The sequence below is a fragment of the Daejeonella sp. genome, assembly GCF_046590655.1.
In the GTDB taxonomy this organism is placed as follows: Bacteria; Bacteroidota; Bacteroidia; order Sphingobacteriales; family Sphingobacteriaceae; genus Daejeonella.
On the sequence record NZ_JBKJUM010000006.1, the window covers coordinates 1 to 44,186 of the forward strand.

39 protein-coding genes are annotated in these 44,186 nt (G+C 40.5%); 21 read left to right on the plus strand and 18 right to left on the minus strand.

Going from position 1 to position 44,186, the window contains the following annotated elements; all coding sequences use genetic code 11:
* Nucleotides 1–1,332: aldehyde dehydrogenase family protein (locus ACLL8Z_RS00295; RefSeq protein ID WP_411272741.1), on the plus strand; the 1,332-nt coding region annotated here is incomplete at its 5' end.
* 204 nt (nt 1,333–1,536) lie between these two features.
* Here the strand turns inward: ACLL8Z_RS00295 and ACLL8Z_RS00300 are convergent.
* Both ACLL8Z_RS00300 and ACLL8Z_RS00305 read right to left on the minus strand, forming a co-directional pair.
* Entirely contained in the window at nt 1,537–2,232 is a 696-nt protein-coding gene (locus ACLL8Z_RS00300) for a response regulator transcription factor (protein WP_411272742.1), read from the minus strand.
* A gap of 117 nt (nt 2,233–2,349) precedes the next feature.
* Complete coding sequence (locus ACLL8Z_RS00305) at nt 2,350–4,197, minus strand: sensor histidine kinase (protein WP_411272743.1); 1,848 nt, start codon at nt 4,195–4,197, stop codon at nt 2,350–2,352.
* A 129-nt stretch (nt 4,198–4,326) separates the two neighbouring features.
* Here ACLL8Z_RS00305 and ACLL8Z_RS00310 point away from each other — a divergent pair, with 129 nt between their 5' ends.
* Nucleotides 4,327–5,376, plus strand: coding sequence for a T9SS type A sorting domain-containing protein (locus ACLL8Z_RS00310; RefSeq protein ID WP_411272744.1), 1,050 nt, complete (start codon nt 4,327–4,329; stop codon nt 5,374–5,376).
* A gap of 213 nt (nt 5,377–5,589) precedes the next feature.
* On the opposite strand, the gene ACLL8Z_RS00315 is transcribed toward ACLL8Z_RS00310, so the two are convergent.
* Nucleotides 5,590–5,955, minus strand: a complete 366-nt coding sequence (locus ACLL8Z_RS00315; RefSeq protein ID WP_411272745.1) for a DUF3127 domain-containing protein — start codon at nt 5,953–5,955, stop codon at nt 5,590–5,592.
* Nucleotides 5,956–6,098: 143 nt separating this feature from the next.
* On the opposite strand from ACLL8Z_RS00315, the gene ACLL8Z_RS00320 reads away from it, so the two are divergent.
* Both ACLL8Z_RS00320 and ACLL8Z_RS00325 read left to right on the plus strand, forming a co-directional pair.
* On the plus strand, nt 6,099–7,274 hold the full coding sequence (locus ACLL8Z_RS00320; protein ID WP_411272746.1) for a class I SAM-dependent RNA methyltransferase: 1,176 nt from the start codon (nt 6,099–6,101) through the stop codon (nt 7,272–7,274).
* Nucleotides 7,237–7,917, plus strand: coding sequence for an HD domain-containing protein (locus ACLL8Z_RS00325; RefSeq protein ID WP_411272747.1), 681 nt, complete (start codon nt 7,237–7,239; stop codon nt 7,915–7,917). The genes ACLL8Z_RS00320 and ACLL8Z_RS00325 overlap by 38 nt, the downstream gene beginning before the upstream one ends.
* Here ACLL8Z_RS00325 and ACLL8Z_RS00330 read toward each other — a convergent pair.
* On the minus strand, nt 7,914–8,798 hold the full coding sequence (locus ACLL8Z_RS00330) for a UbiA family prenyltransferase (RefSeq protein ID WP_411272748.1): 885 nt from the start codon (nt 8,796–8,798) through the stop codon (nt 7,914–7,916). The genes ACLL8Z_RS00325 and ACLL8Z_RS00330 overlap by 4 nt on opposite strands.
* 115 nt (nt 8,799–8,913) lie before the next feature.
* Here ACLL8Z_RS00330 and ACLL8Z_RS00335 point away from each other — a divergent pair, with 115 nt between their 5' ends.
* From ACLL8Z_RS00335 to ACLL8Z_RS00360, 6 genes are all read left to right on the plus strand, one after another.
* A complete protein-coding gene (locus ACLL8Z_RS00335; protein WP_411272749.1) occupies nt 8,914–10,035 on the plus strand; it encodes a type III polyketide synthase in 1,122 nt (373 codons plus the stop codon).
* Nucleotides 10,028–10,735, plus strand: coding sequence for a methyltransferase domain-containing protein (locus tag ACLL8Z_RS00340; RefSeq protein WP_411272750.1), 708 nt, complete (start codon nt 10,028–10,030; stop codon nt 10,733–10,735). The genes ACLL8Z_RS00335 and ACLL8Z_RS00340 overlap by 8 nt, the downstream gene beginning before the upstream one ends.
* 1 nt (nt 10,736) lies before the next feature.
* Nucleotides 10,737–11,855 carry an NAD(P)/FAD-dependent oxidoreductase gene (locus tag ACLL8Z_RS00345; protein WP_411272751.1) on the plus strand — a complete coding sequence of 373 codons (1,119 nt, stop codon included), beginning with the start codon at nt 10,737–10,739 and terminating at the stop codon, nt 11,853–11,855.
* Between the two features lie 16 nt (nt 11,856–11,871).
* On the plus strand, nt 11,872–12,897 hold the full coding sequence (locus ACLL8Z_RS00350) for a sensor histidine kinase (protein WP_411272752.1): 1,026 nt from the start codon (nt 11,872–11,874) through the stop codon (nt 12,895–12,897).
* A gap of 74 nt (nt 12,898–12,971) precedes the next feature.
* Entirely contained in the window at nt 12,972–13,619 is a 648-nt protein-coding gene (locus ACLL8Z_RS00355) for a DUF47 domain-containing protein (protein WP_411272753.1), read from the plus strand.
* Nucleotides 13,620–13,645: 26 nt separating this feature from the next.
* Nucleotides 13,646–14,701, plus strand: a complete 1,056-nt coding sequence (locus ACLL8Z_RS00360) for an anion permease (protein WP_411272754.1) — start codon at nt 13,646–13,648, stop codon at nt 14,699–14,701.
* 65 nt (nt 14,702–14,766) lie between these two features.
* Here ACLL8Z_RS00360 and ACLL8Z_RS00365 read toward each other — a convergent pair whose 3' ends face one another.
* From ACLL8Z_RS00365 to ACLL8Z_RS00375, 3 genes are read right to left on the minus strand one after another with little or no spacing between them, the layout of a single operon-like run.
* Entirely contained in the window at nt 14,767–16,623 is a 1,857-nt protein-coding gene (locus tag ACLL8Z_RS00365) for a M1 family metallopeptidase (protein WP_411272755.1), read from the minus strand.
* 59 nt (nt 16,624–16,682) lie between these two features.
* Entirely contained in the window at nt 16,683–17,441 is a 759-nt protein-coding gene (locus ACLL8Z_RS00370) for an energy transducer TonB (protein ID WP_411272756.1), read from the minus strand.
* The gene (locus ACLL8Z_RS00375; protein ID WP_411272757.1) at nt 17,431–18,009 is read right to left on the minus strand and encodes an RNA polymerase sigma factor; all 579 of its coding nucleotides are present in this window, start codon (nt 18,007–18,009) and stop codon (nt 17,431–17,433) included. Before ACLL8Z_RS00375 ends, ACLL8Z_RS00370 begins: the two co-directional genes overlap by 11 nt.
* A 207-nt stretch (nt 18,010–18,216) precedes the next feature.
* On the opposite strand from ACLL8Z_RS00375, the gene ACLL8Z_RS00380 reads away from it, so the two are divergent.
* A complete protein-coding gene (locus tag ACLL8Z_RS00380) occupies nt 18,217–18,948 on the plus strand; it encodes a DUF4197 domain-containing protein (RefSeq protein WP_411272758.1) in 732 nt (243 codons plus the stop codon).
* 80 nt (nt 18,949–19,028) lie between these two features.
* Nucleotides 19,029–19,772 carry a DUF4197 domain-containing protein gene (locus ACLL8Z_RS00385; protein ID WP_411272759.1) on the plus strand — a complete coding sequence of 248 codons (744 nt, stop codon included), beginning with the start codon at nt 19,029–19,031 and terminating at the stop codon, nt 19,770–19,772.
* A gap of 33 nt (nt 19,773–19,805) precedes the next feature.
* Here ACLL8Z_RS00385 and ACLL8Z_RS00390 read toward each other — a convergent pair whose 3' ends face one another.
* Both ACLL8Z_RS00390 and pdhA read right to left on the minus strand, forming a co-directional pair.
* Nucleotides 19,806–21,548, minus strand: coding sequence for a pyruvate dehydrogenase complex dihydrolipoamide acetyltransferase (locus ACLL8Z_RS00390; protein ID WP_411272760.1), 1,743 nt, complete (start codon nt 21,546–21,548; stop codon nt 19,806–19,808).
* A gap of 34 nt (nt 21,549–21,582) precedes the next feature.
* Nucleotides 21,583–22,578 (minus strand): pyruvate dehydrogenase (acetyl-transferring) E1 component subunit alpha, encoded by a 996-nt coding sequence (gene pdhA, locus ACLL8Z_RS00395; RefSeq protein WP_411272761.1) that lies wholly within the window; start codon nt 22,576–22,578, stop codon nt 21,583–21,585.
* 250 nt (nt 22,579–22,828) lie between these two features.
* Between pdhA and ACLL8Z_RS00400 the strand changes: the two genes are divergently transcribed.
* On the plus strand, nt 22,829–23,368 hold the full coding sequence (locus tag ACLL8Z_RS00400; RefSeq protein WP_411272762.1) for a C40 family peptidase: 540 nt from the start codon (nt 22,829–22,831) through the stop codon (nt 23,366–23,368).
* 71 nt (nt 23,369–23,439) lie between these two features.
* Here ACLL8Z_RS00400 and ACLL8Z_RS00405 read toward each other — a convergent pair whose 3' ends face one another.
* Nucleotides 23,440–23,628, minus strand: a complete 189-nt coding sequence (locus ACLL8Z_RS00405; protein ID WP_411272763.1) for a hypothetical protein — start codon at nt 23,626–23,628, stop codon at nt 23,440–23,442.
* Nucleotides 23,629–23,881: 253 nt separating this feature from the next.
* Between ACLL8Z_RS00405 and ACLL8Z_RS00410 the strand changes: the two genes are divergently transcribed.
* Both ACLL8Z_RS00410 and ACLL8Z_RS00415 read left to right on the plus strand, forming a co-directional pair.
* Nucleotides 23,882–24,784, plus strand: a complete 903-nt coding sequence (locus ACLL8Z_RS00410) for an endonuclease/exonuclease/phosphatase family protein (protein WP_411272764.1) — start codon at nt 23,882–23,884, stop codon at nt 24,782–24,784.
* Between the two features lie 432 nt (nt 24,785–25,216).
* The gene (locus ACLL8Z_RS00415; RefSeq protein ID WP_411272765.1) at nt 25,217–26,155 is read left to right on the plus strand and encodes an SPFH domain-containing protein; all 939 of its coding nucleotides are present in this window, start codon (nt 25,217–25,219) and stop codon (nt 26,153–26,155) included.
* On the opposite strand, the gene ACLL8Z_RS00420 is transcribed toward ACLL8Z_RS00415, so the two are convergent.
* From ACLL8Z_RS00420 to ACLL8Z_RS00440, 5 genes are all read right to left on the minus strand, one after another.
* Nucleotides 26,152–28,656 (minus strand): ligase-associated DNA damage response DEXH box helicase, encoded by a 2,505-nt coding sequence (locus tag ACLL8Z_RS00420; RefSeq protein WP_411272766.1) that lies wholly within the window; start codon nt 28,654–28,656, stop codon nt 26,152–26,154. The two genes, ACLL8Z_RS00415 and ACLL8Z_RS00420, sit on opposite strands and share 4 nt — an antisense overlap.
* 65 nt (nt 28,657–28,721) lie before the next feature.
* Nucleotides 28,722–30,914, minus strand: coding sequence for a carboxy terminal-processing peptidase (locus ACLL8Z_RS00425; protein WP_411272767.1), 2,193 nt, complete (start codon nt 30,912–30,914; stop codon nt 28,722–28,724).
* A gap of 151 nt (nt 30,915–31,065) precedes the next feature.
* Nucleotides 31,066–32,154 carry a tetratricopeptide repeat protein gene (locus ACLL8Z_RS00430; RefSeq protein WP_411272768.1) on the minus strand — a complete coding sequence of 363 codons (1,089 nt, stop codon included), beginning with the start codon at nt 32,152–32,154 and terminating at the stop codon, nt 31,066–31,068.
* Nucleotides 32,155–32,261: 107 nt separating this feature from the next.
* Nucleotides 32,262–33,110 (minus strand): isoaspartyl peptidase/L-asparaginase, encoded by an 849-nt coding sequence (locus ACLL8Z_RS00435; RefSeq protein ID WP_411272769.1) that lies wholly within the window; start codon nt 33,108–33,110, stop codon nt 32,262–32,264.
* Complete coding sequence (locus tag ACLL8Z_RS00440) at nt 33,110–34,021, minus strand: cyanophycinase (protein WP_411272770.1); 912 nt, start codon at nt 34,019–34,021, stop codon at nt 33,110–33,112. The genes ACLL8Z_RS00435 and ACLL8Z_RS00440 overlap by 1 nt, the downstream gene beginning before the upstream one ends.
* A gap of 334 nt (nt 34,022–34,355) precedes the next feature.
* Here ACLL8Z_RS00440 and cphA point away from each other — a divergent pair, with 334 nt between their 5' ends.
* The 5 genes from cphA (at nt 34,356) to ACLL8Z_RS00465 (ending at nt 41,576) form a co-directional block, all read left to right on the plus strand.
* On the plus strand, nt 34,356–36,971 hold the full coding sequence (cphA, locus tag ACLL8Z_RS00445; protein ID WP_411272771.1) for a cyanophycin synthetase: 2,616 nt from the start codon (nt 34,356–34,358) through the stop codon (nt 36,969–36,971).
* Between the two features lie 11 nt (nt 36,972–36,982).
* The gene (locus ACLL8Z_RS00450) at nt 36,983–38,263 is read left to right on the plus strand and encodes a replication-associated recombination protein A (protein ID WP_411272772.1); all 1,281 of its coding nucleotides are present in this window, start codon (nt 36,983–36,985) and stop codon (nt 38,261–38,263) included.
* A 78-nt stretch (nt 38,264–38,341) separates the two neighbouring features.
* Entirely contained in the window at nt 38,342–39,817 is a 1,476-nt protein-coding gene (locus ACLL8Z_RS00455) for a DUF5687 family protein (RefSeq protein WP_411272773.1), read from the plus strand.
* A 1-nt stretch (nt 39,818) separates the two neighbouring features.
* Nucleotides 39,819–40,520 carry an ABC transporter ATP-binding protein gene (locus tag ACLL8Z_RS00460; RefSeq protein ID WP_411272774.1) on the plus strand — a complete coding sequence of 234 codons (702 nt, stop codon included), beginning with the start codon at nt 39,819–39,821 and terminating at the stop codon, nt 40,518–40,520.
* 108 nt (nt 40,521–40,628) lie between these two features.
* Nucleotides 40,629–41,576 carry an SMP-30/gluconolactonase/LRE family protein gene (locus tag ACLL8Z_RS00465; protein ID WP_411272775.1) on the plus strand — a complete coding sequence of 316 codons (948 nt, stop codon included), beginning with the start codon at nt 40,629–40,631 and terminating at the stop codon, nt 41,574–41,576.
* Nucleotides 41,577–41,630: 54 nt separating this feature from the next.
* Here ACLL8Z_RS00465 and ACLL8Z_RS00470 read toward each other — a convergent pair whose 3' ends face one another.
* From ACLL8Z_RS00470 to ACLL8Z_RS00480, 3 genes are all read right to left on the minus strand, one after another.
* Nucleotides 41,631–42,023: a DUF1573 domain-containing protein gene (locus ACLL8Z_RS00470; RefSeq protein WP_411272776.1), complete on the minus strand. Its 393-nt coding sequence runs from the start codon at nt 42,021–42,023 to the stop codon at nt 41,631–41,633.
* A 271-nt stretch (nt 42,024–42,294) separates the two neighbouring features.
* Nucleotides 42,295–42,555 carry an RNA recognition motif domain-containing protein gene (locus ACLL8Z_RS00475; protein WP_411272777.1) on the minus strand — a complete coding sequence of 87 codons (261 nt, stop codon included), beginning with the start codon at nt 42,553–42,555 and terminating at the stop codon, nt 42,295–42,297.
* A gap of 157 nt (nt 42,556–42,712) precedes the next feature.
* Nucleotides 42,713–43,555 carry an SDR family oxidoreductase gene (locus ACLL8Z_RS00480; protein ID WP_411272778.1) on the minus strand — a complete coding sequence of 281 codons (843 nt, stop codon included), beginning with the start codon at nt 43,553–43,555 and terminating at the stop codon, nt 42,713–42,715.
* A gap of 125 nt (nt 43,556–43,680) precedes the next feature.
* Between ACLL8Z_RS00480 and ACLL8Z_RS00485 the strand changes: the two genes are divergently transcribed.
* Nucleotides 43,681–44,186 (plus strand): OmpA family protein (locus ACLL8Z_RS00485; RefSeq protein WP_411272779.1); only part of this gene is annotated, 506 nt, incomplete at its 3' end.

Sequence of the window (44,186 nt, forward strand, 5' to 3'; positions counted from 1 at the left end):
ACCTGGCGGATATGGCCATCCCCCAAGCGCGGAGACGTTATTCGTCAATTTGGCGATGCGCTGCGCGAGAAAAAAGAGGATTTGGGGAAACTTGTTAGCTACGAAATGGGGAAAAGCCTACAGGAGGGCTATGGGGAAGTTCAGGAAATGATCGATATCTGTGATTTTGCAGTCGGACTTTCCCGTCAGTTATACGGATTGACCATGCACTCCGAACGACCCGCTCACCGGATGTACGAACAATGGCATCCTCTGGGTGTGGTAGGCATAATTTCCGCATTCAACTTCCCTGTTGCAGTTTGGGCCTGGAATGCCACGCTTGCCATCGTTTGTGGTAACGTTTGTGTGTGGAAGCCATCCGAAAAAACTCCATTGACTGCAGTTGCCTGCCAGCATATTATTCAAAAGGTATTTGAAGCAAATCAGGTTCCGGAAGGAGTCTCCTGCATGGTTATAGGTGACAGGACTATTGGGGAGGCTATGAGCAAAGATAAACGCGTTCCTCTGGTTTCTGCCACGGGCTCAACCCGGATGGGTAAAGCTGTGGGCGCTGCACTTGGTGCCCGTTTGGGACGAAGTTTACTGGAACTTGGGGGGAACAATGCGATCATTATCTCTAAAGATGCTGATCTTGAAATGTCACTTGTCGGAGCGGTATTTGGCGCAGTTGGTACTGCAGGACAACGGTGTACTTCCACCCGAAGACTGATCATCCATGAAAGCGTTTATGATAATTTCAGGGATAAGCTGGTGAAAGCCTACGGACAGTTAAAGATCGGGAATCCATTAGATGAGCATAATCATGTAGGCCCGCTGATTGATCAGGATGCTGTGAAAAGTTATCTTGAGTCTATCGAGAAATGCAGGAAAGAGGGTGGAAAATTCGTGGTTGAGGGCGGTGTGATGGATGGCGAAGGCTTCGAATCTGGCTGTTATGTTAAGCCCTGCATAGCAGAAGCTAAGAATGACTATCAAATAGTCCAGCACGAAACGTTTGCTCCAATTTTATATCTCATGAAATATAAAAACCTGGACGAAGCTATAGCTATGCAGAATGGTGTTCCGCAAGGCCTTTCCTCTGCAATAATGACCTTGAATCTCCGCGAAGCAGAACAATTTTTATCCTTCGCAGGATCTGATTGCGGAATTGCTAATGTGAATATCGGTACGTCCGGCGCCGAGATTGGTGGTGCATTTGGCGGCGAGAAAGAAACTGGAGGAGGACGGGAATCGGGCTCGGATGCGTGGAGAGCCTATATGCGCAGACAAACAAATACGATAAATTACTCTGACAAATTGCCGCTGGCACAGGGGATAAAGTTTGACCTTTAGGAGTTGTACGTTATACGTTTTACGTTTAAAGTGTTCTTGCTAACGCTCAAGTTATAGGTTGTAAGTTATAGGTTTTAAGTTTTTCTTCTAAGCGGTACATTTGTAGGATATGAATGTACATTGTCATTCAGACTTATAACTTACAACCTACAACTTACCACTTCATTTAACCCAGACGTAGAACGTATAACGTACAACGTACAACTAGTTAACCAGCAGCTTGTACCCTTTCCCGTGAACGTTAATAATCTCCACCTTCGGGTCCTCTTTTAAATACTTCCGTAGCTTGCTTAAGAATACATCCATACTTCTGCCATTGAAATAATTATCGTCATGCCAGATACTGATCAATGCTTCTTCCCGTGTTAATACTTCATTCTTTTTAAGGCAAAGCAGACGCAGAAGCTCTGCCTCTTTAGTAGAAACTTTTTGCTGATCAGGCCCTATACTGATCATTTGGGCAGTATAGTCAAACTTATAATTTCCGATATCAAATTTCGTCGGCTGATCGGCGGAGTCACTATTATCCGGTCCGGACACCCGCTTTAACAGCGCATTGATACGAAGCAGTAATTCCTCTATCCTGAATGGTTTAGTTATATAATCATCCCCGCCCAGGTTATAAGCTTCAGACTTATCTTCAATCATAGCTTTTGCCGTGGCGAAAATGATCGGCACCTTCGGGTTGATCTTGCGTATCTCTCTTCCCAGGGTAAACCCATCTTTCTTAGGCATCATTACATCAAAAATACATACATCGAATTGCTCCTTTGTGAAGGCCCGTAATGCCTCTTCCCCATCCTGACAAAGGATAACCTCAAACTTTCCTTTCAATTGCAGGTAATCCTGTAAAAGCATTCCCAGATTGGGATCGTCTTCGGCTAATAATATCTTTTTCATGTGTTTTTTTACCGCAACGCAGAGGAATCAGTCAAATATTTACCCATATGGTCAATTGCACCCTCTGCGCGAACTCTGTGTCCTCTGCGTTTAATTAATCACTCCGGGGACTGATAGTCAAGCAGTTTTCAACGGAAAACTAATTTCGAACTCCGAACCCCTGTCTTTCTCACTCCTCACCTTAATTGTTCCATGTAATTTTTTTACAATATTGTTGACGTAGCTCAAGCCCAGGCCAAATCCCTTAACATCGTGCAGATTACCAGTAGGAATGCGGTAGAACTGATCAAATATTTTACTAAGCTGATCCCGATTCATCCCGATTCCCTTATCAGCCACTTTTATAATCAAGTGCTTACCCGAATTTAATGTGCTTATCTTAATCTGTGGATCCTCAGTGCTGTATTTGTTAGCATTGTCAAGAAGATTGAAAATTATATTTGAGAGATGAAGTTCGTCCCCCATTATCGTAGAATTTCTGGCTTGCAAATCCAGATCAATATGCGCATTCCGTTTTTGAAGCTGTAGCGACATGCTGTCTACAATCGCTGAAAGAAGGTCATTCATTTCAACATCTTTATGTTCAATTGTTAAATCTCCTTTGTCAATTTTTGCAATATTCAATACACGTTCAATATGACTACCCAGACGCACATTTTCATCATAAATAATATTGGCCAACTTGTCTATGCGCTTTTTATCTGTCGTAAGCTCAGGATCCCTAAGAGCCTCGCTTGCGATCATAATTGTTGCAACCGGAGTCTTAAATTCATGGGTCATATTATTGATAAAGTCGGTCTTCATTTCAGACAATTTTTTCTGCATCAGGATAGTATGAATGGTATATCCAAAACAGAAAATAAGTATTAATAGCAAGCCACCGGATAGACTCATCATCGCCGTAAGATTCGCCAGTATGACGCTGTTCTTATCCGGGAATGTTATCGTCAGCATGCCGGAGTCCCTAATGATTTCTTTTGGGAAAAGTGGAATTTCATAACTATTATAAGGCAGGAATTTTGTCTGATTAGATGCGCGTGTGAAAATCAGCGAATCTCTTTTAGCTGAAGTTACCTTATATTCAAACTCACTGTTGATTGAACGATTAATAAGTTCCATCCTAAGCATAGAATCAAGAGTTTGAGGATGGATCCTTTTACTTAAAGGAAGACTTACTTTACCGTATTCCTCAAAGAGATCCTTGAATACATCTCCTTTCTTTGTCTCGGCAGCCAGTAGTTCCTGGACTTTTTCGACCTTGTTCTTCTTTCTGATAATCGGCGTTACATGCGGCATGTTAAAACGCAATTTCGGTTTTGGAATTGTACGAAGCGAAGTACCGTTCACATCATCAAAAATGATATATTGCCTTACCGAGTCACGTACCGGGTCAGAGCCCGGAACACCTACCCCAAAAGCAGTAACGGGTATTCTATTATTTTTTATCCGGGATAAGGTTTGGTGAGTTTTCTCCTGCAATTGGCCAAATGCATCAAAATATTCTGTTACGTCAACCCTCAGATTAAATTGCTGATCTTTTAATTCGTCGGCAGATAAAGCATCATCAATGATCAGGACGTTCGGATTTCGGGCAAGGAAAATGCTATCCCGGATTCTAAAAATACTATCCTCTTTTCTTTTTTCGCGAAGTACATACTTCATATCGTAAAACTTTTCTGCACGCTTATTTAGGAGAACTTGCTCTATCTTAGGGAGTCTTGGATTCTGAATAACCTTTTTCGGTACTGACACTGCAGCTTTCTCTGCCTTTTTTACAAGGAAATCATTCGCATCCCGTTTTTCAATACGCTCTACTACTCTTGTGAGAGCTTCATGAACTGATTGATCAAAGAGTTTTTCCTGTAACTGATAGGATTCTCTGAAAAAATAGAGCTGCATCCCCATTACACCTACAAGCGCAATAGCCATTAAAGCGATGATCAAACTGATGCTCCTTTTCTTCATTCAATCACAAAAATACGTAACTGACTCTAAGACAAGCCAGTTTTAACACTTTTTAACAAAGCATTAACAAAATGGCTCCCTTCGCTGCAATATTTTTGTTAAGCTTAAATATAATCAAACGAAACCATCATGAACAAGAACTTACTCAAAAGCCTTTTATGCCTGTTTGCCATCGCAGCAGTAGCACCCGACTATGCAGCTCATGGCCAGGAGAAAAATGGGCTAACCCGCAGCATTATCATATATAATGGCGATACCGCGGTAAATGGAAAGAAATTTAGTGAGCTTAGCAACGATGAACGCACCAAACTCCGGAGAGAAATTAAGGAGATGGAGAGAAATTTTAAAGGAGGTTCTTCGATACGCACCCGCGGAGATGAAGTGGTGATTAGAAAGGAAGGTGGGGGTAATAAGGACGTTGTGATTACGCGAAAAGTAAAAGAACCAAATGCCCTTGTTTGGAATAATGATATAGGCGCTGAATTGAGAAGCTATAATTTCAAAGGCAACAAACCCGGAGACCTGAGAGTGATAAAACCTAATGGTGATAGGATGCTTCTTGATAAAGAATTTCAGGTGTTTAGCTTCGGAGGAGACAGCAGCATGAATTTTAAATTCAATGCGGACAGTTTGATAAATAGCTTCGAAAACTTCGGACTTGATAGTAATTTAAGAAAACGCGTGATTACGATGAATCGTGAAAGGGCTACAGGAATGCCAGGGGCAATGGTTTTCCGGGGCGATGGACCTGCTATGGGATTTGAAAAAAGGCTATTCCCAAGTGTTATGGAAAGAAATAACTCTTCCTCATTCAATTATAACCATACTGATAAGGACGGCATTTCCAGCCATATGAACATTAGAATCGGCGATGCAAGTAAGGAACAATTAAAGAATATAACCGGCAATGAAACTATTACTAAATCTCTTGATGTTAGCGACCTGACTTTGTTCCCTAATTTTTCAAACGGAAAAATAACTCTTTCCTTTAGTTTAGCAAGTAAAGATTCTGCAAAAATCAAAATTTATGATAGCGACATGAAATCAATCTTTACTGACGAACTTTCAGGATTTAGCGGCAATTATGTTAAACAACTTACCCTTCCGAAAAACGGGGTGTATTACGTTGCGGTAAGCCAGAACGGTAACTGGTATGTGAAGAGGCTGGTTAAAGAATAAGTATGTTTATATGAGAGTAGAAAGCCCCTTACGTGTATACGATTAAGGGGCTTTTGAATTTTAGTTTTTACCACAGAGTACGCAAAGTACACCTGCCTGACGGCAGGCGCTAAGAGCGCAAAGTTTGTATATCGCATAGGTTATCTTGCCAAAGTTCATTGCAACTTTGCGAACTCTGGAAAAAAACTCTGCGTCCTCAGCGGTTAAAGTTCATTAAAACGGCAAATCATCGTCCTCAGGTGCAGAAGTAATATCAACGGGTGCAGCGTATTCTGGCGCAGACGCCGATGAAGTTTCAGCTCCAAGCGGATTTAATCTCCACACAGAAAGTGTATTGAAATAAGATGTCTTGCCGGTTTTATCTGTCCACGGCCGACCGCGTAGATTAAAGAACAACTCTACCTGATCTCCAACTTTAACATTATCAAATAAATTTACTTTATCCTGCACGGCTTCAAACTTCACATACTCCGGGTAAGTTGGATTTTCAGCATATTCTAATATCAGCTCACGTTTTTTGAACTTTTCACTCACTGTAATTACCTGTGAGATTTCATGTACTTTTCCTTTAATGTCCATGGTTAATTGTATTTAATTATATCCTCTAAACTATAATATAATGATGAAAAACCGTCCATTGGGGTGGGACAAAACTGGCTTCGCATACAATTGTAAAAGTATAAAATTAAGGCAGGTTTTAATTGTTAACTTTGCAAATTATTATGCAAGTTTTCCACAATAAGAGTAAAATCATCATCACATGCAATAATCGTTTATCGCCTTATTTGCAACGTGAAGTTGAAGCATTAGGATATAAAATCGTACGTGCTTTTAGTACAGGCGTAGAGCTTGAAGGCTCAATTAACGACTGTATTCCACTAAATCTAAACTTGAGATGCGCAAGCCAGGTTTTGTATTCTATCAAATCTTTCACAGCAGAAAATCCGGCCCGGCTTTATAAGGAATTACTGGAAATCGAGTGGGAAGAACTGATTGATTTTACAGGATATTTTTCCGTTAGCTCAACCGTTGATAACGAAACGATCACAACCCCCTTGTTCGCAAACCTTAAAGTTAAGGATGCGATAGTAGATCGTATTAAGGAAAAGAAGGGGATCCGGCCGAACACGGGGCCCGAGGCTGACAAAGCCGTTATACATTTATATTGGAAAGAAAACGATGCCGAGATATTCATTGATACTTCGGGAGAAACATTAGCGAAACATGGTTACCGCAAAATTCCCGGGAAAGCTCCAATGCTGGAAGCTCTGGCTGCCGGAGTAATTATGGCAACCCTATGGGATAAGAAAACCCCTTTCATTGTCCCAATGTGCGGTTCAGGAACTTTGGCGATCGAGGCGGCACTTCTTGCAACAGATAAAACGCCAGGCTTGTTTCGCATGAATTATAGCTTCATGCACATTATGGGCTACGAAGAAGAAGTGTTTTTTAAGGAAAGACGAAAGCTAAAAGACCAATCTAAGAAGGAAATGCCAGCCCGCATACTTGCAACGGATCTTTCTGCAGATGCTATAGATGTATCCCAGCGAAATGCGAAAACTGCCGGCGTCGACCATCTTATAGATTTCGCAGTTTGCGACTTTGCAGACACTGAGGTTCCGGAAGGTCCGGGAATAGTTGCTTTCAACCCGGAATATGGGGAACGTCTGGGTGTTCACTCAAAGCTTGAAGCAACTTATAAGCGCATAGGGGATTTCATGAAGCAGCACTGCAAAGGCTACAAAGGTTATATCTTTACTGGTAATCCTGACCTGGCGAAAAAGATAGGCCTCCGGGCATCCCGAAGAGTTGAATTCTATAATGGAAAGCTTGACTGCAGGCTCTTGGAATATGAATTATATGAAGGCAGCAAGCGTGAACCAAAGCCCGGAGAATAAAGTGCACATCGCCCAAACAGAGCAATTCGTCAAACAATCCCTGGCTGGTGCCGAAGCTGGACACGACTGGTGGCATATCCATCGTGTATACAATAATGCCAAACTTATTCTGGCAAGTGAGAAAGCCGACCAGCTGGTTGTTGAGCTTGCCGTTCTACTTCATGATATTGATGATAGTAAGTTTAATGGTGGTGATGAAGAAATAGGCCCTCAGAAAGCCGGAGATTTTCTCAGATCAATCCATGTCGAGGAAAAAATCATCAGGCATGTTCAAGAAATAATTCGCAATATGTCGTTCCGATCGGGACTGGGTATTGTTAATTTCCATTCCAGGGAACTTGAGATAGTACAGGACGCCGACAGACTTGATGCAATAGGAGCTATTGGGATAGCAAGAGCTTTTACTTACGGTGGATTCAAAAACCGGGAGATCTACAATCCTGAAATTCCTCCGGCCATGAATATGAGAAAGGAAGAGTATAAAAACTCTTCTTCGCCTTCAATTAATCACTTCTACGAAAAATTGCTCCTTTTAAAGGACCAAATGAATACGGAAACAGGCCGGCAGATTGCTCTGGAGCGCCATAGTTTCATGGAACTTTATTTGGGGCAATTCAAGAGTGAATGGAATGGTGAACGCTAAATAAAGTTTAGCAAACCGAAATAGATCACCATCATTCCGCCGCTTAATAAGGTCATCTTGTTCATATTTCTGAAATTGGCTTCAGCTGGATCTTTATAAACCTTTAGGAACCAGAAACAAAAAAAGATTAATACAGGAATTACCATCACCAAGAAAAGCCAGAAATGAGTTATCAAATCTAACCTATACCAATAAAACCACAATAGAATAGCTGCGATTACAAACATCACAGCAGAAAACCAGAAAGAACCTCTTACTCCCAGGACGAGGCTTAATGTTCTGTCACCCCGCTCCCTATCCTCCGCATGCTGATAAACCTGGGTTAGCGGATATGTTGCACCGATAAGACATGAACATATTAAACCGGCAATAATAAAATTGAGATTCCATCCGGGGACGATATTCAGGCCTGAAATTGCAGCATAACTGCTATAGTAAACACATGCCCCCTGAAATATAAAAACTATCAAAAAACTCACTATCGGGTATTTTTTCAGCCTTACTGAAGGATGGCTATATAACTTTGAAAATAATCCGTAAATAATTACTGCTATGAATAAGCTCAAACTGACTGCTGCTGCTAATAGGATCCCCGCAACATCCAGAAAAATAGAAAAATAATACAGGCTTTTATCAACGATTGGCGGTTTTTCAATAAGAGCGATGCTATTCTCGTCTTTGTCAAAATAGCTGTTATATCCATTACTTGCCGGGTAAACAAGTAGATGCCAGATGACAAAGGTCAGAATCGTATTTATGAGAATTACCTGCGGGGCCTGGCTGCATGCGAAAAGGAATACCGGTAATAGAAAAAACGAAAAGGCGAACCGCAAGTGTAAAATTGCCGATTTACTTGGTAAGAATTTCCAATGAGAATTCATTTTACTAAATTACAATATAAGGTAATTCACTGCGCCTTTAATGAATTTAAAAGAGGTACTGAAAAAACATGTTAGAAAGAAAACCAATAAAGATAATAATTAGTACTTTCCCTTGATGAGCAGTTGTATAACCGCGATTGGTACCGCTAACCCAAAATACCGGACTCCCCAGCATGATATTTACCAATTTATGGCCGAGGCATTCAACCTGGATAAAAATAACGCATCGCGCCTAAAAAATATTTATGATAACTCCGGGATAGACTTCCGATTCTCTGTACTTCCTGATTTCGGTAAGAAAACAAATGAAGGGCGGCTGCTTTTCGAAAATTCTGAGGATGAAAACTCATTCCCTGGAACTGAAAAGCGAATGGCAAAATACCAGCAGGAGGCCGCCGGCTTAGCTTTAGCTGCAGTTAAAAGCTGCTTGAAAAGTTATAGTGAAAATTTTAGCTCAAAAATAACGCATCTGGTAACTGTCAGCTGCACCGGAATGTACGCACCAGGAATCGATATTAATCTTGTGGAGTTACTCGGATTGCACCCCGGTGTTGAGCGTACCTGCATAAACTTCATGGGATGTTACGGGGCCCTAAACGCCCTCAAAACTGCGGATTACATCTGCCGCGCACAAAGCGATGCAAAAGTTTTGGTAGTATGTATTGAATTATGCACCCTTCATTTCCAAAAAGAAAACACCCTGGATAATTGGGTAGCAAACTCGCTTTTCTCAGACGGAGCAGCAGCTGCGATTATTGAAAATTCCAGCCATCGCACACTATCTGGCAGCGTTCTTCAGCTCGACACATTCTATTCAGAATTCATACCTGCGGCAAAAAATGAAATGGGCTGGAATATTGGTGATAAAGGTTTTGAAATGAAGCTGACATCAAAAGTCTCCAAACTAATATTTAAACATATTCCCGCTGTCGCTAAGACGCTACTTGAAAAAGCTGGCCTTAATGCAGATGATATCGAACTCTATGCTATCCATCCGGGCGGAAGGAAAATCCTGGAAGCTGCGGAGACTGCATTAGGATTTTCACACGAAAGGAATAAATTCAGCTATGAAGTTCTAAGAGACTATGGCAATATGTCATCGGCAAGCATTCTTTTCGTTCTTGAAAAAACATTGTCTGAAAAAGGTGCAGGTATTAGCAAAAATATCCTTGGATTTGCATTTGGACCGGGTCTGACTGTGGAATCCATGATTCTAAAAAAAATTATTGATGCCTGATTTTAGTCGCAGGAGTACTGAAGACGAAATGATGGACGACTTTTCGCTAGGCCATGGGGTTATAGATCCGATTATGGACGAGCTGGAAGTTGTTAATGCCATGCTTGGCGGTTATCGGGTATTCTTTAACGCTTTTAAAGATCTAAAACTGAAAGATGGAATGTCTGTCAGCGATTGGGGTTGCGGAGGCGGAGATTCTCTGAGGCGTATTGCCCTATGGGCCCGGAAAAGAAATCTGAAACTCACTTTAATTGGCATTGATGCTACTTCTGCTGCAGTTGAATATGCACGTGCAAAGTCAATTGATTTTCCTGAGATCAGTTACATTCTATCGGATGTTATGAGCGATAACCTGGGTACAAATCAATTTGATATTGTAATATCCAGTCTGTTTACGCACCATTTTCAAGATACTGAATGGATTAAATTGATAGAAAAAATGAAAGATTGTGCCACTACGGCAGTTATTGTAAATGATCTTCACAGACATTGGTTTGCATACCATTCGATTGGCCTGCTAACATCTGTTTTCTCAAAGTCGGAAATGGTTAAGCACGATTCAAAAGTTTCGGTAATGCGAAGTTTCAAAAGTGCGGACATTAAAAACATGCTTCATAAAGCAGAAATCCGCAGCTATACTCTCAGGTGGATGTGGGCATTTAGGTGGCAACTGTGTATCGATTCAACAAAACCTGATTGAAATGGGGGGGCATAAAAAACTCATTGTCATAGGTGGTGGCCTGGCAGGCTTAACTTCGGCCATTTTATTGCAAAAAGGAGGATTCGAAGTTACTGTCTTTGAAAAAAAACGATATCCTTTTCATAGGGTGTGCGGAGAATATATTTCAAACGAAGCATTGCCCTTCTTGCAGTCACTCGGAATTAATTTATCAGTTCTGGGGGCATCTCAGATCAACCGCCTGTCAGTAACCACGGAGAGGGGAAAGGAGCTTGTAGCAGAACTTCCCATGGGGGGCTTTGGACTAAGCCGCTATCGGCTCGATAAGCTGCTTTTTGAACATGCGGAAAAACTGGGAGTGACCTTCCTGTTTGAAAAAGTTATCGATATTCAGTTTAAAGAAGAATTTTTCGAAATAACAGCCGAAAACGGAATACATCACTCCGCTTTAGCCATTGCGGCCCATGGCAAAAGATCAAACCTGGATCAAAAATTAAAGCGCAGATTCTTTTACAATCGTAGCCCTTTTTTAGGAGTAAAGTATCATATAAAAACCGACCTTCCCAATAACCTCATCAGGCTTGATAATTTCAGCGGAGGATATGCGGGAGTCTGCAAAATAGAAGATCACAAATTCAATCTCTGCTACCTTTCCTCCACAGCTAACCTGAAAAACTACCAGGGAATAGTCGAAATGGAAGAAAATGTGCTGCATAAAAATCCTTTTTTAAGGCATCTTTTTAAAAATTCCGAATTCATAACTGAAAAGCCTGAAGTAATTAATGAAATATCCTTTGAACCAAAAACGCTGATAGATAATCATTTGCTTTTTTGCGGAGATTCAGCGGGTATGATAACTCCCTTGTGCGGAAACGGGATGGCGATCGCAATACATTCAGCCAAGATTCTTTCAGAAAGTATCATCCGGCATGGCATTGAACATAATTTCGACAGGCTTGCTTTAGAGCAGGATTATAGCAGAAGATGGAGAAAAGAATTTGTGTGGCGATTGCGATCCGGGAGAATTATTCAGCATTTATTTGGAAAACCCTTTCTCTCGGAAATAGCTGTCGGAGCATTGAGTAATTTACCGGCGATTAACAAAATGATAGTTAAAAAGACTCATGGCCAAGTTTTTTAAATTGTAATTTAGCTCTATGAAACTATGGGTTCTGGTTTTTATTAATGCACTAGCTGTTGCATTGTCTCTATCGATCATCAATTTCTATTTCCAGCAGAAATGGGTCGACGTAATCATAACATTTTCCATTTCACTTATTATTTCATACGCCGTATTTTATTATCTGATAGAACGCTTTGTTTACAGTAAGATCAAGCTTATTTATAAACTTATACATAACCTTAAGCTCGGCCGGGACCTTAAAGACGCATTGGGGGAGTACGTTAGTGCTGATCCTATTAACGACGTTGAGCATGAAGTAAAAGAATGGGCGCGGGATAAAAAGTCTGAAATCGACCAGCTCAAAGAACAGGAAAAATTCAGACGGGAATTTCTCTCTAACATCTCTCATGAACTTAAGACGCCCCTCTTTGCTATACAGGGGTACATAGAGGCATTACAGGAGGACGATATAGATGATCCGGAACTTTCGAAGCAATTTCTGGACAAGGCTGCAAAGAACGTTGATCGGCTGGCTTTTTTCATAAAAGACCTGGACGCGATATCCAAACTGGAAAGCGGCGAGATACCTGTTGATTATGAGAAATTTGATCTTTCGGAACTTATTACTGAAGTTATCGAGTCTTTAGAGCTTAAGGCAAAGAAGTATCACGTCACCATGGAGTTCAAGGAAAAGTACAATTATGTATCATGGGTAAATGCTGACAGGGAAAAGATAAGGCAGGTTTTGGTGAACCTTATAGACAACTCATTTAAATACGGCAAAACTAAAGGAACAACGTCAATAAAAACGTTCGAACTTCATGACCAAATTCTCGTTGAAATAACCGACGATGGTATTGGAATAGAAGAAAAATACCTTCCAAGGGTATTTGAACGATTTTACCGTACCGATAAAAGCCGTTCTCGTCAGATCGGTGGTTCAGGTCTTGGCCTGGCAATTGTAAAACATATTATTGAAGCGCACCAGCAAACAATAACTGTAAGAAGTACAGAGAATATCGGCTCCACTTTTGGTTTTACACTGGAGCATTTAAAGTAACCGCTCCGGCCTAAATGTTAACATTAACTTAACATTGGTATGATATTTTTGCATAATCTTTAAACCCTCATGAGATGTCATTGAACAGTATTTTCCAGTACTTTATTCCAAAAGATAAAAAATTCTTCCCGCTTTTTGAAAAGGATAGCGCTAATCTGATAAGTCTCGGTGAAAAGCTTGTGGAGGCGCTTAATACAGACGACCTTACGCGCAGGAAAGAACTTTTTAAAGATATTGAAGATCTGGAGCATACCGGCGACGAGATCACTCACCAGATCCATCTCGAATTAAGCAAAAATTTCATAACACCATTTGATCGCGAAGATATTCATCGTCTGGCTAGTGCTCTGGATGATATCGCAGATTATATTCATGGCTCTGCAAGCCGGATTGACCTGTATCAGGTCACTGAAATTACTCCTCCGATTAAAGAGTTGGCTAGCCTTATCCTGCAAGCTTGCCAGGATTTAAACAAAGCAATTCACGAGCTTCGGGATCTTAAGAATGTCCGCATTATTGCTGATTCGTGTGTTCGTATCAACAGCATTGAAAATCAGGCTGATTATGTGTTTGACAAGGCAGTAGGCGAACTCTTCATGTATGAAAAAGATGCAGTGAAGTTGATAAAATATAAAGAGATCTTATCTGCTTTGGAAGATGCAACAGATATGTGTGAAGATGCAGCCAACGTGCTGGAATCAATACTTGTGAAAAACGCCTAAAATTTATACGGTACCACTTAAGATCCATGGGTTTTACATTATTAATTGTCGTCATAATTTTAGCGCTGCTGTTTGATTATATCAACGGTTTTCATGACGCTGCAAATTCTATTGCGACAGTAGTTTCAACCAAAGTACTTACTCCATTTCAGGCCGTAGCCTGGGCTGCGTTTTTTAATTTTCTTGCGTATTGGATCTTCAGTTTAAATGTAGCCGATACCGTTGCGAAAACTGCAGACACCATGAATATCAACCTTGTCGTTATTCTGGCGGGTATCATTGCTGCAATCTGTTGGAATCTCTTGACATGGTGGTTTGGTATCCCGTCTAGTTCTTCGCATACATTAATTGGAGGTTTTGCAGGAGCCGCAGTTGCACATGGCGGACTTGATGTAATAAATCTGGGAGTGATTGGAAAAATTGCAGCCTTCATTGTGCTGGCGCCAATAATCGGATTGATCATGGCTTATGTTATTACTGTAATAATTATAAACATTTGCCGATATGCCAACCCATCGAAAGCGGAATGGTGGTTTAAAAAGTTGCAGTTGGTTTCGTCTGCCCTTTTCAGTCTTGGACATGGAGGAAACGATGCCCAAAAGGTTATGGGAATTATTGCTGCAGCAATTATTGTTTACCTTAAAGATGCGAACCTGAGCGTTGATACCATGTCTTCATGGCTTCATGTTGGGTATTCTGTAGTTGATGGAAAAGTAAAAATTAATCACATCCCTGAATGGATACCCATCGCATGTTACACTGCTATTGCTGCAGGAACAATGAGCGGAGGCTGGAAAATTGTTAAGACGATGGGAACCAAGATCACAAAAGTAACTCCTCTTGAAGGTGTAGCTGCAGAAACTGCCGGAGCAATTACACTTTTTATGACTGAGCATTTTAAAATTCCAGTTTCTACAACTCATACCATTACCGGCGCCATTATCGGCGTAGGTCTAAGCAAACGTGTTTCTGCTGTCAGATGGGGCGTTACAATCAGCTTGATGTGGGCATGGATTTTAACCATCCCTGTGTCTGCTGCGCTGGCAGCGTTTCTTTATGTGGTGCTGAGTTTATTTTTGTAAGGAAGTGAGTATCAAGTACCTGAGAACGACTCTGCGCCTTCCATCTTGATACCTGATACCTGATACTATTTCAACACTTCATCAATCGAATTATAAGCCACTGAATGATAATTTGGTCTGGCTCTAGTATAGATTTTTTTAGCCCATTCTTTTCCTTCAGACGTTTTCACCATTTCTTTATAAAGAGGCATTAAGAATTTGCGTCTACCTACTTCCGTTAAAAAAGTTTCGGTATTTGAGTATGCCGGCGTATATTTCATACGAACAGCGAGGGTATACCAGGCTGCCTGAATTTCCGAATTACCTGAGGCTGTAAAGTTAAAAATCCTGTCCAGATCAGCCATCTGCTTTAGCGTTATATTGGCTGGCAAATGGCTAATCAGGTATAATGCTTCATTAGTTGAAAGCTTTGTGTCGAAAACTAAAATATCACCTGTTTTCTGCCACTGACTGATCAGACTATCCAAACTTGTGAATTTCGCAGAACTAACAGGCGGGCTATTTGTTGGTAGCCCGGGCTGGTAAACCCAGGAATCGACATTAATCACAGACTGCAGGGCCTTATCACCTTTAATTAGATTTGCCTCTAAATATGCAAGAAACACCTCTGTCGTTACTGATTTAAAAGCATAAGAATCAAAATATCCTCGGAGAAAGATGTCAAACTTTTCGCGTCCGACAGCCTCTTCGATGGTTCTTAATAGAGCATACCCTTTTTCATATGCAATATCGCTGACGCCCTCGTCAGGATCCCGACCCTCAAAATTTGCTTTAAGTTTTGTATCGGCATTAGTAGCCCCCATTTCAGTTATCAGATTTTGTAATCCCTGATACCCGAGTAACTCCTGCATTTTAGCTTCGTCTTTGCCATAAACATCCTCAACAATCCGTCGTTCAAAATAAGTGGTAAATCCTTCATTAAGCCAGAAATCGTTCCAGTTGGCATTCGTAACCAAATTTCCGCTCCAGCTATGTGCTAGCTCGTGAGCTATAAGGCTCACCAGCGAACGGTCACCTGCAATAATAGTAGGTGTTGCAAATGTGAGCATTGGGTTTTCCATACCGCCAAAAGGAAAACTTGGCGGAAGAACTAACACGTCATATCGCCCCCACTTATAGGGTCCGTATATCTTTTCTGCCGCAGTAGTCATTTTGCCCATATCTGCAAGCTCGTAAGCTGCTTTTTTAAGTGTAACAGGCTCAGCATAAACTCCGGTTCGCTCATCCACAGCTTTAAACTCAATATCGCCCACTGCCAGCGCCATTAAATAAGAGGGAATCGCATTTGGCTGTTTAAAGGTATAAATGCCCTCAGAACTTTTCTGCTGAGGATTTTCAGCGCTCATCAGAGCCAGCAAGTCTTTAGGAACTGCAACTGTTGCATTGTATGTAAACCTGATGCCTGGGCTATCCTGACAAGGAATCCATGTGCGTGCAAGGATCGCTTGTGATTGGGTAAACATGAAAGGATATTTTTTACCTGCCGTTTGCTGAGGGTTCAGCCATTGCACCGCAGCTGCATCAACCGATGTTGTGTAGTGTATATTAACAAGGGTTGTAGCTTCATCAATTTTAACTTTTAGTGCTTGACCCATAAATTTGGTGTCGTCTCCCAGATTGAAAGTGGTTACTTTTTCGTCATCGCCTAATGTAACCTTGCTAATTTTGAGATTTCTTGCGTCGAAAACAATTTCATTACCCTGGGCAGGATTCTCAATCGTCCAGCTAGCTTTTCCAGAGATTATCTTTGTATCAAAATCTACTTTTATATTGAGATCGAGATGTTTCACTACAGCCTTCATCGGCTCTGCGAATGAATGAGGATCTTTAACACCCTTAACTGAATCTTTGGTTTCATCTCCACTTTTCGTCTGACAGGCAAAAGCAAATAATATCGGTATTAACATCAATAGTTTTTTCATAATGCTGCGATTGAATTCAAATTTAGGGAAAAGAAAGGAATTGAACTGAGACCAGCTATTTATCGCTGAAAACTAATTTCCAGGCGACTTTGGTAAGTCCTTCCATCAGAGGCCGTACTCCAGTCGGAGCCATTTCGGAGAATACGAATAGCTTCCAAATTGTAAGCTTCATTCAGGCCTTTTTTAACTTTTATATTTGTCGGCTTGCCGTCTAATCCGATTTGAAAGGAAAGTAAAACTGACCCTTCAAGACTAGGATCAGAAGCAAATTTTGTAGTATTTAGTTTGAGATACTCGCGGTACGACTGCCAGCCGGATTTTGGTGCATTATTGACTCGGGTGGCAACCACTGTAGCTTCAGATTGACCTAAGTTTGCTCCTTTCCCTTTTTGGGATGCAATTACATTCTCATCATTATTTTTGATTACCGACTCTACAGAATCTCTGTCAATTACATTTACCTCAACCGGCTGCTGCGACTGAGATGCAAGACGTTCGGGCAACTTCGGAGTAATCATCCAAAACAAAATGCCTGCAGACACGAACATAACTGCCGCGGCAGCAGCAACGCTCAGCCTTTGCCAGGTAAGATCAAATACTTTCTTATTTTCTTGAGAATGAACGATTCGTTCATGCAATTGCCTTTGAAGAATGCTTAAATCTGCAGCGGGATCTCTGTAGACTGAATACCCTTCAAGCGCCTCCCATAGAAATGGATCATCAAGAGCTTGCCTTTCAAGCTGATGGGCCATGTCAGGATCAAGTTTACCTTCGAGGTATTGCTGAATTGTCAGACTATCAGGATAATTATTTTTCACCGTTCTTTTCTATACAAATTTTGAGATTCCGCTTTCCGTTCTGGATATAGCTCTTTACTTTATTAAGGTCATATCCTGTAATATCGGAAACATCCTTATAACATTTCTGCTCAAGGTAAAAAAGACTTATAGTGTCTTTTTGCTCAGCAGGTAGTTTCTCTATGCATTTCTCCATTGTATGAAGTTTGTTTTCACGAGCCTCATCTATATCTAGATGTACGAAACCTCCATTTTCCATAACGTTTTCTTCAATAGGCACAAATTCATGCTTCGAAGAAGAGCGTATAATCATTAAGCAATAGTTCCGTGACAAGGTATATAGCCAGCTTTTGAAATTACTCACCTCATGAATCTTCAACTTTTTAACCAACTCTTCGAAAATCTGCATTACTGCATCTTTGCTCAGCTCCTCATCTTTAAAATATTTTAGACACAAGCCAAACACGAGGGGCATATAACTTTCGTAAAGCCTTCCCAATACTTCAAGATCTCCAGTTTTTCGATATTCGAGCAGCATTGCATGCTCATCAAAATCACCTTTACCGGAAGTACCCTTAATAAATTTCAAAACATTTAAGGCTTTAATCGATCAAGTATAAAAAATATTATGTGGATTTTGGTAAATACCATCACTGTTTGAATTAAATTGATCCAATGACTGCACAACAATTCCAGCAAAACATTAATGGCAAAGGATTTGCTATAATTATAAAAAAATTGATCATTGGTCCTATCCAATAATATAAATTATGGATTCCTGCTTATTAAACACAATATGAGATCTCTAAAATTAACATTGTCGGCTTTTGTTATTCTATTCTTTGCAAGCTGCGACACTTTAAATCAGGCTACGCAGGTTTTAAGTCAGGCGGGCTTTGGCAATCCAACACCTTCTGAAATCTCTCTGGGACTAAAGCAAGCTCTGGAATTCGGAACTTCGTCAAGTGCCGACAGGCTTTCAGCCACTGATGGCTTCTTTGCAAATGCTGCGATTAAAATCTTGTTCCCGGAAGAAGCGCAGAAAGTGGAGCGGACTTTAAGAAGTGTGGGTTTAAATAATCTTGCCGATAACGTAATTCTAAGCATTAATCGGGCGGCAGAAGCCGCAGCAATCGAGGCAAAACCAATTTTTATTTCTGCAGTTAAGGGAATGACCTTCTCGGATGCAACAAATATCCTGCTTGGCGGCCAGCAAGACGCAGCTACTTTATATTTTAAAAGAGTGACCAGCCAACAACTAGCCGATCGATTTCGACCAATAATTGAAAGTAACCTCCAGAAAGTTGGTGCAACACGTCATTGGTCTGATGCAATTAACGCTTACAACAGAATTCCATTAGTTGGAAAAGTTAACCCAGACCTGAGTTCATTTGTAACAGGCAGAGCAATAGATGGGATATTTTTTGAGATCGCTCAGGAAGAGCTGAAAATAAGAACCAGGATATCTGCGCGCAGTACGCCGCTGCTACAAAAGGTATTTGCTTACGCGGACAGGAACAGGGGTTAATCACCAAACTTCATGAATGACGTATATACCACCGTATACTTCCATCACTTTAACCTTTATTTTCCTGTTAAATTTACATCATGAAACTTAGGACTCTAATTTTATCAGTTGCGGCACTGACCGTCACCTATACCTCCAGTGCCCAAATAAAAATACCTGGTGTTTTGAAACAGGCGGCCAATTCTATGGCACAGGGCAGCGCACCTAGCCAGTTGGAAATTGGAAGTGCTTTAAAAGAAGCCCTGGAAATCGGCATCTCGGCTGGAACCGGAAGGCTGTCAACCGAAAATGGCTTTCTTGGTAATACTGCCGTAAAGTTGTTATTTCCTCCGGAAGCTCAAAAAGTTGAAAAAACTTTAAGGGGTTTGGGACTAAATAAGCCCTGCGACGATTTTATAATGAGTATGAACCGTGCCGCTGAACTTGCTGTCAAAGAAGCAAAACCAATTTTTATCTCTGCATTAAAACAAATGACCCTTCAGGATGCGACAAACATTCTTCTCAGTAAGGAAAAAAATACGGCTACATCTTATTTTCAGCGGGTCACCAGCGATGCTTTGAACGCCAAGTTCCAGCCTATAATTGCTGAGGCTCTTAACAAAACCGAAGCTACCAGGTACTGGACCGATATGAGCACACGCTACAATAATGTTCCTTTCGTTACTAAAGTTCAAACTGACCTTACAGCCTACGCAACGCAGAAAGCAATGGATGGTTTATTTTATGAAGTGGCCCAGGAAGAACTGCAAATCCGCTCAAACTCGGGAGCGAGGAAGTCGGCGCTATTACAAAAGGTGTTCGGGTATGCAGATTCGAAGAATTAAATGATGCGAAAAATCGTTTTCCGCATCATTTAATTAAACCAATAACCTTACGGGTTCCTCGAGTAAAGACTTCAAAGTCTGCAAAAAAGCTGATCCGGTAGCTCCATCAACAACACGGTGATCACAGCTTAAGGTAACTTTCATCACATTTCCTGGAACAACTTGCCCATTCTTTACAACCGGAATCTGTGAGATGCCGCCTACAGCAAGGATACATGCGTCGGGTGGATTTATTATTGCTGTAAATTCATCAATTCCAAACATCCCCAGATTAGAAATAGTAAATGTTGAGCCCTCCCAATCCGAAGGCTGCAATTTTTTTGTTTTTGCACGCTGTGCGAAATCCTTGACTTCAGCAGATATATGTGATAATGATTTCCCGTCTGCAAAACGAACTACGGGCACCAGTAAACCATCTTCAACGGCTACTGCAACACCAATATTTACGTGCTCGTTGTAGCGGATTTTATCTCCCAACCAGGAAGAGTTAACGTTTGGATGTTGTTTCAAAGCTATAGCAACAGCTTTCAAAACAATATCGTTGAACGAGATTTTAATTGATGCGAATTCATTGATCGTATTTCTAGCCTGGATTGCCCTATCCATATCTATAGCCATTGTGAGATAGAAATGCGGCGCGGTGAATAAGCTCTCAGATAAACGTTTTGCAATAACCTTACGCATTTGAGAGACCGGCTTCTCTGTATATTTTTCTTCTCCAATAAACTGAGGAAGTGTTACAGCGGTTGAGCCGGTAGAATCAGCGTTAGTTGCAGCCGGAGCTAGAGAACTAGCGGGATCTGATTCAGCAATCTTTTGAGTTGATGGGGTAAAGCCTTCGATATCCTTCTTTACTATTCGGCCACCTTCAGCACTTCCTTTTACCTCATCAATATTTATCCCCTTATCTTTTGCTATTTTACGCGCCAGAGGTGATGCTTTAACCCGTGAAGAAGAATCAATTTGAATTTCCTGCTTCACTGTTTTTTGTTCGGTTGAGGATTGAGGGGAAGTGGTTTTTACTTCCTCAGGAGAAGCGGTCTCAGCAGGTGTTGCTGCTGCTTTTGGAGCAGAACCCGACTTTAACAAAGGAGCCACATCAGTTCCTTCTTTGCCCACAATTGCTATAATTCCATTGACTTTTGCAGCCAGCCCCTTTTCAACTCCAATGTATAATAATGTACCTTCCGCATAACCAACAACCTCCATCGTTGCCTTATCTGTTTCCACATCTGCAAGCGCATCGTCGCTCTTCACTTTATCTCCGACTTTTTTGTGCCATTCGGCAATAACGCCTTCCGTCATAGTGTCGCTTAATAGCGGCATACGAATTATAGTTGCGCCTACGGCAGAAGCTGCGGCATCTGGATCTGACGAACTATCATCGGCAGCTTCTCCGGCCGAGGGTTTTGTATCTTCAGCTTTTGGGGAATCTGCAGCAGGCTCTTCGCTTTTGGCAGGGGCTTCAACGGTTGCTTTATTTTCTATACCAGGTGCTTCTGAAGGCGCACCATCTAACGCAGCTTTATAATCTTCACCTTCATTACCTATAACAGCAATTACCGAATCAACAGGGGCGGCTGACCCTTCTTGTGCCCCAATATATAATAAAGTACCTTCCTGGTAAGATTCAAAGTCCATGGTAGCTTTATCAGTTTCGATCTCAGCCATAAGATCTCCGGACTTCACTTTATCACCAACTTTTTTATGCCATTTAGCGATAACTCCCTCAGTCATCGTATCGCTCATTTTAGGCATTTTAATTACTTCAGCCATCTGTATTCCAGGTTAGTATTTGATCGTTAAATAATTAGTCGCGGATATATGGATAATCCGATTGCACGTATACGTCCTTGTAAAGTTCAGCTGGGTCAGGCCATGGAGACTCTTCCGAAAATCTAACTGATTCGTCAACGATAGCTTTAATTTTCTCGCCAATTTTTTCAAACCAAGCTTCATCAGCATACTTTTTCTCTTCAATCGCAAGTTTCACCACTTCAATTGGATCCTTTGCTTTGTATCCCTCTAATTCTTCTTTGGTTCTGTATTTAGCAGGATCTGACATGGAGTGACCCTTGTAACGGTAGGTTCTGATCTCCAGGAATGTCGGTCCGTCGCCACGGCGGGCACGCTGTACTGCTTCGTCCATAGCATTATGAACGGCAGCAGGATCCATCCCATCAACAGGCGCGCATGGCATATCAAAGCCTAAACCTATTTTATATATGTCAACCATGTTTGTAGTTCGGGCAACCGAAGTACCCATGGCATAACCATTATTTTCACAGACAAACACAACAGGGAGTTTCCATAACATGGCCATGTTAAAGGTTTCATTTAGTGCTCCTTGCCGAACAGCTCCATCACCCATATATGTCGCACATACTGCGTCTGTACCATTATATTTTTCAGCAAAAGCAATTCCAGCACCCAGAGGGATTTGACCACCCACAATTCCATGTCCCCCGAAAAATTTCTTTTCCTTACTGAACATATGCATTGAACCGCCCTTACCTTTTGAACAGCCGGTTGCTTTACCATAAAGTTCTGCCATGATTTCGTTGGCACTCATGCCTTTAGCCAGCGCATGAGCATGATCACGATAAGCTGTTATCATAGAATCATCCGGGCGAAGTACAGACATTGCTCCAGCCAGGACAGCCTCCTGACCAATATATAAATGGCAGAAGCCTCTGATCTTCTGCTGTCCGTAAAGTTGCCCTGCTTTTTCTTCGAATTTTCGCATCAATAGCATTGATTCATACCATTGAAGGTAGGTGTCTTTGGTTATTTCAATTGCACTCATTCCTGATAATGTCTGTTTTGTTTATCCCGGTCAGGGGTCGACAAATCTAACCATATCTTCCTAAAAAAAGAATAGCATTGTGGCTTTGTTACGCCAGATTTCAAATAATATTGACTATGTTAAAAGTTTTAAATTCACATTTTAGGGTTGGATTACAAAATAATTGTCCTACTATTGTAACATTCTGAGAATATTAAGAGTATAAGAGCGTTAATAGTCTTGTTGTTTTAACTATAACGGAGAGGATAAAATGGGGAAAAAAGTAATTGTAGCAATGCTACTTATGATTTCTTTTGTGTCTGTTCAGGCACAAACCAATAACCTGAAACTGGCTGCTAAGATCGAAGATCCTGACAATCTGGCTACGGAATATTTTTCGCAAATAATGGGAGTTGCCCTTTCTGCAACATCTAATTTAAAGCTATATCAATTTGTTTACGATTGGATTGGGACGCCTTACCGTTTGGGTGGTGTTTCCAAAAAAGGCGTTGATTGTTCCGGATTCGCATTCGAACTATATAACAAAGTCTTCAGTACTCTTATTGGGAGCAATTCAAGAAATATCTTCAGCATGGTAGACCCGATCAATAAGGATCAGTTGAAGGAAGGTGATCTGGTATTTTTTAAGATTGGAAGCCATTCGATTACTCATGTTGGAGTTTATATGGGCAATAACAAATTCGCACACGCCTCAAGTAGTAAAGGTGTAATGATCAGTGATCTGGATGAAAGCTATTGGAGAAGATACTATTATAAAGGCGGCAGGCTTCTGGCGGCTTTACGAGACTGATATCTCCACAGCCACCTCCGGCTGCAAATTTATAAAGGCACCGTACTTATTTTAGTACGGTGCCTTTTTTATTATTTGGCCACGTCTGTAGTATTTTTTACCAATCCTATTCCTGTAAAGAAGAATATCACACCCAACACGGCGAAAACAATTAATGATTTTGCTCCGTCAGAATTCTGCACAAACCCTACGGCAGCATAAATAAGCCCTATTATACCTAAGATGGTTAGTATAGTTCCGAAAGTTCTTTTTAAGTTCATGGTTTTCAAGTTTAATCATTTATAGCAATTTACCTGCCATGAGAAAACATTTTACCACGAAATCTTATTATTGTTATGTTTGTTAATACGCTTTGTTTTGGAAATATTTAAAAGCCTGATTATAGTCAGCAGTTACATAGTTATTATAATTTCGTTAATCCCCTTGATCCGACATGATTATTGGATTTTTCGAGTGTGTGAGTATCCCAGACTCCAGAAACTATTCATCAATGTTTCCCTGCTCATATTATTATTGATTTTTTACGAAATAACTACCACATCCGACAAGTTCATCGGTTTTTTGTTATTTTTTAACACAGGCTATCTTTCATATCAGGTCTTCCCCTTTACCAGAGTGGCAAAAAAGCAATTGAATGGCTTTAAGCAAAATCATCCCAAGAAGCAGATAGGTCTTTTTATTGGCAACGTGTTTCAGTACAATCGTAAGGCAGACGAATACCTGAGATGCATCAATTCTCAAAATCCAGACGTAGTTATGCTTGTAGAGACCGATTTGTGGTGGGCTGAGAAACTAGAGGTTTTGAAAGAAAAATACCCGTACCAGTTACTTGCCCCATCGGAAAATACTTATGGGATGATGCTGTTTTCTAAATTTGAGCTACAGGACGAGAGAGTTGAATTTTTAGTTGAAGATAATATACCTTCTATGCATACACTTATTAAGTTGCCATCAGGCGACCTGATAAAGTTTCATGGGCTCCATCCGACGCCCCCCGTACCACAGGAAAACCCCAGATCAACAGAACGGGATAAAGAAATATTGTTAATAGGGAAAGATTCAAAAGAAAGCAAACATCCGGTTATTGTTGCCGGCGATCTGAACGATGTCGCATGGAGCTATACTACGGAGCTATTCTCAAAGATCAGTGGTCTGTTGGATCCCCGCAAAGGCCGTGGATTCTTCAATACCTTCCATGCAAAATATCTTTTTTTAAGATTTCCATTAGACCATATTTTTTGCTCAAACGACTTTACTCTGGTTAATATCAAAAGAATGCCGAGCTGCGGTTCAGACCATTTTCCAATGTACATTAAATTACAATATTCACCCGAAGAAGTAGTTCGTCAGGAAGAACCGAAAGCTGATCAGGAAGATCAAAAAACTGCCAGCGAAAAGATCAACAAACCAACCTAGCAACCACCTTTACTTCAATTCCACTTTTCATAAATAAGAAGAGGGTCTGCACCCCAAGCATTTATCCCCTGGCTTGATTCTCCAAAGCCTCGTAGGAAGAGTTCCTATCAATCCATAATCACATTTTAACTGCGGGCTAAACAAAGCTAAAGAAAAGCTAAGTTAAACGTAGGTTAAACGCAATGCAAACGCGCATAACGACGGGTTTAATCCGCGTTTCGTACGCGTTTCGTGCGCGTTTACTTCGCGTTTGCGGAGTAAAAGGTAATTACAACTCTCACCTCATTTAGCGAAATAGTGTCATCTTTGAGTGGATTTGAGACGTGTCCAGATTATCTGTAACATCAGGAGCTTTGGGACGTCCTAATACTGAATATCGATAGAAGATGAATGCTAATCAAATCTTCTGTATATTCAATAAATTTTATTACTATGTATACAAATTATGTCCTCTTCTTTATTGCATTCGTAATTCTCTTTAGTTCATTTGTAACCGTAAGACAAGGTACTATAGCAGTTGTTACCATATTTGGCAAGTACCGCAGACTTTTGTCACCAGGATTAAACATGAAAATCCCTTTGATAGAGGTCATCCATTCGCGTGTTTCCATACAGAACCGCTCTGTAGAACTTGAATTTCAAGCTGTTACAGTAGACCAGGCGAATGTTTATTTTAAGTCGATGGTGCTATATTCCGTTAACAATCCCGATGAAGAAACAATTAAGAATGTAGCGTTTAAGTTTATAAACGAGCAAAATTTCATGCAGGCGCTAATCCGGACCATTGAGGGAACCATCCGATCTTTCGTTGCGAGTAAAAAACAATCGGAGGTATTGAGTTTGCGCAAGGATATAGTTGATCACGTTAAAGATCAAATTGATACTGTTTTGGAGAGCTGGGGTTACCACTTACAGGATCTTCAGATTAACGACATAACATTCGACGAGGTTATTCTTACCTCAATGAGCCGTGTAGTTGCTTCTAACAACCTAAAGGCAGCTGCTGAAAATGAAGGACAAGCTTTATTAATAACAAAAACCAAAGCTGCTGAGGCTGATGGTAACGCGATTAAAATTGCGGCGAATGCAGAACGTGAGGCTGCACAGTTACGCGGACAGGGGATTGCATTGTTCAGAGAAGAAGTTGCTAAGGGTATGACACATGCCGCCAATGAAATGAAGACCGCCGATTTGGATACTTCCGTGATTCTATTTACGATGTGGACTGAAGCGATAAAACATTTTGCTGAGAATGGCAGTGGCAATGTGATCTTTCTTGATGGATCATCCGATGGTATGAAACGTACTATGGAGCAAATGATGAGTATAAATGTGATGGATACTATGCCGGACAAGAAAAAGAAATCCTAATCTTTATTATACAAAAGGGTCATTTTGGCAACCCTTTCTTCGATTGTTTCGGTAATCAGTTTTTCGCGTCCCAGACTGTCAACCAGTATAGGGAAAGCAAATGGCGTGGGTCTCTCACTCTCCGTAATTACTACCTTTAGTTTCTGAATACGCTGTAAAGCGGCACGCAGACGGAATTCTTCAAGCTGAAACTGCATAGCTTCATGGTAGGCTTGTCTCACTAATACATTGTCGCTTTCATATTCACTGAAAACTTCGAATAAGAGGGATGTAGATGCCTGAAGATGTTTGCTTTTCATAGATTTCCCCGGGAACCCCGTAAAAACCAATCCTGCAATATGGGCAATGTCCCGGAACCTTCTTTTGGCCATCTCGTTAGAGTTCAAGCTCTTTTGAATATCCTCCAGAAGATTTTCGATCGAAAAAAGTCCTTCTTTTAATGCCTCTTCAAGCAGAATTTCATCATCCGTTAGAAGCTCAAATCCATAATCATTCATAGCTATTGAAAAATTTGCCTTCCTAAGCTTAGAAATTCTGTATGCAAATAAAGAAGCCATTCCTTCATGAACGAGTCTTCCTTCAAACGGGTAAAAGAACAAATGATAGCCATCACGGGAATTAAATTTTTCGATTAAAAACTCCGAGCGCAAGGGGACCCTGGATAACTTAGCTTGAAGCTCGAACAAAGGTTTGAGTGCTTTAACTTCTATATCAAGTCCTTTTGAAGTCTTCATTTTCCCATTTGAGCCTTCATTAATCAGTACGCCAACTTCATCCAGCTTTTCGCGCAGCTTTGCGGACAATTGTGATGACAACGGCATTCTACCACCCATCCAGCTCGGAATTATGCCCTTTTTCTTGGATGACTTTCTAACAAATGCCGTCATATCTTTAAGGTTAACCAACTCCAAACTTCTGCCCGCAAACCAGAAGGTGTCGCCGATCTTCAATTTAGAAATAAAGTACTCCTCTATAGATCCGAGAAATCCCCCGGTTAAAAATTTGACACGGATACTTACATCGCCCACTATTGTGCCCATGCTTAATCGGTGGTGCATAGCCACTTTCCGGCTATTCACTTTATAGAGCCCATTTTCTATTTCAACTTTTAGGAATTCGTCATACTGGGACAATGTTTTACCACCCTTGGTGATAAAATCCAACATCTGATCAAAATCTCGTTTTTCAATATCCGCATAGGAATAGCTTGATCTGATTTCCCGGTAAACAGCTTCGGGTCGGAATCCATCGGACACCGCGAGAGTAACCAGGTATTGCATGAGTACGTCCATCGCGAGAAGTATTGGATCACGGCTTTCAAAAACCTCATCGGATATAGCCTGTTTTAGAGCTGCACCTTCCAACAGCTCCAGGGAATGTGTTGGGACGAACCAGGCTTTAGATGTAGCGCCGGGATGATGCCCACTTCGTCCGGCACGTTGCATAAATCGTGCGACACCTTTGGCGCTTCCTATCTGTACAACGGAATCGACCGGACGAAAATCAACGCCCAGATCGAGGCTCGACGTACAAACTACCAGGCGAAGCATTTCATTATGTAAAGCATTTTCAACCCAGTTGCGAAGCTCATTATCAAGGGACCCATGATGCATGGCCATAACGCCGGCGTATTCGGGGTACTTATCAAGAATGGCCATATACCAGATCTCAGATTGCGATCTCGTGTTGGTAAAAATCAGAGTTGTTTTACTATTGGCAACGATTTCCATGACCTGAGGTAAGAGCTTTATTCCAAGGTGTCCTGCCCATGAAAATTCCTCTATATTCTCAGGTATGACCGATTCAATAATGATCTTTTTGTCTTGCCTTGACCTGATAAGCCTGACATTTCCCGGGTTGAAATCATTTCCAAGAAGAACTTCGGCAGCCTGTTCAAGGTTACCAATGGTGGCGGAGATTCCCCAAATCCGAAGCGCAGAGGGCTCCGGATATCTCAGATTTTTAAGTCGGGATAGTGCCAGTTCGACTTGAACGCCGCGCTTGCTCCCTAACAGCTCATGCCATTCATCGATCACTATAGCTTGCAGATTCTCAAATAACTTAGGGTATTCTTTCTGAGCAATCATTAGATGAAGGCTTTCGGGGGTAGTAAGCAAAATCTCAGGTTGCCTTTTTCTTAATTCCTGTTTTTCTTTCGCGGATGTATCACCAGTGCGGCTGCCTACTTTCCAGGGAAGATTAAGGTCATCCACAACGGATTGCATTGCTTTGCGAATGTCATTGGTAAGAGCTCGTAAAGGCGTTATCCAGAGAAGCTGAAGGCCATTATTTTTTCTTGTCTGGTAATCGTTGGGATGTTTGCTTATATAGTCGGCAATAAATGGTAAAAACATCGCAAAAGTTTTCCCACTACCTGTAGGTGCGTTTAGCAGGCCAGAATAGCCTTTCAGAAAAGCTCGCTCCATATCTTTTTGGAAGGGGAACTGTTGCCATTGTTTCATGGCAAACCATTCTGAAATTATTTGCTGACCTTGTGTCATGGGGGATTAACCAGAAGAGACAGAAAAGAATATTAAAACAAAACCCCGCAGGTGCGGGGTCTCTGCTATTTTAGATTTATGAAGTCTGCCATGATCTGCAGACTTTCATCCCTAATGAAATCATTATCCTCTTTTACTTTTGGCTCACCAGCAAAATCATCCTTAACTTTCGGATCCTTTTTTTTATAAATTGGGGCTAACCCTTTTGCTACACGTCTTTGGTTATCACGTGCGAGTGATTTAGCTTCCTGCTCATCACGTTCTTTTTTAAGCTGTGCCTCGTTTAAAGTAATGGAAGTTTCAGCATCCCGTTTGGCATATTCCATAATATCTTCCTTCAGGTTTTTAAACTCCAATGAAGTTTTCATACGTTCATTATGAAGATTTAATAATTTTGTTCTGGAAGCAACAAGGTTAGTTACCGGAATAAAATTACTTGGCGCAATAGTATCCCAGGGAAGTGCTCTTGGCTCTGAACTTTCGCCATATTTATCTATAGGAAATATAGTCGGAAACTCAATATCAGGCATTACGCCTCTGTGCTGTGTGCTGCTTCCATTAACCCTGTAGAATTTTGCCATTGTGAGGTTGATCTGTCCGAATTCAGGAGTGTTGCCCGAACTCGTAATTGCACCACCCCTTGTTTTCGTACCTTCAATATTTGTTTTGCTGGAGGCAGTTTGAGCAGCTTTTAACATCAGCATATCTGCCGGACCGATAACCCTTTTCATATCTATTCCCTGCTGCACTGTTCCTTTTCCATAAGTCTGGTTTCCGATGATGATACCACGTCCGTAATCCTGTATAGCGCCGGCAAAGATCTCCGAAGCAGAAGCACTGAAACGGTCAACCATTACACCCAATGGCCCCGACCAGGCAACACCAGCATTTTCATCTTCGTCAACTTCAATTTTATTGCGTCTATCTCGAACCTGAACAACCGGGCCTTTATTAATAAATAATCCTGTTAGACTGATTGCTTCAGGAAGTGAACCGCCTCCATTACTTCTCAGGTCAAGAATTACTGCGTCTACGTTTTCCTTCTTCAAGCTATCGAGCAGGATCCTGACATCGCGAGTAGTGCTCTTATAATTTCTGTCGCCAGCTTGCATTGCTCTAAAGTCAGCGTAAAACGCTGGCAACTGAATTATTCCAACTTTATAAGTTTTACCCCCGGAAGTAACCGACTTGGTGATTTTTTTTGCTGACTGATCTTCCAACACCACCTTATCACGCACAAGCGTCACAATCTTAGGTGTTGAAGCCATTTCCTGACCGGCGGGTATGATTTTCAAACGAACTGTGGTTCCTTTAGGGCCTTTGATTTTCGTTACTGTAACATCCAGTCTCCAGCCGACTACATCTACAAATTCCCCATTACCTTGTGCAACTGCAATTATGCGGTCACCTACTTCAAGCGTTTTCGCTTTAAAAGCAGGCCCTCCGGGAATAATTTCTGCGATCTTAACCACCTCGTTCTCTAACTGCAAACGCGCGCCAATGCCTTCAAAGGTTCGGGCCAGGTCTTCATTGAATTCCTGGGCTTTGGTGGGGACGAAATAACTAGTATGCGTTTCTACAGAACCCGTAAATGAGTTCATGAATATTTGAAACACATCCTGATTATTAAATTTTGTTGACTGTGAAACCTGATTTTCATACCTTTTCTTTAAGGTCTCGCCAATTTTAGATTCGTCAGTTCCGGTAATTTTTAAGTTCAGAGTTTCATATTTAATCTTTTTTGCCCATTGAGCATCAGATTCACCCTGATTAGTAAACCATGGCATGTTCTCTCGATCATAAACATAAGTTTCGTTCGATGCAAAGCTAAATTTATTATCAATCTGCTTTAAAGCGAAACCAATCCGGTCATTAAAACGCTTTTGGTAAACATTAAAAATGTAGAATGCCACGCTGAGGTCACCTGTTCGAAGATCATCGTCAAGTGTAGTTCGGTATTTTTCAAAATCGGCTATGTCACTCCGGAGAAAATAATTCTTTCCGCCGTCAAGAGCTTTCAAATAATCATCAAGAATAAGTGACGATAAGGCATCGTCAACTGCTACTCTTTTATAATGAAAGTTCTCTAAAAGTTCAACTACAGACTTTGCTTCAACTGATTGTTGTATGTCGGGTTTTAGATCGTTAGGTGAAACTACCGCGGTAATACGCGGATCAGCCTGACAGGCTAGTGCTGCTACAAGTAAAAAGGCCAGCGATATTTTCTTTAACATCTCTTTTATTGATTTAAAATCCATTCTGGTTTAAAAGGTATCTAATTTGGTACCAAAATTTAAATTTAACCACGTTGAGCACGTATTTCACACCCTCAACGTGTAACATATTTGTGCTATGCTTAATTGCAAATTTATGGTTGCTATTAATAAATAAGTTCTTATTTGAAAGCAGTTACAGTTTGCTCTTTAAAATTGCTTCTTTTAATACAGTAAATTCTGATAAAGCAGAGTTAGCAGCACTTTTATTTCCCATTGCAGCATAGACTTTAGACAGATCTCCTTTTATTTCAACCAATTTGAACTTATATTTGTTTGAAATGGAAAGCTTCTCGGCCTCACGTAAATCTGTCAATGCGAGCTGATGATCGCCAATTGACATTTTGACATGCCCAAGACTAACTAGAGAATTCACGATACCCGTTGAGTTGTTCAGTTTCCTGGCAACCGTATTAGATTGAATATAAAACCATTTAGCTTCCGAAAAACGTTTTTGGAGATGGAAAATCTCTGCCAACTGATCAAAAGATCTCATTAATCCGATCTTATCGTGGATCTTATAGGCAAATAACGGCAGCGCTTTATTCATAAGTATGGCTTCGGCATCTTTGTATTTATTCTGAGCAGTCCAGATACTAGCCAAATTCAAATAGACCTCCCCCAATTGACGATAATTCCGGCTAAGCAGGGACTCTTCCATTATAAGCATATTATACTTCAAGGCTTGCGGCAGGTCTTCCCTGTATTTGTAAATTCGGGCCAGACTGAAATAATTTTTCACAGTTGCCGTTTTGTCGACTAGCTCAGTGTTTATTTTTAAGGCGTCATGAAAAAACATTAAAGCCTTATCCATATTTCCTTCAACAGCAGAATTAGTACCCAGAGAACTCAAGATGCCAGCTTCTGCTACACGATCACCCAAATTTCTGTATAACAAAAGTAATTGATCATCCGCACCTAAAAATCCAGATAAAAGCTTACCGTTATATATGCCAGCAGAAATTGGAAATGCCGGAAGTGGAATATCAGAATTTTTTAATAGCTCACGAAACTGTAATGCATTAATAAAATCTTTAAATGCATCAGGATTTTTAGAAAGCACAACTTTCCTTACTTCAATTTTAAGAGAATCATAAACTGAAATTGAAGGAATAACGCTCCAATGGTCAATTTCATTCGTGCTGACCTCTTTTACGGAGGCCAGACTGGAAATATTGACAGTCAGGAGCGCAATAGCCGAAATGGCCAGTAATTTTAGTTTCATCTAAAAATTTAAATAATTAGTCAGCGAAATTTAAAGCTCTCAATTACAGTATCATACTGAATCTATCAAACGTACGAAGAATTTTAAAATTATGAGGAATCGAAAAATCAGACAAAAACTGACAATTGCTTGTCATAGGAGGCCCAAACCATATAAGGATGCGAGTCACAATGATACATCTCACCATCTGAGCGAATACCAATTATACCAGCAAAGCCGTCGTAAGACTTCATTTCTTCAAATGATTTCCTGCAGGCTTTTTGCAGGCTCATCCCATCTGTTACCCTCGTAACAATTTTTACCGAAAGACCCGCGCTAACGATATCCTCGCCAACCCCGGTACATGAAATGCCCGCATATCCATTAGCAAAGTTTCCCGCCACGGTCGCGGAATCGCTTACACGGCCAGGAATCTCAAACCCTTTTCCTCCTGTCGAGGTAGCTGCAGCGATGTTTCCATCATTATCAAGGGCTACACACCCTACCGTACCTAAACCGATTGAAGCACTTAGCTTTTCTTCATATTCTTTCCTTCTCTGAGCAGTTTCGGGATTGAAATGCTCAAAGCCGTTTTGTCTCGCATACTCATGTGCTCCGCTACCGCTTAGAACCCTATCCTCTTCACACATTAATTTTTCAGCAACCTGGATTGCATTTTTAACATCCTCAATATTAATTACACCTGAAAACTTCTGGCTTTTTCCATCCATCAGGCTTGCGCTCAATCTTATCTTTCCATCACTTTGTATTTGGGAGCCCAGTCCGGCGTTGAAAAGCGGACAATCTTCAAGCAGAGAAACAGCAAAAACAGAAGTCTGTAACGCTGTATGAGTTTTAAGGTGGATATAAGATTTCTGTACTATTTCAGAAAGCGCTTCCTGTTTTGCAAGTTTTATCTCTTGATTTGTAAGCGACTCACTAAAAAAACCCCCATGAATAATAAGCTTAGCCCTCATTAATTATCGTAATCTTTAACTTTCAAAAACACCCCATCTTCTACCTTAATGGCTTTCTTTATCTCCATTTCATGTTTTTCAAGGTCATATTTATCAAAAAGTGACATAACATGCACTCTAAGTCCATCAATGGAAACCGGCGATCCAATTTCAACCTCATAAATGCTTGTTTCGCTGATATAACGGCCATCAACTAGTATAGTTAAACCAGATCCTATTGCTTCAAGGCAATTTCCATCCGTTATCAGTAGACCAGCGTCTTCACCTAAACCAATCCCTAGCATACCGGGATTGCTCGCAACTGCATAAAAAAGCCTTCCTATGCGCCCTCTTTGCACAAAATGAGTATCAACAATTACCGAATCAACAAAGCCCAGGCCAGCGGTTATTTGTACCTCTCCTTTTACCAGTGCTTCACTGCTGCTACCCCGGTAAATCATATTAGTAGATGCAGCTGCAGCACCTGCTGAAGTACCAGCTATTAAAAAATCTTCCTGTTGGTAACGTTTTTTTAGAATCTGCAGGAATTTTGTACCGCCGAAAATTGAGCTGAGACGTAATTGGTCACCCCCTGTGAACATAACTACGTCTGCTTTGCTTATTCGCTCAAGATATTCCTGGTTTGCTGCGTCAGTACGGGATCTTATATCAAGAACATTTATATTGTTAACCTGTAACTGATTGAACGACTTGATATATTCTGTACCCACTATGTCAGGGATTTGCGATGCAGTTGTTATGACCTCAACCACAGAATTTTCAGCCTTTGCAGATTCGACGATAACCCGCCTAAGGATTCCTTGCTCAAAGAATTTAATATAGTGAGGGTGGCTAATGTTTTCGTTATAATTGAGTGAACTTCCCAGATCTACTGCACCACCAATAATAACCAGTTTGCCCTTTGGAACCATAGTACTTGTCTAATTATCATACGAAAACCTAAATATATATTGCGTGTCCTATAAGTTTGAATATTACTTATTAAACTTTTCCACAATTATGTATAGGATAGGTTTGTCAGCAGGAATATTCAAACTTATCAACCAAATAATAGTCTTAAAATTTCATTATTTGATGAAACTTTATACCTTAACAGTGGTTTTCATACAGATTAAACTCCAACAACCATTCCAAGAACAAATCGTGTGAAAGAAATTGCTCATACATAGGGCCGCACATTCATAGAATCAGTGTATTAGTTTCGCTGTCGGCAGAATTTGACATATAAAACAAGATTTTTACAAGATGAAGATATTAGGTATACAAGTTTTAAAAGGTCCAAACATCTGGTCGGCAAGGCGCCGGAAGCTAATACAAATGCGATTAGACCTGGAAGAGCTCGAACAACGCCCTACCAATAAGATTGATGGCTTTCGGGAAAGAATTGAAAAACTAATCCCAAGTCTATATACCCATCGCTGTTCTCCTGGTCATGAAGGCGGCTTTTTAGAGCGCGTGGATGAAGGTACCTGGATGGGGCATGTGATTGAACATATTGCATTAGAATTGCAAACACTTGCGGGTATGGAAACTGGTTTTGGCCGGACTCGAGAAACTAAAACTTCGGGAATTTATAATGTTGTTTTTAATTACATCGAAGAAAAAGTTGGTGTTTATGCAGCGGAAGCATCCGTGAAAATCGCACTTGCGATTATTAATAGTGAAGAATATGATATTGAAAATGATATCATGACGATGAAGAAAATGCGCGAGAGGGAGCGTTTCGGGCCTAGCACGGCATCGATCGTTGACGAGGCTGTTGCACGTAATATTCCGTTCATTCGATTAAATAGCAGTTCACTTGTCCAACTTGGATATGGTAAAAATCAGGTAAGGTTCCGTGCAACGATGACTGACAAAACAAGCAGCATTGCCGTAGATCTTGCTGGAAATAAAGACGAAACGAAACGCATACTTACCGAGCAGGCCATCCCTGTTGCTAAAGGCTCGACTATTTCATCGCTGGCAGACCTTAATGAGGCTTTAGAAAAAGTTGGCTTTCCTTTGGTTTTTAAGCCTTTGAATGGGAATCATGGAAAGGGAGCAACTATCAATGTAAAAACACGGGAAGAAGCTGTAGAAGCATTTGCCTATGCTCAAAAATATTCCCATCGGGTAATTGCTGAACGGTTTATAACCGGACATGATTTCAGGGTTTTGGTAATCGACAATCGAATGGTAGCAGCCGCTCAACGTGTGCCTGCACATATTATTGGTGATGGAGAGAATACTGTTCAGTATCTCATCGAAAAAGAAAACAGCGATCCACGCAGAGGTTATGGGCACGAAAATGTTCTAACAGAAATAACAGTGGACCGGGATACGCTTGATCTGTTGGAGAAAAAAAAGTACACCCTGGAAAGCATACCTGTATCAAAAGAAATTGTCTATTTAAAATCAACAGCAAATTTAAGTACAGGCGGAACTTCGATCGATGTAACCGATCTCGTGCACCCTCAGAATGTGTTCATGTGCGAGCGCATAGCAAGGGTCATCGGATTGGATATCTGTGGAATCGATATAATGGCCGAAAATCTTACCGAATTACTTACCGAAAATGGAGGAGTAGTTTTGGAAGTCAACGCTGCCCCCGGATTCAGGATGCATCTCGCACCCAGCGTAGGATTGCCCAGAAACGTAGCCGCACCAGTAATTGATATGCTTTATCCTCCCGGAAAATCTGCAAGGATACCAATCATTGCTGTGACGGGTACGAATGGTAAAACAACTACGACCCGTTTAATTGCTCATATAGTAAAAAATAATGGTTACAGAGTTGGATTCACCACTTCAGATGGGGTTTATATTCAGAATTCCATGCTCCTTAAGGGTGATACTACTGGCCCATTAAGTGCCGAATTTGTTTTAAAAGACCCAACCGTCGAATTCGCAGTTCTTGAGACTGCACGTGGAGGTATTTTACGCTCTGGCCTGGGTTTTGGACACTGCGATATTGCAGTAATTACAAATATCCAGGAAGATCACCTTGGTATATCCGATATCAATACGCTGGAGGATCTTTCAAGGGTTAAGGCGGTAATTGTAAAATCAGTAAAAAATGATGGTTGGGCAATACTGAATGCTGATAATAAATATTGTGTCGCTATAGGAAAGGAGGTTCATTGTAACCTCGCATACTTTACAATGGATGATAAAAATCCAATAGTGAAGGAACATTGCCGTAAAGGAGGAATAGCAGCTGTATATGAAAATGGCTATATCACGATCATGAAAGGCGACTGGAAAATTCGCATCGAAAAGGTTACACACATTCCGATTACTTTTAATGGAACGGTAAGCTTTATGACCCAAAATGTTTTAGCTGCAAGTCTGGCAACCTTTGTCTGGGGCTTTAAAATTGAAGATATCCGCCTTTCCCTTGAAACATTTATTCCTTCTGCGGCCCAAACGCCCGGGAGAATGAATATTTTCGACTTAAAGGACTTTAAAATCATGGTTGATTTTGCCCATAATCCTGATGGGTTGAGAGGCATAAAGGATTTTCTATCGACCCTTGATATAAAACGAAGTACCGGTATTATCTCAGGAACAGGCGACAGACGCGATGACGACCTTCGTGAAATTGGAAGAATATCAGCACAAATGTTTGACGATGTCATTATTTGTCAGGAAAAGTATTTGCGCGGCCGGACAAGAGAAAACATTGTTTCACTTCTTACCGAAGGATTGAAGGAGATAAAACCCGAGATCGATATTCAGGTTATTGATAATGGTAAAGCTGCCTTCAACTATGCCGTTCAACATGCGGAACAAGGTTCATTTATAACCATGATCGGCGATTCGGTAAATCACGCAGTGGAACTGGCACAGGATTTCCAGGATAAAGAAATGGGGATGTAATCCTTAGAATAATGGCAACAATACCTCCACTGGCAGAACGTATGCGCCCTGAAAATCTGGACGACTATGTCGGACAAAAACATCTCGTAGGAAATGATGCTATTTTAAGGCTGGCAATTGAAAATGGCAATCTGCCGTCTTTAATTTTATGGGGTCCGCCGGGGGTGGGCAAAACGACCCTTGCTTTCATCATAGCACGTCAATTAGAACGCCCTTTTTTTAGTCTTAGCGCAATTAATTCAGGAGTTAAAGATATCCGTGAAGTGATCGAAAAAGCTTGCAGGCTGAAAGATGATAACCAGAATTTACCCATACTTTTTATCGATGAGATCCATCGGTTTTCAAAATCGCAACAAGATTCATTGCTCGGAGCTGTTGAACGTGGCCTCGTTACGTTAATAGGTGCCACTACCGAAAATCCGTCTTTTGAGGTAATATCTGCCTTACTTTCCAGAAGCCAGGTATATATATTGCAGAATTTATCTGAAGATGATCTTTTGGAGCTTTTAAATAAGGTATTAAAAGAAGATTTATATCTTAAAAAGAAAAAAGTCGCAATTAAGGAGCACGAAGCATTACTTCGGCTGTCGGGGGGAGATGCTCGAAAACTGCTGAATGTCCTTGAACTTGTAATAAACGCCGTAAATAAGCCGGATGTAATTATCACTAATGAACTCGTTCTTAAACATGTTCAGCAGAATATGGCGATATATGATAAAACAGGTGAACAACATTATGATATCATTTCAGCTTTCATAAAATCAATTCGGGGTAGCGACCCCAATGCAGCAGTTTATTGGCTCGCCCGGATGATCGCTGGCGGTGAAGACCCCTCATTTATTGCCCGTCGACTGCTGATTTTAGCATCTGAGGATATCGGCAATGCTAACCCGAATGCTTTACTTTTAGCAAACAGTTGTTTCCAGGCTGTTAACGTTATTGGGTTCCCGGAATCAAGGATTATCTTGTCTCAAACGGTTACTTATCTCGCATCATCACCGAAAAGTAACGCCAGCTATGAAGCAATTGGTAAGGCACAGGAATTAGTCGCACGCACCGGCGACCAGTCAGTGCCTTTGCATCTTCGGAACGCGCCTACAAAGCTGATGAAAAATATAGGGTACGGAAAAGAATATGAGTATTCGCATTCCCATGAAAATAATTTTTCTGCACAAGAATATATGCCAGAAAAGCTAAGCGGGACATTGCTTTACAATCCAGGTAAAAATGCATCCGAAGAAAAACTTAGGGAACGATTAAAAATGCTCTGGAAAGGCAAATACAAATATTAATTTCTAATATGTTAAGGATAAAGCCATTCGATTTTCTAGTTTGAGTTGTAAAGACATAGAATTTTCATATTTTCAACTATGACTTTAACTTTTTTATCTCAGCAGTGGAAAGCATTTTGGAGGTCTCAAAATAAAGGAAAAAGCATTGCAATGAGAATCGTTATGGGCATTCTCATTGTTTATCTTTTAATAAATGTTTCAGTAGTGGCTTTTTTTATGGATAAGATCCTATTGAAGACCTTTCCAGGACAGGATGTCCTCCAAACTTTCAACAGTTTTATTCTCTATTATTTTGTTATGGACCTGATAATGCGTTTTCAGCTTCAGGAATTACCTACCTTAAGTGTCAGACCTTACCTGCATTTACCAATTAGTAAAAATCAAATTGTGAATTATTTGTCTATCACATCGCTTGCGACAGCTTTTAACCTCACACCATTCCTTCTTACAATTCCATTCCTCATAAAGGTTTTAATACCTCTTCACGGTGCTTATGCCTTTTGGGGGTATATGGCTTGTATTTTGGGACTTACAATGATTAATCATTTCTTTAGTCTCTGGTTAAAAAGAAAAGTAAATCTGAATGCTATCTGGATGCTAGCATTCTTTGGATTGCTTCTTATTGTATGGGCTCTTGAATTTTATTTCAAAATAATTTCGCTTTCGACTATTTCAAAAAATATACTGAATGAGATAATCGATCAGCCTTTAGCATCTGTAGTCCCTTTGATACTTGCCGGGGCAATGTTTTTTATAAACCATAGATATTTAAAAAGTAATCTTTACCTGGAAGAACTTCAATCTTCAAAAACGTCCGTAAAATCGAGTACTGAAATTCCCTACCTGGATAGGTTTGGAAAAGTTGGAGATCTAGCAGCAAACGAATTCAAACTTATTTTTCGAAATAAGCGTCCCAGGTCTGTTGTAATTATGTGCATGATGTTTATGCTATATGGCTTAATTTTCTACAATAACCCCTCATATGATGGTTACGGGCATATAGTTTTTTGTGGAATGTTCATGACTGGCATTTTCATCATTAATTACGGCCAATTCATGTTTAGCTGGCAAAGCGCTCATTTTGATGGCCTGCTTTCGAGCAGGATCAGTCCTGAAGAATTTTTCAAGTCTAAATTTCTTTTATTTGATGTCTTCTCCACATTTTGTTTCCTTTTAACTATCCCGTACATTTATTTCGGTTGGAAAGTGCTGATCGTCCACTTTATAATGTTCATCTGGAATCTCGGGGTGAACACTGTTTTCGTATTGTACTTTGCCAATCAAAACTACAAGCGGATTGATTTGAGCAAAGGGGGAAGTTTTAACTGGGAAGGCGTTGGTGTATCCCAATGGATCTTATCAGTTCCTCTGTTGATAACGCCCTTTTTGATCTATGCCCCGCTCAGTTATTTTGAATATTCCGAAATTGGCTTGGGTGTAATTGCTATTACAGGTCTTGCATTCATCCTTGGCAGGGAATTCTGGCTTAGAAAATTGGTCAACATATTTGAAAATAAACGTTACATCATTGCCGAGGGCTTTAGAAATCAATAGTATGATCGAAATTAAAGATTTACAAAAAATTTATAATGGCGTCAGGGTAGTTAATATTCCTGAACTTACTATCCGAACCGGCGAAACCATCGGGCTTATTGGAAATAATGGCGCTGGCAAAACAACCTTGTTCAGGATGATGCTCGACCTCGTCCGCCCGGATCGGGGTGTGGTTTTATCAAAAGACAAGAATGTTGCTGAGTCAGACGACTGGAAAAACTATACTACATCCTATTTAGATGAGGGGTTTCTGATCGACTATCTCACGCCAGAAGAATATTTTTATTTCACCGGAAGCTTGTTTAATCTTAGTAAGGCGCACGTCGATTCGGAGCTTAATAATTATGCCGAATTTTTTAACGGCGAAATACTGAACCGCGGAAAATATATCCGGGATCTTTCCAAAGGAAACCAGGCCAAAGTTGGAGTCGTGGCAAGTCTTATGCAGAACCCCGAATTGCTCATGCTGGACGAACCTTTCGCTAATATTGATCCGAGCACCCAAATCAGACTGAAAAATATGGTGAAAGATTTAAGTGCAAAAAAACGTATTACAACACTCATATCAAGTCACGATCTTAATCATGTTACTGATGTTTGTGAAAGAATAATTCTTATGGAGAAGGGAAAGATCATAAAAGATATCGCAACTAATTCAAATACACTTAATGAGTTAGAAGAATATTTTTCCGTTTTATCATAGAAGGCATGAATTTACAATTACATTTCTTGCAAGCCCTGCAGCATCATATATCAAGGGCATCAACCTCCCGATTTTTGGAGGAAAAACACCCAGTCTTTAATCCACAAAATGATGAACTTAGATAAAGCTTTTTTTTCAAGTATTGTGTTTCCCATAACTTTGTACTTCTTTACTCCGGGGAAAGAAAATGCATCGCGGGTACTGAGTCCTGATAAAAGCATTTCGGATACAAGTGCTAACATAGTTGCTGATGGCGCCGAACCGAGGCTCATTTCGAGCCAATTTAGTTTCACTGAAGGACCCGCAGTGGACAAACATGGAAACGTATTTTTTACGGATCAGCCAAATGATAAGATCTGGAAATTTGATATCAACGGCGAACTCACAATTTTTCTTGACAAAACGGGGCGTTCTAACGGTATGTATTTTGACAAAAAGGGAAACCTCATTACAGCAGCTGACGAGAATAATCAAATCTGGTCAATCAGCCCGGATAAGAAGGTGACAATTTTAATAGATAATTTTAAAGGTCAGCGTTTCAATGGCCCAAATGATCTTTGGATCGATAAAAAGGGTGGAATTTTCTTTACTGATCCTTATTATCAGCGCCCATATTGGCAACGAAAAAAGCCCGATATGACAGATGAGCGTTTATATTATCTTCCTAAAGGTAAAAAAGAAGCCTTTATTGTTGATAGCAATTTGGTAAGGCCTAATGGGATTATAGGCTCAGCAGACGGGAAATACCTATTTGTCGCCGACATAAATGATAAAAAAACCTATAAATACGAAATTAACAAAAATGGAACTTTGTCAAACCGGCGTCTCTTCGTGCCGATGGGGTCGGATGGAATGACAATGGATATGAACGGCAATTTATATATCACAGGTCAGGGTGTAACAGTATTTGACCCTCAGGGGAAAAAGATTTTGAATATTCCCCTTCCCGGATGGACAGCGAATGTATGTTTCGGTGGCGCCAATCGAGATTTACTTTTTATCACAGCCAGTAAAGCAGTTTATACACTGCAAATGAAGGTGAAAGGAATAAGATAGAGCAAAAAAAAGCATCCGCCATTTGACGGATGCTTGATCAATTCTTAAAGATCTTTATTCAGCTGCTGTTTGTACAACCTCACCTTTAATGTAAATAACTTTCACAGGAGTTTTAGCGTTAGACTTGATTGTCAATCCCTTACTGAATGGGGCAAGCGTCGCAGCATTGTAAGTAACGGTGATAGTTCCGGTCTTGCCTGTTAGCACAGGAGTATTGGTGTATTTTGGAACTGTACAACCACAAACGCTTTCAATATTGGTAATGATTAAGGGTTCGTCGCCGACATTAGTGAATTTGAATTCTACGCTCACGGGTTTACCTTGTGGAATTTTTCCGAAGTCATAGGTTTCTTTTTCAAACTTAAATTCAGCCTGAGCATCGATCCTGAAAGCAGTTACAGCGGCAAATAAAAATAGTACGCCGCAAAGAATAATAAATTTTTTCATGTGTATATGGTTTGTTTTTAAATCCGCAACTGCGGTTTGGAACTTGCAAAATCAATGCAGCTCCATGCTCTGTTCAATTTGTTATTAGATAAACGTAATAATAATTCTGTACATAAAAAGAATATTAACAAATTTACGCATTTCGTACGTCCAAATTATCGATTAAACGATCATAATTAAAATGTTACTGCACGCAAGCTCTAATTAGGTTATATCGAAGCAAAGCACGGCCATACGACTAACCGTAGTGCAAAGAGGCCTACATAACGTATTAGTACCTTCTATCTGGTTTTTTATCTTCCGAGATCCGAACTCCTATACTACGCCCATATAGTTCGGTGCCATCCAATTCATCGATAGCTTTCTGCCCGGCAGCATCATCTTCGATCTCTACAAAGCCGAAGCCTTTGCTTCTCCCACTTTGTTTATCAACTATTAGTTTGACTGAAGTAAGTTCTCCATATTTTTCAAAAAGCTCTCTTAGCTCTTTCTCATCTACTTTAAAAGGAAGTCCTCCGACAAAAATATTCATATGCTTATAATTGGTTGTTAATACTTGCTGAATTATTTAATACTTGTTATATCATGGATAATGCTCTACACGGATAATTAAACTATTAAATATAAAATTAAGTAAAGAATATCAAATGAATGGTAACAAAAGCATTCTTCAAACAGTTAAAATTATTTCAACCTTGCCTAATCGAATAAAGCCAGTCCATTAGCGAAGGCTTTTCAAATTTGTAATTGAGCTCTTCTTTTATACGTGAACTTGAAACTACTTTCCATCCAGCCTTCTCCTGAATAAAATCAGGTTTGTTAAGGCCTTCTATTTCTGCTGCTAAAGTATAGAATTCCTCCCTGACAGGATGAGATGGAGCACATCCGTTATAAATTCCATCCGCGTTCCGATCGTTTACCAGACAATTGATAATCCCTATTACATCGTTTAGGTGGATCAGATTTACTGGTGAAAAGCCATTCGGTATTTGACTTTTACCAGCAAAGAATCTTCCCGGCATACGGCCTGGCCCAACCAGTCCGGCAAGTCTCAGGCACAATACTTTTAGCGGAAGTTTGTTTAAATGCATTTCGGTATCCGCCATTAATTTTCCTGAATCAGTGTCAGGTGATATTATCGAAAACTCATCAACAACATTGTTGTTATCGGGATAAACGGAGGTCGAACTGATTAAGATTACCTTCAACAACGGTCTATCCTGAATTTCCCTGCAAACGTATTGAACCATTCGCCGATAGTTGTCGAATCCCTGCAGATTACGTCGACCGGGAGGAATCGTTATAATTAATATTTCTGCGTTAAAAAACTTTTTTAGATCAGGGATTGATACACCATCAGAAAAATGTACTAAATAGGGGTCAATTCCTTCATTTTGCATAAAACTTATTTTAGTCGGAGTTGTTGTTGAAGCCCGAATTGTAAAACCCTGTGAAATAAGGCTTTTTGCTAGCGGGTAACCAAGCCAACCGCAGCCTAATAAACTTATTACGCCCTTAATGTTATGTGACATTCCACAAAATTAAACTGTTTATGCCAAGATTTAGTTTTGGCACTGACTTTGAATTTATTATGATAAGAAATTGTTGTAAATTTATGGTAGCTTCTTTAACATTCAAAAACTAAAATTATAAACAGATGAAAAATACAAAAATGAAAATAGCAACATTAGGGTTAGCATTTGCAACCTCTGCTATGTTATTTCAAAGCTGTGCTACTGCAACAAAGACTCAAAAGGGCGCAGTTATTGGAGCAGGTGTTGGTGGTACTATTGGTGCTATCATTGGTAAAAAGGCTGGGAACACTGCTGTCGGTGCAATAATCGGTGGAGCTGTTGGTGGTACTGCAGGGGCTGTTATCGGTCGTAAAATGGATCGTCAGGCCGAAGAGATCAAAAATACTGTTCCTAACGCTGAAGTTATTCGCGAGGGTGAAGGGATCATTGTTAAATTCGATTCAGGTATTTTATTTGATGTTAATCAAGCTGATTTGAAGAGCGCCGCCAGATCAAATATTGAAAGTCTTGCAACATCTTTAAAGAACAATCCACAAACTAATATTTTAATTGTTGGACATACTGATGCTACTGGCACTGACGCTTATAACTATAAGCTCTCTGAAAGACGCGCTGCATCTGTTAAAGC

Bases quoted from the DNA above. Each gene is read 5' to 3' on its own strand.
- ACLL8Z_RS00300 (WP_411272742.1), bottom strand. From the start codon at position 2,232: ATGAAAAAGATATTATTAGCCGAAGACGATCCCAATCTGGGAATGCTT.
- ACLL8Z_RS00305 (WP_411272743.1), bottom strand. From the start codon at position 4,197: ATGAAGAAAAGGAGCATCAGTTTGATCATCGCTTTAATGGCTATTGCG.
- ACLL8Z_RS00310 (WP_411272744.1), top strand. From the start codon at position 4,327: ATGAACAAGAACTTACTCAAAAGCCTTTTATGCCTGTTTGCCATCGCA.
- ACLL8Z_RS00315 (WP_411272745.1), bottom strand. From the start codon at position 5,955: ATGGACATTAAAGGAAAAGTACATGAAATCTCACAGGTAATTACAGTG.
- ACLL8Z_RS00320 (WP_411272746.1), top strand. From the start codon at position 6,099: ATGCAAGTTTTCCACAATAAGAGTAAAATCATCATCACATGCAATAAT.
- ACLL8Z_RS00325 (WP_411272747.1), top strand. From the start codon at position 7,237: ATGAAGGCAGCAAGCGTGAACCAAAGCCCGGAGAATAAAGTGCACATC.
- ACLL8Z_RS00330 (WP_411272748.1), bottom strand. From the start codon at position 8,798: ATGAATTCTCATTGGAAATTCTTACCAAGTAAATCGGCAATTTTACAC.
- ACLL8Z_RS00335 (WP_411272749.1), top strand. From the start codon at position 8,914: ATGAGCAGTTGTATAACCGCGATTGGTACCGCTAACCCAAAATACCGG.
- ACLL8Z_RS00340 (WP_411272750.1), top strand. From the start codon at position 10,028: ATGCCTGATTTTAGTCGCAGGAGTACTGAAGACGAAATGATGGACGAC.
- ACLL8Z_RS00345 (WP_411272751.1), top strand. From the start codon at position 10,737: ATGGGGGGGCATAAAAAACTCATTGTCATAGGTGGTGGCCTGGCAGGC.
- ACLL8Z_RS00350 (WP_411272752.1), top strand. From the start codon at position 11,872: ATGAAACTATGGGTTCTGGTTTTTATTAATGCACTAGCTGTTGCATTG.
- ACLL8Z_RS00355 (WP_411272753.1), top strand. From the start codon at position 12,972: ATGTCATTGAACAGTATTTTCCAGTACTTTATTCCAAAAGATAAAAAA.
- ACLL8Z_RS00360 (WP_411272754.1), top strand. From the start codon at position 13,646: ATGGGTTTTACATTATTAATTGTCGTCATAATTTTAGCGCTGCTGTTT.
- ACLL8Z_RS00365 (WP_411272755.1), bottom strand. From the start codon at position 16,623: ATGAAAAAACTATTGATGTTAATACCGATATTATTTGCTTTTGCCTGT.
- ACLL8Z_RS00380 (WP_411272758.1), top strand. From the start codon at position 18,217: ATGAGATCTCTAAAATTAACATTGTCGGCTTTTGTTATTCTATTCTTT.
- ACLL8Z_RS00385 (WP_411272759.1), top strand. From the start codon at position 19,029: ATGAAACTTAGGACTCTAATTTTATCAGTTGCGGCACTGACCGTCACC.
- ACLL8Z_RS00390 (WP_411272760.1), bottom strand. From the start codon at position 21,548: ATGGCTGAAGTAATTAAAATGCCTAAAATGAGCGATACGATGACTGAG.
- pdhA (WP_411272761.1), bottom strand. From the start codon at position 22,578: ATGAGTGCAATTGAAATAACCAAAGACACCTACCTTCAATGGTATGAA.
- ACLL8Z_RS00400 (WP_411272762.1), top strand. From the start codon at position 22,829: ATGGGGAAAAAAGTAATTGTAGCAATGCTACTTATGATTTCTTTTGTG.
- ACLL8Z_RS00405 (WP_411272763.1), bottom strand. From the start codon at position 23,628: ATGAACTTAAAAAGAACTTTCGGAACTATACTAACCATCTTAGGTATA.
- ACLL8Z_RS00415 (WP_411272765.1), top strand. From the start codon at position 25,217: ATGTATACAAATTATGTCCTCTTCTTTATTGCATTCGTAATTCTCTTT.
- ACLL8Z_RS00420 (WP_411272766.1), bottom strand. From the start codon at position 28,656: ATGACACAAGGTCAGCAAATAATTTCAGAATGGTTTGCCATGAAACAA.
- ACLL8Z_RS00425 (WP_411272767.1), bottom strand. From the start codon at position 30,914: ATGGATTTTAAATCAATAAAAGAGATGTTAAAGAAAATATCGCTGGCC.
- ACLL8Z_RS00430 (WP_411272768.1), bottom strand. From the start codon at position 32,154: ATGAAACTAAAATTACTGGCCATTTCGGCTATTGCGCTCCTGACTGTC.
- ACLL8Z_RS00435 (WP_411272769.1), bottom strand. From the start codon at position 33,110: ATGAGGGCTAAGCTTATTATTCATGGGGGTTTTTTTAGTGAGTCGCTT.
- ACLL8Z_RS00440 (WP_411272770.1), bottom strand. From the start codon at position 34,021: ATGGTTCCAAAGGGCAAACTGGTTATTATTGGTGGTGCAGTAGATCTG.
- cphA (WP_411272771.1), top strand. From the start codon at position 34,356: ATGAAGATATTAGGTATACAAGTTTTAAAAGGTCCAAACATCTGGTCG.
- ACLL8Z_RS00450 (WP_411272772.1), top strand. From the start codon at position 36,983: ATGGCAACAATACCTCCACTGGCAGAACGTATGCGCCCTGAAAATCTG.
- ACLL8Z_RS00455 (WP_411272773.1), top strand. From the start codon at position 38,342: ATGACTTTAACTTTTTTATCTCAGCAGTGGAAAGCATTTTGGAGGTCT.
- ACLL8Z_RS00460 (WP_411272774.1), top strand. From the start codon at position 39,819: ATGATCGAAATTAAAGATTTACAAAAAATTTATAATGGCGTCAGGGTA.
- ACLL8Z_RS00465 (WP_411272775.1), top strand. From the start codon at position 40,629: ATGATGAACTTAGATAAAGCTTTTTTTTCAAGTATTGTGTTTCCCATA.
- ACLL8Z_RS00470 (WP_411272776.1), bottom strand. From the start codon at position 42,023: ATGAAAAAATTTATTATTCTTTGCGGCGTACTATTTTTATTTGCCGCT.
- ACLL8Z_RS00475 (WP_411272777.1), bottom strand. From the start codon at position 42,555: ATGAATATTTTTGTCGGAGGACTTCCTTTTAAAGTAGATGAGAAAGAG.
- ACLL8Z_RS00480 (WP_411272778.1), bottom strand. From the start codon at position 43,555: ATGTCACATAACATTAAGGGCGTAATAAGTTTATTAGGCTGCGGTTGG.